Source organism: Tahibacter sp., from assembly GCF_035481375.1.
Classification (GTDB): domain Bacteria; phylum Pseudomonadota; class Gammaproteobacteria; order Xanthomonadales; family Rhodanobacteraceae; genus Tahibacter.
In genome coordinates this window covers 57,672-115,342 of the sequence record NZ_DATIGT010000230.1, presented here as the reverse complement: position 1 = coordinate 115,342, position 57,671 = coordinate 57,672, and the positions used below count along the sequence as shown (strand labels likewise).

Genomic DNA, 57,671 nt, shown 5'->3' with positions numbered 1-57,671 from the left:
ACCATCAGCGTTTCGTCGAGTTCGAGCCGGCCGTGCAACCCGAGCCGGGCCGGCGCCGGCGCGACCGCCGGGGCAGGAGCGATGACCGCGACGGGACGCTGGGGCTGTGTGGCCATGACGATTCCTGTAGTACGGCAGAGCGCTGGCTATACTAGCGCGCTTTACCGTACGCCTTTCGTGAGCCACGCCATGTCCACGCCTTCGCCCACGTTCCAGGACGTGATCCGGACTCTGAACCGCTACTGGGCGGAACAGGGCTGTGTGCTGATTCAGCCGTTCGATACCGAGGTGGGCGCCGGCACGTTCCACCCGGCCACGTTCCTGCGGGCGCTCGGTCCCGAACCCTGGGCGGCGGCCTACGTGCAGCCCTCGCGACGGCCGACCGACGGACGCTACGGCGAGAACCCGAACCGGCTGCAGCACTACTATCAGTATCAGGTCGTGCTGAAGCCGAACCCGGACAACATTCTGGACTTGTATATCGGCTCGCTGCGCGCGCTCGGCCTCGACCCGCTGACCCACGACCTGCGCTTCGTCGAGGACAACTGGGAATCGCCGACGCTGGGCGCATGGGGTCTGGGCTGGGAAGTCTGGCTCAACGGCATGGAAGTCACGCAGTTCACCTATTTCCAGCAGGCCGGCGGCCTCGAGTGCCGGCCCGTCACCGGCGAGATCACCTACGGCCTCGAGCGCCTCGCCATGTACCTGCAGAACGTCGACAACGTCTACGACCTTGTCTGGACGGTTGCGCCGCACGGCGTGGTCACTTACGGCGACGTGTTCCACCAGAACGAAGTCGAGCAGTCGACGTACAACTTCGAACACGCGAACGTGACCGAGCTGCTGCACTGGTTCGATGTCTGCGAAGGCGAAGCGAAGAAGCTCATCGATGCGCAGCTGCCGCTGCCGGCCTACGAACAGGTTTGCAAGGCCTCGCACAGTTTCAACCTGCTCGACGCCCGTCGCGCGATCAGCGTGACCGAGCGCCAGCGCTACATCCTGCGCGTGCGCACGCTCGCGCGCGCCGTTGCCGAAGCGTATTTCGCCCAGCGCGAGAAGCTCGGCTTCCCGGGACTGAAGAATCGCCAGGAGAAGGCGCATGGCTGATCAGGCGCTGCTGATCGAAGTCGGCACGGAAGAACTGCCGACGCGTACCGTCGACGAACTCGCTCAGGCCTTCGCCGCCGGTGTGATCGACGGATTGAACAAACGCGGCTTCGCGATCGCCGCGGATTCCGCCCGGGTGTACTGCACGCCGCGCCGCCTCGCCGTGCTGCTGCCGGCCGTGGCCGGGGCGCAGCCCGACCAGACCATCGAACGCCGCGGCCCTGCGGCGAACGCCGCGTTCGGCGCCGACGGCCAGCCAAGCAAGGCCCTGACCGGTTTTGCCGCATCGTGCGGCACGACGGTCGATCAGTTGCAGAAGCTCGAAACCGACAAGGGCGCCTGGTACGTGTTCCGCAGCGAACAAGCCGGTCAACCGCTCGCGACGCTGCTGCCGGACGTCATCAGCGAATCGCTGAAGGCCTTGCCGATCCCCAAGCCCATGCGCTGGGGCGATCACGACTACGCGTTCGTGCGTCCCGCGCACTGGCTCGTGATTCTGCACGGCGACCGCGTCATCGACGCGCAGGTGCTCGGTCTGCGCAGCGGCCGCGCGTCGCGCGGCCATCGCTTCCATCACAACGAAGCCGTGACGATCGCCGACGCGAACGGCTGGCTCGAGACGCTCCGCGCCGCACGCGTGCTTGCCGACCCGGCCGAGCGCCGCGAACGCATCCGCGCCGAAGTCGCGCGCGCCGCCGGCGAAACCGGCGGCCGCACCCAGCTCGGCGACGCACTGCTCGAGGAAATCGCGAACCTGACGGAGTGGCCGGTCGCGATCGCCTGCGCATTCGACGAGGATTTCCTGCGCGTGCCGCAGGAAGCGCTCATCATGACGATGGAGACGAACCAGAAGTTCGTGTCCGTCGTCGACGACGCGGGCCGGCTCACGCGGCACTTCATCGGCGTCGCGAATATCGACAGCCGCGATCCGCGCGAAATTCGCAAAGGCTACGAACGCGTGATCCGTCCGCGCTTCGCCGACGCGCGCTTCTTCTACGACGAAGACCTGAAGACGCCGCTGGCCGCGCAGCTGGAAACACTGAAGAACGTGACCTACCAGCAGCAACTCGGATCGGTGTTCGACAAGGTCGTCCGCGTCGGCGAACTCGCGCGCACGATCGCCAATCGCGTCGGTGTCGACGCCGCACGGGCCACGCGCGCGGCGGCGCTGGCCAAATGCGATCTGATGACGCGCATGGTCGGCGAGTTTCCGGAACTGCAGGGCGTCATGGGCCGCTACTACGCCGCGGCGAACGGCGAGTCCGCCGAGGTCGCGCTCGCGCTCGACGAGTTCTACAAGCCGCGCTATGCCGGCGACGGCATCGCGCGCGAACGCGTCGGCCAGGTGCTCGCGATCGCCGAACGCGTCGACACGCTCTGCGGCATCTTCGCAGTCGGACTCAAGCCCAGCGGCAACAAGGATCCGTTCGCGTTGCGCCGTGCCGCGCTCGGCCTCGCACGCACCTTGATCGAAAGCGGGATCGCGATCGAACTGCCGCCGCTCCTCGCCGAAGCGCTCGCGCAGTTGCCCGAAGCCGCGCTCGCGGCCGGACTGCCCAAGGGCAAGGACGGCAAGACGCCCGCGCTCGACCCGGGTGCACGTCGAGCGGAACTTGCGAACGAACTCTATGAGTTCATCGTCGACCGCCTGCGTGGCTATTACGCCGACGCGGGCATCGGCGCCGACCGCTTCGAGGCCGTGCGCGCGCTGAACCCGGCCGACCTCGGCGACTTCGACGCGCGCGTGCGCGCCGTCGCCGCCTTCGCGGCGCTGCCCGAGGCCGAATCGCTGGCCGCGGCGAACAAGCGCATCGCGAACATCCTGCGCCAGGCCGGCGACATCGCCGGCGGCGGCATCGATCCGCAGTTCGTCGCCGCGGGTGCCGAGAGCGATCTCGTCGCCGCGCTGATGTCGGCGCAGTCGCGCACGGCGTCGTTCGCGCACGAACGCAAGTACGTGACGCTGCTGCGCGAGCTCGGCGAGCTGCGCGGCCCGGTCGATGCCTTCTTCAATGACGTGATGGTCATGGTCGACGACGCGGCCGTGCGCGCGAACCGCCTGCGCCTGCTGCGCGAACTGCGTCAGCAGTTCCTGCAGGTCGCCGACGTATCGGTGCTGCAACCGGCCGGCTGAGCCGGGCGTGCCGGGTCCGGTGCCGAGCCCGCTTCGCTGCACTGCTTATTGACGCGTCTTAACGTTTTGACTACGTTCAGGCCCAGGGAGTGCCGAAGGTCACGTCGGCGTTTGCGACGACGGTCCTTCCGCAGTCCGCGGCCGACGGGGTTCGGGCAGCGGGCGAACGGTCTGGGGTGTTGGCGGTACACGGTGCAATGGGGATGAGGCGGCGGCTCGCGAGGGCCGCCGTTTCTTTTTGTGCGCGCCGTTTGGGCGCCGCGGCGGACGGTCGGCGGTCCCCCAGCGGCTACACTCGACGGCATCGCCGTCGCTTTCCATCTCGCTCATGTCGCTGCTCGAACTGCTCGTCCTCGCCGCTCTCGTCATGCTCCTTCTGCTGCTCGTATTGCAGCTGCTGCTGCTGCGCCGCAGCCGCAGCGACCTGCTCGAGCCGCTGCGCGCCATGCTCGGCGACCTGCGCGACGACGGTTCGCGGCTCGAGCGCGCCTTGCGCGACGAACAACGCGCCGACCGCCTCGAGCAATCGCAGCGACTGGATTTACTGCGCGACGCCGTGCAGACGCAGTTCGCCCAGCTCGCGCAGCAGCAGCACAGTCGCATCGAGGACTTCGGCCAGCGCATCGAGCTGGGCGCGCAGCGCAACGACCAGCGTCTCGAAGCGCTGCGCCAGGCGTTGCAGGAAGATGCCCGGCGTTCGCGCGAGGAGAGTGCGCTGTCGCTGACCCGCTTCGGCGACCTGCTGCGCCAGGGCCTGCAGGAACAGGGCGAGCACAGCCAGCTGCGCCTGGCCGAAGTCCGCGGCACGCTCGAGACACGCCTGAAGGAACTCCAGGCGGACAACGCGAAGCAGCTCGATGCGATGCGCGTGACCGTCGACGAGAAGCTGCATGCGACGCTGGAGACCCGGCTCGGCGAATCGTTCAAGCTCGTGTCCGAGCGGCTCGAGCAGGTCCATCGCGGCCTCGGCGAGATGCAAGGGCTCGCGCAGGGCGTCGGCGACCTGAAACGCGTGCTCGGCAACGTCAAGACGCGCGGCATGCTCGGCGAAGTGCAGCTCGCCGCGCTGCTCGAGCAGCTGCTGACGATCGACCAGTACGCGAGCAACATCGCGACCGTGCCGGGATCGACCGAACGCGTCGAGTTCGCGATCCGGCTGCCCGGCAGCACCAGCGATGCGCCGGTCTGGCTGCCGATCGACGCGAAGTTTCCGCGCGAGGACTACGAACGCCTGCTCGATGCGCAGGAACGTGCCGACGCCGACGGCGCCGCCGCGGCCGCTGCGGCGCTCGAACGCCGCGTGCGCGAGGCGGCACGCAGCATTCGCGATAAATACATTTCGGTACCCGCGACGACCGAATTCGCGATCATGTTCCTGCCGACCGAGGGTCTGTACGCGGAAATCATCCGCCGCCCCGGCCTGTTCGAGGCACTGCAGCGCGACCTGCGCGTCGTCGTGACCGGTCCGACGACGCTGAGCGCGACGTTGAACAGCCTGCAGATGGGGTTCCGCACGCTCGCGATCGAGAAGCGATCGAGCGAGGTCTGGCTGCTGCTGGGCGCCGTGAAGACCGAGTTCGGCAAGTTCGGCGTCGTGCTCGAGAAGACCCGCAACCAGCTCGACTCGGTGCGCAACAGCATCGACGCCGCCGGCGTGCGCACGCGCGCGATCGAGCGCAAGCTGCGCAGCGTCGAGTCGCTGGACAGCGAACAGAGCCGGGGGCTGCTCGGCGACGACGGACTTGCGGAAGAACCGCAGGACAACAACCAGTGAAAAGGAGGTAGTAAACCGAGAACTGCGCTTCCCCTCGGGTTCCTACCTGCTCCCTCTATTTCCTTCTTCCCGTAACCCTGCTTCACAAGCATCGCCGTTCGACGCGTCACCTGACATCGGAGTCCTTTCATGCGCACCTTGCTCGCCACAGGAATCGCTGCCGCCATGACCACTGCCGCGCTCGCCGCCGACACGCCCGATTACTCGCTGACGGTCTATAGCTCGGCCCAGCCGGGCCAGGTCAGCACCGAAAGCCTCGCCAACTACGGGCCTGCATTGCCGGGCTATGCGCTCGTGCGCGACGGCCGCAAGATGACCCTGCAATCCGGCAGCGGTGTGCTGCGCTTTACCGACGTCGCCAAGCGCATCGATCCGACGACGGTCGCGTTCGAGTCGCTGACCGACCCGGCCGGCACGCGCGTCGTCGAGCAGAACTACCAGTTCGACCTCGTCAATCGCGACAAGCTGCTCGAGCGCTATGTCGGTGCGGCGATCACGGTCGAGCAGCAGCGCGGCGACACGCTCGAACGCATCAGTGGCACGTTGCTCTCCGCCGCAGACGGCACGCTGATCCTGCAGCGCGATTCGGGCGAAGTCGTCAGCATCGGCACCTACAGCAACGTGCTGTTCCCGAGCCTGCCGGGCGGACTCATCACCCGGCCGACGCTGGTCTGGCTCGTCAACGCGAAACAGGCGGGTGCGCACGACACGCGCGTGAGCTATCAGACCCAGGGCATGACCTGGTGGTCGGACTACAACATCACATTGCGCGAGAACGACGGCGGCTGCGACATGGACCTGTCGGCCTGGGTGACGATCGTGAACCAGTCCGGCGCGAGCTACCCGCAGGCGCAGCTCAAGCTCGTCGCCGGCGAGGTGAATCGCGCGCCGGCGCCCGCTCCCGCGCCGATGATGCGCATGAAGTCCATGGTCGCGGCCGCGGAAGCGCCGATGGACGAAGGCTTCAAGGAATCGTCGTTGTTCGAATACCACTTGTATACGCTCGGCCGGCGCAGCGACCTGCCCGACAATTCGACCAAGCAGCTCGAACTGTTCCCCACGGCGAGCAAGGCCGGCTGCACCAAGCAGCTCGTGTTCACCGCCTCGCCGCAGCCGTGGAGCTACTGGGCCGCGCCGATTTCCGACCAGGGCTACGGCGCGACCAACGAAGGCACGGTCGGCGCATTTCTCGAATTCGAGAACAAGGAAGCGAACAAGCTCGGCATGCCGCTTCCCGCGGGGCGCGTGCGCGTGAATCAGGCCTCGGTCGACGGCACGCTCGAATTCATCGGCGAAGACGTCATCAAGCACACGCCGCGCAACGAAACGCTGCGCATCAAGCTCGGCACGGCGTTCGACGTCGTCGGCGAGCGCAAGCAGGTGTCGTTCAACATCGACACGACAGCCAAGACCATCGACGAGTCGATCGAAGTCACCGTGCGCAACCGCAAGAAGACCGCGGCGCGCGTGATCGCGCGCGAATACCTCTACCGCTGGAGCGGCTGGACGATCACGGCGAAGAACCGCGAATTCGTCAAGCGCGACGCCGCGACGATCGACTTCCCGATCGACATTCCGGCCGACGGCGAAGCGAAAGTCACATATACGGTTCGATACAAGTGGTGAATGCGTGCAGGTTGGGCTGAGCCGCAGGCGAAGCCCAACCTGCCTGTTCCTGCTACTCCCCGGCGTCCTTCAGCGCAATCGCGTTGACGCCCGCTTCCGACAGCGCCGCCTTCGCGGTTTCCACGTCGCTCGCGCTGCTGTACGGACCGACGCGGACGCGGTGCCAGGTCTTGCCATTGACGTTGACCGACTGCACGCGGGCGACGAAGCCCGACAGCGCGAGCTTGGCCTTGAGTTCCTCGGCCGCCTTCGGATCGGGATACGAACCGGCCTGCAGGATGTAGCGCGCACCGCTCGCCGAGACCGAGGGCTCTGGCGGCGGTGTGCCGGCCGCGGCCGGATTCTGCGCGGCGGCCTGCTGGCGCTGCTGTTCGGCGCGCGCCTTCGCGCTGAGTTCGGTGTCCGGAATCACGACCTCCATTTCGGGCAGCACCGAATAGAACTCGTAATTCTTCTTCGTCGCAGGCTTCTTCGCCTCGTCGGCGACGGCCGGTTCGCTGGCCTTCGGCGCGGTCGCCTGCGGATTGGGTTGCGGCGAGTTCGGCTTGCGCAGCGTCGGAGCCCAGCCCTGCAGCAGCATCAGGGTCGCGAAGCCGAGCCCGAGCAGCACGCCGAGGGCGAGCCAGACCCAGGCCGGCCAGGCCGCGGTCGCCGTTCCGGTACGCGTTGCTTGCTTGCGCTTGCCAGCCATCGTGTTCTTGCTCCTGCCTTACATGCTCTCGGGCGCATCGACCCCGAGCAGATCCAGACCGTTCGCGACGACGGTGCGTACCGCGTCGGCGAGCGCGAAGCGCGCATCGCGCAGGTCCGCGTCCTCGACCAGGATGTGGCTGTTGTCGTACCACGTGTGGAACGCCGACGCGAGTTCGGTCAGATAGGTCGCGACCAGATGCGGTTCGAGATTCTTCGCGGCGATCTCGACCACTTCGGGGTAGCGCGCGAGCGCGACCATCATGTCCTGGTCGTACTCCGTGTCGAGCCGGTGGAGCGAAGCGAGACCGTTGTTGCGGTCCCAGGTCCAGCCCTGTTCGCCGAAGCGCTCGCGCACGCGGCAGATGCGCGCATGCGTGTACTGCACGTAATAGACCGGATTCTCGCGGACGCGCGAGCGCGCGAGGTCGATGTCGAACGTCAGCTGCGAATCGGGCTTGCGGCCGACGAGGAACCAGCGTGTCGCGTCGCGGCCGACCTCGTCGATGAGATCGCGCAGCGTCACGTAGCTGCCGGCGCGCTTGGACAGCTTCACTTCCACGCCGCCGCGCATGACGGTGACCATCTGATGCAGCACGTACTCGGGCCAGCCCTTCGGGATGCCCATGTCGAGTGCCTGCAGGCCGGCGCGCACGCGCATCACGGTCGAATGATGATCGGCGCCCTGCTCGTTGATGACGCGGCCGAAGCCGCGCTGCCACTTCGTCACGTGATAGGCGATGTCGGGCAGGAAGTAGGTATAGCCGCCCTGCGCCTTGCGCATGACGCGGTCCCTGTCGTCGCCGAACTCGGTCGTGCGCAGCCAGAGCGCGCCGTCCTGTTCGTAGGTATGGCCGGCGGCGATCAGCTTGTCGACGGTGTCGTCGACCTTGCCCTCGGTATACAGCGACGATTCGAGGTAATAGACATCGAAGGTCACGCCGAACGCGCGCAGGTCGAGATCCTGTTCGCGGCGCAGCGCGGCCACGGCGAAGCGGCGGATCGCATCGAGGTCGTCGGGGTCTTTCGCACCGACCACATCGTGGCCGTCGGCGTGCACGGTTTCGCCGGCAAGATAGGCGCGCGCAACCTCCGCGATGTAGTCGCCGCGATAGCCGTCCGTCGGCCAGCCCTCGTCGTCGGGAGCCAGGCCGCGCGCACGCGCCTGCGTCGACAGCGCGAGGTTCGCGATCTGCTGGCCGGCGTCGTTGTAGTAGAACTCGCGCGTGACGTCCCAGCCGGTGGCCTGCAGCAATCGCGCGAGGCAGTCGCCGACGGCAGCGCCGCGGCCATGGCCGACGTGCAGCGGGCCGGTCGGATTGGCCGATACGAATTCGATCTGGACCTTGCGTCCCTCGCCGGCGGTGCTGCGGCCGTAGGCCTCGCCGATCTCGAGGATGCTGCGCACCTCGGCGCGATACGCTGCCGGGCTCAGGAAGAAATTGATGAAGCCGGGACCGGCGATCTCGACCTTTGCGACCTGCGGCGAGGCGGGCAGTGCGGCGACCAGCGCCTGCGCGAGATCGCGCGGCTTCATTCCGGCGGGCTTGGACATCAGCAGCGCGGCGTTTGCCGCGAAGTCGCCATGTTCCTTGCTGCGCGTGCGCTCGATGACGAAGCCGGTGGGAATGTCGGCCGGCACGCTGCCGCTACGCTGCAGCGCTGCCAGCGCCTGCAGCAGCTGGTCGCGGAGAAAGTCTTTCACGGGGGGCCCGAAACGGGAAAAGGAGCCGATTGTAGTCGGCCCGGCTCCACGACCCAAGCCAGGATGCGGGTTTGCGCGCTGACGCGCTGCAATAAATCGTTAACCGACGGCGACTTGGCCCGGCTATCTCGCACTCGCGACAGAAGCCCGCAGCAAGCGCTTGACCGGATTCCGAACTCGGAGCTGTTGACGGCCTTGTGGATAAGTTTGTGGGCAATCCGCGGCAGCGTGGGCCGCGCCGCGATTTAGTCCGGCACAAATCACGCGGAGTCCTTTTCGTAGATTGTTCCAAAACAACGACTTGCCGCGCATCAGCGACGCCGGTCGCATTTCTGCCGGACCCAGCCGGCGAGACCGTTCAGCGCTGTGCATAACCTCGCCGCGGGGACTTGACGATGGCTGCGGCCGGTGCGCCAGCTGACTTTTCGCTGACGCACGGCCGTCACCGAAGCGCAATCCCCACTGCCTACGCTGCGCCGCTCCACCCGCCCTTGGACCGCGCCGCGTCAGGGGGCCCGAACCCGGCAGTCTCTGGCGCAGCCCGCCGGGCGGTACTGCGGGCGCGGGCCGCATGGCCGGCCATTGCTGCCTGGAATGCCGATGTCGTACCCGAGCCTGCCGCTGCGCCGCACTCTTCTTTCCGTCTTTCTTGCCGCCGGCCTCGCCTCGCCGGCATTTGCCCAGTCGCCGGCGGCTTCGCCGCAGGCACAAAGCCAGGGTCTGATTCGTGGCCAGGCGGTTCTCGCCGGCGGCCAGCCGCTCGCGGGCGTCCGCGTCACGGTGCAGGGACTTTCCGATGCCGTGCAGTCGGTGACGCACGAGCTCGTCACCGATGCCGAGGGTCGCTTCCAGGCCGCCGTGCCGGCCGGCGAGTTCGGCCTCACCGCGCAGGCCGACGGCTACGATCTGCTGATCCAGGACGGCCTGCAGGTCCGCAGCGGCGGCACCGCCGAAGCGAAGCTCGTGCTCGGCGCGGCCGGCGCCGCGACGGATTCGGGCGTCGCCGTCGACGCGGCCGTCGCTTCCGCGCCGGTCGCGGCGGATGCCGATGGCACGCAGAAGCTCGGCGGCGTCAATGTACGCGGCAGCTATCAGCGGGGCGGCGAAGCGCTGTATCTCGATGAGAAACGCGCGTCTCCCGTCGTCGCCGAAACGCTCGGCGCCGAACAGATCGCGCGCACCGGCGACTCCGATGCAGCGACGACGCTCAAGCGCGTGACCGGCCTGACCCTCGTCGACGGCCGCTTCGTCTACGTGCGCGGCCTCGGCGAACGCTATTCCAGCGTCGCGCTGAACGGCGCACCGATTCCGAGTCCGGACCCGACGCGCCGCGTCGTCCCGCTCGATCTGTTTCCGACCGACCTGCTCGACGGCGTTGTCGTGCAGAAGGGCTATACGCCGGACATGCCCGGCGAATTCGGCGGCGGCGCGGTGCTGCTGCGCACGCGCGACGTGCCCTCGAAGTTCTTCGTGCGCATCAACGGCACCCTGGGCTATCAGGACGGCACGAGCTTCAAGGACGGCTATACCTACGAAGGCGGCGGACAGGACTGGACCGGCGACGACGACGGCACGCGCGAACTGCCGGATTCGCTTGCCGCCGCGACGGCCGGCGGCCTCGTCCTGCGTCCGCAGACGCCGCTGAATCCGACCGGCGCGACGCCGGCGGAACTCGAGCGCTACGGCGAAGACGTCGCCGCCGGCGGCTACGACGTCAAGCGCGAGACGCTCGCACCGGATCTCGGCTTCTCGGCCGCGATCGGCAATCGCCGGGAGCTCGGCGACGGATCCAAGCTCGGCTTCACCGCCGCAACGCGCTACAACCAGGGCTGGGACCGCAACGAGGAAATCCGCCGCACGTTCCAGGCCTCGTCGGCCGGCCTCGAACCGGCCGACTCGCTCGCGATCGACGACACGCGCCGCAATGTGGATTTCTCTGCTTTCTTGAATCTCGGCTACGAACTCTCGCCGCAGCACCGCTTCAATGCGACCAGCGTGCTGCTGCGCCAGACCGAGGACCGCACGAAGATTTCCGAAGGCGTCCAGGACGAACAGCAGGCGCGCTTCACCGAACTGCGCTGGACCGAGAACCAGCTGTTCGCGCAGCAGCTCGGCGGCAACCATGTGTTTCCGGGCGCGCACGATCTGTCGGTCGACTGGCAGTACACCTGGGCCCGCGCGAACCGCGACGAGCCCGACACGCGCCGCTACCGCTACGACCGCGCGCTCGACGGTTCGCTGTCGTTCTCGCAGCGCTCGGACTCGAACCAGATGACCTGGGCCGAACTCGCCGACTACCAGCGCGACCTGACGCTGAAGGGCAAGCTGCCCTTCGATTTCGACTCCGCCACGCTGGACCTGTCCTTCGGCGGCGAGCGCATGGAGCGCAGCCGCGACGCGAGTCTGCGCAGTTTCTCCTTCAGCGCCGCAGGGCCGCTCGCGCGCGATCCGGCCGTGCTCGCGCTGCCGATCGACGAAGTGCTGAGCCCTGGCCACATCGGCGAGGACGGCTTCGTACTGACCGAGTCGACGCTGCCGACCGACAATTATTTCGCGCGCCAGGACCTGACCGCGTTCTTCCTCGGCCTCGATGCGAACATTGCGCAGAAGTATCGCATTGCACTCGGCGCGCGCCGCGAGAAGAACGACCAGGCCGTCACGACCTTCTCGCTGTCCAACCCCGATGCGCCGCCGGTCGTCGCCGGCGAGGACACGCGCTCGACCCTGCCCGCCGCGGCGTTCACGTGGTCCTACAGCGACGACGCGCAAGTGCGTGCGAGCTACTCCAAGACGCTGTCGCGTCCCGATTTCCGCGAGCTGTCGCCGGCGCCGTACCTCGATCCGCTGCTCGACGTCCAGGTCGTCGGCAATCCGGAACTCGTCTCGGCGAGCATCCGCAACTACGACCTGCGCTGGGAGTACTACTTCTCGCCGGTCGAAACCATCTCGATCGGCGCATTCCTCAAGGAATTCGAGAATCCGATCGAGAAGACGCGCCTGCCCGGCAGCGGCGTCCTGCTGAGCCTCGACAACGCGCAGTCCGCGCGCAACTACGGTGTCGAGTTCGACGTGTCCAAGGGGCTCGAATTCGTCGCCGACTGGCCGGGTTTCCGCCACATCCACGGCGACTGGGCGAACTGGTCGGTCGGCTTCAACTACGCGCGCATCAAATCCAGGATCCAGCTCGATCCGCTCGACGCGAGTTTCCAGACCAACCTGAATCGGCCGATGCAGGGCCAGTCGCCGTACGTCGCGAACCTGCAGATCGGCCATCAGGCCGGCGACGATTCCAGCGAAGCCACGCTCCTCTACAACGTGTCGGGCCGGCGCATCGCCGCGGTCGGCGTCGCAGGTCAGCCGGACATTTACGAGGAAGCCTTCCGCCAGCTCGATTTCCAATACCGCCGCGCGCTCGGCGAGGACTGGTCGATGAAGCTGCGGCTGCGCAACCTGCTCGATCCGGCCGTGCGCTACACGCAGGGTCCGGAAACCACGCGCGATTTCAAGAAGGGCCGCGCGCTGATGCTGACCTTCGAGTGGAAACCGCAGTGAAAAATGAGCCCTCTCCCCCGTGCCCGCTCGGGGGAGAGAGCGCAAACGCATGCTGACTTCGAAGCGTCATCCTTCCGCACAAAGACCGTCATCGCCGCCCGCTACTTTTTTGCGACTACCGCGCCGTAGGGCGTTCCGTCCGTGCAAACAGAGGGTTGAAACGATGCGATTCCCGATCTCCAAGCTGAGCGCGCTGGCAGGCGCTCTCGCTGCCGCGCTGCTCGCGGCGCCGGCCGCCAATGCCGCGATCCGCTTCTCCGAAGCGACCGACGGCCTGTATTCCGATGCGACGCACGGCGGCCGCGGCTGGGTCGTCGACTACATCCCGCGCAAGGATGGCAGCGGCATCCTGTATCTCTACGGCGCCGCCTACGACGAAACCGGCAAGCAGGCCTGGATCACGTCGAACGTCGAGATCAAGGAATTCGAGTTCAAGAAGACCGACGTGCCGATGGCGATGCCGACCGGCGGTCGTTTCGGCGACACCTGGCCGGGCACCGTGAATCCGGTCGTCAATGGCAAGCTCGACATCGAACTGCTGAGCTGCGGCGAACTCAAGATCACGGTCAAGCCGGACGCCTCGACGGGCCTGCCGACCTCGACCCAGACGCTCGTCGCGAGCGCCGACTACGTCGGTTCGCTGGGTGTGCCGGCGGTCAATGAACAGTGCGTGCAGAAGCGCAAGTTCACGAGCTGCCCAACCGGCAGCACGCTGGTCGCCGACCGTACCTGCCAGATCACCGGCACGATCGGCACGAACATGACGCTGACGAACGAGACGACCTGGGTGCTCAAGGGTCTCGTCAAGGTCGGCAGCGACAACAGCGCGCGGGTCAAGCTCAACATCGAACCGGGTACGCTGATCACGGGTTCGGGCCAGGCCGCGGACTATCTCTACGTCGAGCCGGGCTCGCAGATCTTCGCGCAGGGCCTGCCGCACGCGCCGATCATCTTCACGAGCCCGGCCGACGGCGTCGGCACGACCGCGCCGAAGCCCGGCGACTGGGGCGGCGTGGTCGTCTCCGGCAATGCGCCGAACAACAAGTGCGCCGCTGCGCCGTTCGACTGCCGCAGCGAATTCGATCCGACCCTGCGCTACGGCGGCAACAATGCGCACGAGAGTTCGGGCGTGATCCAGTACGTCCAGTCGCGCTACGCCGGCTATATTTTCCAGACCGGTCGCGAAGTGAACTCTTTCACGTTCCAGTCCGTCGGTGACGGCACCGTCGTCGACCATGTGCAGGCTTTCCGCGGCAAGGACGACGGCTTCGAGTTCTTCGGCGGCAACGTCAACGTGAAGTACGCGATCGTCACCGAAGCCGGCGACGACGGCCTCGACTGGGACGAAGGCTACAACGGCAACATCCAGTACGTGCTGCTGCAGCACGGCGCGGGCCTCGGCGAAGACAACGGCATCGAAGCGTCGAATCAGAATGCCAACCAGGATGCGACGCCGCGCGCGATGCCGACGGTTTCGAACCTGACCTTCATCGGCAACGGCAACGGCGGCTACGGCGTCTACCTGAAGGAAGGTACCGGCGGCCGCATCAAGAACTCCGTCATCACCGGCTTCAAGAACGGCTGTGTCTACCTGACCAACGGCCCGACCTGGACCTCGGCCGGCACGCCGACCGCGCTCAGCGGCAACCTGACGATGGACCACAACCTCGTCTCCTGCACGACGAACTTCAACCAGGGTTCGGGTTCGCCGTGGACCACGGAAGCGTTCTACAACGCGCAGAGCGGCAACAAGGTCGGCGAACCGCTGCTGCAGGGCTTCCTGCCGAAGGCCGGCTCGCCGCTGCTCGACGGCGGTGCGTCCGCCACCAGCGTCTGGTTTGCGCCGGTCTCCTACATCGGCGCGTTCCGCGACGCGAATGACGACTGGACCCGCGGCTGGGCCTACAACCTGACGCGCTGATTTCGCACGGAGCTTCACAGCACAAGGACGTGCCGCAGGGACGCGGACACCATAAAGGACCGGCCTGGCGTGCGGGATGCGCACGGCGCGCCGCGGTGCAGGGAAGCGCCGATTTTCTTGAACGCGAAAGGGCGCGGATCACCGCGCCCTTTCGCATTTCTGCCGCCGGCTCAATGCATCGCCGGGCCGGGCAGCGTCACCGCGAGATCGTCCGCGGTCGCATCGAGTTCGATGCCGCCGAGGCGAACCAGCTGTTCCGACGCGCCATAGCGCGCCGCGAACTGCGGCAGGCCGACATCGAAGCCTGCCTGATCGAGCGGCCACGCATGCGCGAGCAGCCGCACGCGACGATCCGGCGCAATCTGCGCAACGCTGATCACGACTACGCCGAGGCCGCGCGCCTCGTGCGAGAACAGCGTCGGCGGCGGCAGCGACGGATCGGGCTCGGCGAGCCGCTGCGCCGGCAGCGACGTCGCGCCGGCGTCGCCGTCGAAACGGACGGCGACGCCGTGCGCACCGAGCAGCGCGACGTACTGACGCAGTTCGAACAGCCAGCCCGCATAGTCGGTCACACGCTCTTCGCGACTGCGTCCCGCGCCGAAGGCTGCTGCCCAGTCGGCGTAGACCGGCAACGCGCAGTGCACCGCACCGTCCCGGAAGACGAGTTTCTGACCGCGCGCGGTCGACGCCTCGCCGCTGCGCGTCGGGTATAACAGCGCAAATTCCAGCATTTGCCACAATGCGGAATAGCCCGCATGTTCGAGCTGGCTGCAGATTAGCGCGCAGAGGTCGTGGCGCGTCAGATAGCGCGCATGCTCCAGGCGCACGCCGAGCGTGCGCATGAGGAAATCGGCCGTCGCGCGGCCGGCCTCGCCCTTGGCCATGAACACGCTCTCCATCCGCGCGCCGAGATCGGTCGCGAGCGCTTCGGGCGCGCTGAAGGTCCACGGCACGAGCAGCAGCGGGCTCGGCGGATCGGACACGAGCGGCTGCAGTGCGTCGCCCGGCATCGCGCCGGCATGACTGCCGAACGCGACGATGCGGCCGCCTTCGGCACCGGCGAGCGCCTGGCTGTGATGCGCGAGTTCGGAAAGGCCCGCGAACAGCGGCCAGCCCGGATGCAGCAGTTGCACGCTGTCATAGAGCGCGCCGAGCACGAGCAGGTCGGCCTGATCGGCGCCGGCGCCATCGCGTTCGGCGGGCAACAGGCGGAGCAGGTCGTCGGCGATGTGGCGTGCCAGCGCGTCCGCGGCCTCGCGGCCCAGCGTGAACGACGACGGAGTGGCGCCGGGCGACAGCTCGAGCGCGAGCACGCCGGGGCTGTGAAGGATCTCTGACATGGGGATAGTGCGACGGGCGCGCTGCGGCGCGCGGGGCCGGCGAGTGTAGCATTCGGGTTTCGACCGACCGCCGCCGCATTCCGTGATCGCCAAGCTACGTTCCCAGCTCCCCGACGCCTGGCAATTCTTCATCGCGCCTGCGCTGGCCGCGGTACTTCCGTGGAGGCTCGGGTTCCGCTGGCTGCGCTGGCTGAGCCGCCGGCCGGGCAGCGCGTTCGACGAGCCGGCCCGGGCGGCGGCGGCGGCGGCACCCGACTATCTCGCGATCGACGACCGCGACGCATTCGCCGCGAACGTGCGGCTGAACTGCCTCTGGGACACGGCCGATCTGTACCTGTCGCTGCTGCGCCGCCGCCGCGCACGTCTGCCTTGGCACGTGCAGCAGGTCGGCGAATGGCCGCGCGACTCGCATTTCATCGCGGCGGGTTTCCATCACGGCCACGGCCACTGGGTGTTCCGCACATTGGCGCGCGCCGGCTTCGACGCGAGCCTCGTTTCCGCGCGCTGGGACCGCGCCGACTATCCCGGCCTGCCGCTGCGCTACTGGTACGGCCGCCTGCGCGGCGGCGACGTGCAGCGCCTGAGCGGCCGGCCCGTCGTGTTCCGGCCGGGCGCGAAAGCGCAGCTCGCGCGGGCGCTCGACGAGGGCGCGACCGTCGTCAGCGTGCTCGACATGCCGCCACGAATGGCGCCGCGGGGCCAGCAGCCGGTGCGCCTGCTCGGCCGGGACGCGAGCTTTCCCGACGGCACGCTCGCGCTCGCCAGGGCCGCCGGCGTGCCGGTCGTGCCGTACTGGATGGAGTTCGACCTCGCCCGCGGCGTACGGCGTTTCGTGATCGGCGAGCCGCTCGATCCGGCCGACCCGGCCACACTGCAGAAACTCGCCGACCTGCTCGACCGCGCGATCCGTCTCACGCCGAGCGCCTGGTTTTTCTGGCCCGAATGGCCGCGCTGGATCGCCGATGCGCCCGAGGCGGTCGGCCGCGCGGCGACAGGTGCAGCCGACGGCAACTGAGCGCGCACCGCCGGCGACGCTAAATCCCGGCCGGAAAAAGGGGATTTTCCGCCGGTTGTCCGGACCTGCCCCCGTCGTGGCGTTGTGTCACGATGGTTAAACTTTGCGCTTCCCTCTCGCTCGCCTTCCGGGTCCCTTCCCATGTCCGTGCCAGCCATCCAGCCAGCCGTCGAGATCGATCGCGACTACAGCCTTGAGCACAAGTACACACGTAGCGAAGGCCGCATCTATCTGTCGGGCGTGCAGGCGCTCGTGCGCCTGCCGCTGATGCAGCAGATGCGCGACCGTGCCGCCGGCCTCAACACGGCGGGTTTCATCTCGGGCTACCGCGGCTCGCCGCTCGGCGGCTTCGACCTCGAACTCTGGAAGGCGAAGAAGCACCTCAAGTCCTCGAACATCGAGTTCACGCCGGGTCTCAACGAAGACCTCGGCGCGACCATGGTCTGGGGCTCGCAGCAGGCCAATCTGTTCCCGGGTGCGAAATACGACGGCGTGTTCGCGATGTGGTACGGCAAGGGTCCCGGCGTGGACCGCTGCGGCGACGTGTTCAAGCACGGCAACGCCGCCGGCACCTCCAGGCACGGCGGCGTGCTCGCGCTGGCGGCGGACGACCATGCCTGCCGCTCCTCCACATTGCCGCATGGTTCCGAACTGGAATTCGTGTCCGCGATGATGCCGGTGCTCAATCCCGCCGGCGTGCAGGACATTCTCGACATGGGCCTGCTCGGCTGGGCCATGTCGCGCTTCACCGGCCGGTGGGTCGGCTTCAAGACGATCGCCGAAACCGTGGAGTCCTCCGCGTCGGTCAACGTCAATCCGCATCAGCTCGACATCGTGATGCCGGAAGACTTCGTGCTGCCGGCCGGCGGCCTGAGCATCCGCTGGCCCGATCCGCCGCTCGACCAGGAAATGCGCCTGCACCAGTACGCGGTGCAGGCCGCCGTCGCGTTCGCGCGCGCGAACCGCATCGACCGCACCGTCATCGATTCGCCGAAAGCGCGCCTGGGCATCGTGACGACCGGCAAGAGCTATCTGGACGTGCTGCAGGCGCTGGAATACCTCGGCATCGGCGAACGCGAAGCCGCCGACATCGGCCTGCGCGTCTACAAGGTCGGCATGACCTGGCCGCTGGAACCGATCGGCATCCGCGAATTTGCGCGCGGCCTCGAAGACATCATCGTCGTCGAGGAGAAGCGCTCCTTCATCGAATCGCAGATGAAGGAGCACATGTACAACTGGGATCACCACACGCGTCCGTCGATCGTCGGCAAGTACGACGAGGCCGACAACTGGATCCTGCCGTCGACGAACGAACTCACGCCGGCGCGCATCGCGCGCGTGATCGCCAAGCGCCTGTCGCGCTTCTTCACCTCGGAAACCATCGAGAACCGCCTCGCGTTCCTTGCCGCGAAGGAAAAGGAACTCGCGCTGCCGCGCGCGAGCTTCCCGCGCGCCGCGCACTACTGCTCGGGCTGCCCGCACAACACCTCGACCGTGGTGCCGGAAGGCTCGCGCGGCCTCGGCGGCATCGGCTGCCACTACATGGTCACGTGGATGGACCGCCGCACCGAGACGTTCACGCAGATGGGCGGCGAAGGCACGACCTGGTGCGGGCAGGCGCCGTTCACCGACACGAAGCACGTGTTCCAGAACCTCGGCGACGGCACCTATTTCCATTCGGGTTCGCTCGCGATCCGCCAGGCCATCGCTGCGAAGGTCAACATCACCTACAAGATCCTCTACAACGACGCGGTTGCGATGACCGGCGGCCAGCCCGTCGACGGCACGCTGACCGTGCCGGACATCGCGCATCAGGTCCGCGCCGAGGGCGTGAAGACCATCGTCGTGCTGTCCGACGACATCGGCAAATGGACACGCCCGGAAATCTTCCCCGAGGGCGTCGAATTCCTCGACCGCAGCCAGCTCGACGCGGTGCAGAAGCGCCTGCGCGAAACGCCGGGCGTCACGATCATCATCTACGACCAGACCTGCGCGACCGAAAAGCGCCGCCGCCGCAAACGCGGCAAAATGGAAGATCCGAAAAAGCGCGTCTTCATCAACACGCAGGTCTGCGAAGGCTGTGGCGACTGCGGCAAGAAGTCGTTCTGCGTCTCGGTGCTGCCGAAGGAAACCGAGTTCGGCCGCAAGCGCGAGATCGACCAGTCCAACTGCAACAAGGACTATTCCTGCGTCAAAGGCTTCTGTCCGAGCTTCGTCACCGTGCACGGCGGCGGCCTGAAGAAGCGCAAGGGCGTGGGCAAGGTCGATTTCGATGCGCTGCCGCAGCCGCAGTTCGCCTCCGACCTCGCGCAGCCCTGGAACATCCTCGTGACCGGCATCGGCGGTACCGGCGTCGTCACGATCGGCGCGCTGGTCGGCATGGCCGCGCACCTCGAAGGCAAGGGCGCGACCGTGCTCGACCAGACCGGCCTCGCGCAGAAGGGCGGCGCCGTAACCTGTCACCTGCGCATCGCGCGCGATCCGTCGGACATCCATGCGGTGCGCATCGCCGCGGGTGAAGCCGACCTCGTGCTCGGCTGCGACATGGTCGTCGTCAACGACTACTGGGCGCTGTCGAAGATCCGCGCCGGCCGCACGCATGCCGTACTGAACACCTATGAAGCGATGCCGGGCACGTTCACGACGCGCCCCGACATGCAGTTTCCGTCGGAACAGATCGTCGCCGCGGTCAAGGTCGCACTCGGCGACGAGGCCCCCGAACTCATCGATGCAACGGGTCTTGCGACCACGCTGCTCGGCGACTCGATCATGGGCAACCTGTTCATGCTCGGCTATGCCTGGCAGAAGGGCTGGGTGCCGCTGAGCCTCGATGCGCTGATCCGCGCGATCGAACTCAACGGTGCGGCAATCGAACAGAACCGCGCCGCCTTCAACTGGGGCCGCATGGCGGCGCACGACGTCGCCGCGGTGCTGGCCGCCACGGGCAAGAATGCGCAGCCTGAAGTGCCCGATGCACTCGCCCAGGGCGGCGACAGCCTGCTCGACGACCGCCTGATCTCGCCCGACCTCGACAGCGTGATCGCGCGCCGCGTCGCATTCCTGACCGAATACCAGGACGCGAACTACGCGCAGAAGTACCGCGACCTGGTCGAGCGCGTGCGGGCGGCCGAAGCCGCGAAGGCACCCGGCGCGTCCGCGCTCAGCGAAGCCGTCGCGCGCTATGCGTTCAAGCTCATGGCCTACAAGGACGAGTACGAAGTCGCACGCCTGTACAGCCGCCCGCAGTTCCTCGAACAGATCCGCGCAACCTTCGACGGCGACTACAAGCTGCACTTCCACCTCGCGCCGCCGCTGCTCGCGCGCCGCGACAGCGAAGGCCATCTCGTCAAGCGCGAGTACGGGTCCTGGATGCTGACCGCATTCCGCCTGCTCGCGAAGTTCAAGGGCCTGCGCGGCGGTGCGCTCGACGTCTTCGGCAAGACTGCCGAACGCCGCATGGAGCGCCAGTGGATCGCCGACTACTTCGCCGCCGTCGATGAACTGCTGCGCACGCTCGACAACGACAACCGAGCCCTCGCCGTCGACATCGCGAGCGTGCCCGAGCAGATCCGCGGCTACGGCCACGTCAAGGAAGAACACGAAGCCAAGGCCAAGGCGCGCTGGAACGAACTGCTCGCGATCTGGCGCAATCCGAAGGCGGTGCCGGTCAAGCTCGTGGCCTGATCGCGTACCGCCCTGCCGCGCCGGCTTTGCCGGCGCGGTACACCCGCACTCGCGCGCATCGATTGTCGGCATAATCGGCGTTTCTCTGTCGCCGCGGCCGACGCTTCCGTCGTCGCGACGAAAGCGTCGGGAGGCCCATGGATCGGTCGCAGTTCATCCAGCTGCTAGCGCGCATGAATTTCCGCCGCGTGTTCAGCGATGCCGTACTCGAGCGCGGTTCGGACTACGTCGACAGCGGCCGCGTGCTGGACAAGGAATACGTGACCGAGGGCGCGGCCGGCATGCTGATCGGCTTCGTCCAGGGCAATTCCACCGAACCCTACCGCTGCGGCTTCCGCCTGCTGCCGCAGGGCCGCGAGGCCCTCGTCGACACCTACTGCAGCTGCCCCTACGGCGCCGGCTGCAAGCATGTCGCCGCGCTCGTGCTTGAAGCCATGGGGGAAGACTGGGAGCTCGACGACGACGGCGATGCCGGGTTCATGCTGAGCGCGCCGCCGTCGCCGGCGCAGCCCAAGCCTGACCTGCGTCCGTGGGAACACTGGCTGTCGACCTTGAACCTGCCGGCCGCGCCGACCGGCCAGGTCGCCGAGGACCGCGTGCTCGGCTTCCTGTTCGAGACGGCGCCGGGCTTTCCGAACGGACTCTGCGCGCAGGCCATGTGGTTCCGCCACGGCAAGCGCGGCGGTCTCGTGTCGCCGCGCCCGGTGCAGCCCGCGCTCGGCCGCGGCGATCCGTGGGTCGGCCTGTCGCCGGACGAGTTCCAGCGCATCGCCGAACTGCGCATGGCGCATACCGAATATCTGCGCAACGGCAGCTGGCAGCGGCTGGCCTCGCCGCGCCACGAAGCGTGGCTCAGCGATGTGCTCGGCCACACGCCCTGCTACTTCGGCAAGCCCGGCAGTGCAGCGCTGCGGCTCGGTCCGCGGCGCGGCGTCGAGTGGGCTTGGCGCGCCGAGCCCGACGGCACGCAGCGCATGGCGGGCATCGTGACCGGCGCTGCGACGGGTACGGAGCTCCTGAAGATCGCAGGCCTGTGGTACTGGGATCCCGCGGCCAGCGAGATCGGCCCGGTCGACGGCGACCCGGCGATGGCCGAACGCCTGCTGCGTGCACCGTCGGTGCAGCCCGAGCAGGCGCCGTTGCTGCGCGAACGCTGGAAAGCCACCGAGTCGCTGGCCGACCTGCCGATGCCGGCCGATCACGGCGACATCGAGGAAATCCAGGTCGCGCCGACGCCGGTTCTGCGCCTGGGCACGCTCAAGGCGCGGCCGCCGGCGCGCGCGGGCGGGCCGCCGTATACCGCCGGCAGCCTGCAGCTGAGCTTCGACTACGCCGGCCATCGCATCGAATACGCGACGCCGCAGCCCCGCGTGCGGCGCTTCGTCGACGGCCACGTCGTCGACATCCGGCGCGACCGCAGCGCCGAGATCGCGGCATCCGAACGCCTCGACCGCCACAAGCTCGTCGAAGCCAACGACGTGGCCTACGCGCACGGCCTGCGCGACCCGGTCCTGTCCGGCGTGTTCGTGCTCGAGCGCGGCCGCAGCGAACTCGCGCCGCCCGATCATCTGCTCGCGCTCGCGATGCGCCTGCAGGCCGATGGTTTCCAGCTCGAATTCGACGCGGGCTCGCCGGTCGAGATCCTGCCCGCGCCCGACGCCTGGCACGCCGATGTCAGCGACAGCGGCAACGGCAACGCCTGGTTCGATCTGTCGCTCGGTATCGACATCGCCGGCGAACGCGTCGACCTGCTGCCGATCCTGCAGCGCGCGCTGACCGATCCGTCGTTTCCGCTGACGGCCCCGGCCAAGGAGGCCGCCGATGCGATCTGGCTCGCGCCGATCGACGCGCGGCGCCGCGTGCCGCTGCCGGTCGCGCGCGTGCGCGCGCTGATCGCGCCGCTGCTCGAATGGCTGGAGCTCGGCACCGCGCGCGGCAGCCTGCAGTTGCGCCGCGCCCAGGCCGGCATCGTCGAAGAACTGTCGCACGGCGCCGCGGCACTGCCCTGGCGCGGCGCGAGCCGGCTCAAGGACATGCTCGCGCAGTTGCGCGCGGAGCGGCAGCCCGTGTCCGAGCCCGAAGGTTTTGGAGCGCAGCTGCGCCCGTATCAGCGCGACGGCCTCGCCTGGCTCGAATTTCTCGGCCAGGCCGGACTCGGCGGCATCCTGGCCGACGACATGGGCCTCGGCAAGACCGTCCAGGTGCTCGCGCATCTCGAAACCATGCGCCAGCGCGGCGAACTGGAGCAGCCGGCGCTCGTCGTCGCACCGACCAGCCTGGTCTGGAACTGGCGCGCCGAAGCGCACCGCTTCGCGCCGCAGCTGCGTGCGCTGATCCTGCACGGCGCCGCGCGCGACGCGAACTTCGCGGCGATCCCCGAACACCATCTCGTCATCACGACCTATCCGCTGCTCGCGCGCGACCGCGACATACTCGTCGAGCAGTCGTTCTCGCTGCTGATCCTCGACGAGGCGCAGGCGATCAAGAACGCGCGCACGCAGGCCGCCAAGGTCGTGCGCGAACTCGACGCGCGCCGCCGGCTCGCGATGACGGGCACGCCGCTCGAGAACCATCTCGGCGAACTCTGGGCGCAGTTCGACGCGGTCGAGCCGGGACTGCTCGGCGACGAGCGCTCATTCATGCGCCACTACCGCACGCCGATCGAACGCCATGCCGACGCCGAGCGCCAGGCCAAGCTGCACAAGCGCATCGCGCCGCTGATGCTGCGCCGGCGCAAGGAAGACGTACTGCTCGACCTGCCGCCGAAGACCATCATCGAGCGCGGCGTCGAACTCGTCGGCAAGCAGCGCGAACTCTACGAATCGCTGCGCCTCGCGCAGCACGAGCGCGTGCGCGAGGCGATCCGCGAACGCGGCCTCGCCCAGTCGGGCATCGTCGTGCTCGACGCGCTGCTGAAGCTGCGCCAGGTCTGCTGCGACCCACGCCTGGTCAAGCTCGAACGCGCGCGCAAGGCGCCCGAGTCGGCCAAGCTCGACCTGCTGCTCGACCTGCTGCGCGAACTCGTCGCCGAAGGCCGCCACGTGCTCGTGTTCTCGCAGTTCGCCGAGATGCTGGAACTCATCGAGCAGGCGCTGACCGCCGAAGCCATCCGCTACCAGACCCTGACCGGCCAGACGCGCAATCGCGCCGAACTCGTCGACGAGTTCCAGTCCGGGACCGTGCCGGTGTTCCTGATCAGCCTCAAGGCCGGCGGCGTCGGCCTGAACCTGACCATGGCCGACACCGTGATCCACTACGACCCGTGGTGGAACCCGGCCGTCGAGGCCCAGGCCACCGACCGCGCGCACCGCATCGGCCAGGACAAGCCCGTATTCGTCTACAAGCTGATCTGCACCGGCACCGTCGAGGAAAAGATCCAGGACATGCAGCAGCGCAAGGCCGACCTCGCCCAGGCCGTGCTCGAAGGCGGCACGACCCAGGCGCTGCGCTTCGACGAGAGCGATCTGGCGGAGCTGTTCGGGATCGAATGAGTTGCACTGCGGCTCGACACACTGTCCTGAGGCGCCGCGTGCCTTGCTTCATCACGCGCTCCACGCGAGCGTGGTGACGACACTCGGCCGTTAGATCGTCATGCAAAGAGCGGCCGGCCCCGGAAGTCGGGCCGGCCGCCCGCGAACATCATTCGCCCGGTTGCGGGTCGATGGCGTCCTGAATCGCATCGGCCAACCGGGAGGCGACGGCGATCCCGGACTCGGCGCGACCGCAGGCCACATAGGCGGTCGTGTACTGGCGATTCGCGGCCGCCGCGACACACTGCGCGGCATCGCGCGAAGCCGACGCCAGCGCGCCGAGCGCGGCGTTCTCCGTCGCCTGCACGCTGGCCTCGCGATCACTCAGTGGCGTGCGGCGACGCAAGGCGACGCGATCGGCCAGCGACGCGTTGAGATCGCCGACCTGCGTCTGCAGGTCACGCAAGGCCGGCAGTATCAGTGACTGTCGCCGAGGGTCGGCGAGGTCGGCACGCAGGCTGGCGCTGATCGACGGCACCAGGTTCCAGTTCGCGTGGAGCTTGATCGGGAAGTTCGGCAGGCAATTGCAGGCGGGGATCTTGCCCTGGGCGTTTATCCAGCCGCCGCCGGCGTGTGTGGAAATCTCCATGTAGCTGGCGCCGAGCGGAGGCGCAAACGTCTGGCTGTGGTCCCGGTATTCAATGGTCAGCGAATTGTGCGGACAGCCGTTGCCCGGCACCCAGACGTGGACGTCTTCATTGAAGTTCGCGCTGGACATCGTATTGCCGTACCCATCGACCCAGCGATAGTAGTCGGGGCTGCTGAAGCGCCGGCCGCAGGCCCAGCCCGGGCGGACCAGCGCGGGTCCGGAACCGGCGGAAATGTCGCCTTCCTGGTGGAATCCGTCGTCGTCGAAGTACCACACGCGATAATCGGCGTGCGCGGTTCCGATGGCCATCATCATGAGCGTGAGCGTGGAGGAAAGAAGTCGGGAGATCATGGGCGTGTACCTGAAAAGGTGAGAGGAAGGGCGAGCCGGGCGTGCTTCGCAGCCGGGCCGGCCGTCCGGTGCGTCATATGCATCGGTATCCACACGTACGATCCGGACAAACTTCACGGATCATCAATCTGCAAAATTCACCTCGGTCGGGCGCGCCCGGCATACCGTGAGGACCGCTGCGCGCGCTGCGCACGCGCGCCCTCCGGTGCGCGCCGATGGCGACGCCGCCTGCGCTTCGGCAGCAGTGCACCCCAGCCCGCAAGTGCGTGCCGCACGCAGGTCGTGATCGTCCGCGCGCGCAGACATGCCGCTCGCCAGATTCGTTTCCCATCGATCCGACATGACACATGCCTCCCGTCTCGTGACACCTGGGCTCGACAGGTGTCCGCCCCTTAGGCGCACGACGATCGACGGAAGCGGCCGCGGCCGTTCGGCCGGTGTCCGCACGGAGGAAACTGCGCCGTTTCGCGTACCGCCCGGGGACTTCCTTCGCCGAGCGCCGCCGTGACTGTTCCCGCCAAGCCCGTCATTCTGTCCGACGCCTTCTTCGCCGAAGCCGTCTGCCGCAACTGCGGCGCTGCACTGCACGGTCCGCACTGCGCGCACTGCGGGCAGAAGAAGGCCGGCCGCATCGGCCTTGGCTCGGTACGCAGCGAGGCCTGGGAGAAGCTGCGCCTGTTCGAACTCGACCAGCTGCAGTCGACCCTGCGTCTCGTCGTCGGTCCTGGCAAGGTCGCGCGCGACTACGTCTACGGCGTGCGCAAGCGTCACACGCATCCACTCAAGCTGCTGCTGCTCGCGATCGCGGTGCTGCTCGTGGTGCTCGCGCAGACCCGCTATCTGAATTCGGCCAACGTGCAGGTCTCCAAGGTCATGGAGACCGTGCGCAAATACGCCGAGTGGTCGTTCTCGCTCGGCCTCGTCGCGATCTGGTGCGCGTCGATGGCCGGCTTCCGCCGGCGTCTGGGCTTCAACGCGGTCGAGCACCTCGTGCTCGCGCTGTATGCGCACTTCGTCATCATCGTGGCCAACATCGCGAACCAGCTGCCGCTGCTCGTGCTGCGCACGCCCGCTTGGCTGGCCTGGCACAAACAGTGGTCCGGCGTGTACATGGGCCTCATCGAGCCGGCCATCGTGCTGCTCGCGCTCGCGCAGTTCTTTCTCGTCGACCTGCGCCGCCAGTGGTGGCGGCTCGTCCTCGCCGGCGCCGTCTTCGTCGCCACCAAGAAACTGCTCGTGTACGCCTATGCGTGGCTGCTCGTGAAGTTCGCGCTGGCGCGTGCGGCCGCCTGATTCAGCCGCCGCGCGCCGGTTCATCCAATGCCGCAACGCGGCGCCAAATGCGGCAGCGATTGTTAGCCGGCATCGCGTGATCGGCGACGAGGACGAGACCATGCCTCGCCGCGAGCGCATCGACCTCGGCCGTATCGCGAATGCCGCGATGCGGCGCGGCGGCGCGCAGCGCGCGGTCGAAGGCTTCGTTGCTGTCGCTCGTGAAACGTCTGTCGACATTGAACGGACCGTAGATCGCGAGGACGCCGCCGGCGCGCAGGCAGGCGGCGATGCCGGCGAACATCCGCTCGACTTCGTTCCAGCTCATGATGTGCAAGGTGTTCGCGCTGAACACGGCATCGCAGGCGCGTGTCGGCCAGTCGTCCTGCGCGACGTCGAGCTCCACCGGCGCCGGCGTGTTCGGCAGCGTCGCATCGGCGAGCCAGGCACGGATGCCGGGCAGGTTGTCGGCGCGATCGGACGTCTGCCAGCGCAGATGCGGCAGATGCGCCGCGAAATGCACCGCGTGCTGGCCCGTGCCGCTGCCGATCTCGAACACGTCGCGCACGTCGCGGAATGCCTCGCGCAGCACTTCGAGTATCGGCTCGCGATTGCGTTCGCAGGCGGCGGAATGGGGTTTGTCGTTGTTCATCGGTACTTCGTTCCGAACACACGCGCGACCGGCGCATCTTTCTGAACGACGATTTTGCGCTGAAGTCACTGACTCTAGCGATCAGAGAAGCGTCGAAAAACTGGATGGCGATCCATCACTGGAAGCCTGCACTGCAGAGCTTCCAGGTGATGTTCGGTGAAGAGCGTGTGCCGTTGGCTGCACTGTGAAAAAGCCTGTTACACAGTTTGTTTGACAGCCCCCCACGGGCAGTGGCCATCACTGAGAAACCCCGGTTGAATCGCCTGGGTGTAAAGCGACCCGTCATCTAGTGCACTAGAACTGAGGATTAGCTTCGCCAGCGTATGAGAAAGAATAAAGCAGCCGCCCGCTTTTCACCGCATAAATGACATAAACATCCTCGACGCCGTGCGTCTGAAACACGTAATACTCATACACCGCACCAGGAACTACGCGAAGGAAGGTCAACTGCTTCCCGTTTTTCAATCCATTTTGCAACGCATCTTCTATCAACGATGGATTACCTTCGCCTAGAGAGCGGGAAGCATTGATCAAGTCCGGCACGCGCTCAAGCTGCACATTGAACACTGCGTAATCGAGCGTCTTCGGCCCAGCTTGGCGGCATCCAGCTACCGCGACAAGATAAAAAATGAATAATAAAAAACATACAAATTTATTTTTACTAGTCACGATCAATCAACTTTAGGGTTCTTTTCGTCGATCTCAGCAGTTGGCTGCGACGTCCTTTGAATTGCTTTGATCATGTCCCCAGCAGCACGAGCCGCCTTATTCTCCGTGGAAGACTGACCATTTGACTCGATCTTCCTACTCTTGGTGCCAGAATCTGCTTCCGCAGAATGGCTTACCTCGTGACTAAGTCCAGCAAGTGCAGGTCGTTCGTAGCCGTTTGACTGGGTGTTGTTGTAGGGATCGTAATAAATGTCTGTCCCCTCCCCAATCCCGTTCGACTCGTTGATACCATCCGATGCGGAGGAGTTGAAGGGATTACTCGGGCTGTCCGGACCTTTGGCGTCCGATATTGTATGCACGTTCTTTGAACTCTCGAGTTGCAACATGCGCTGTGCAAATCCCTTCTCAATTTTCCTGCCATATGCTACGTCAGCTTTGACTTTAGCTACATATGTTTCGGACCCAACGTACTTCACTTCGCGCCCGTCGGGGTCGATGTTCTTATAGGGGTTGTTGTTGGCGTACCAGTAGCGATTGAAGTTGCCGCCCAACTGCATGTCGGTCGTTACCGGATCGTTGCTCAAGAACCGCCCGATGAGCGGATCGTAGTAGCGCGACGACGAGGGAAGACACCCGACCTTTCGGCGCATCGTGCAACGGACGGCAAGCTTGCACGTCAACCTTGCCGCCCTTCGCGCACTACGTTCATTCGCCGGGCTGCGGAGCGATCGAGTCCTGAATCGCATCAGCCAGCGTGGACGCGGTGGCGACGTTGGCTTCGGCGCGGCCGCAGGCAAGGTAGGCCGTCGCGTACTGACGGTTTGCGGCCGCCGACGTGCACGATGCCGCATCTCTCGACGCCGAGGCCAGCGCATCCTGGGCGGCGTCTTCCAGAGCCCGCACGCTCGCTTCGCGGCCGTCCAGCAGCGTGCGACGACGCAGCGCGACCCGGTCTGCGAGCGAAGCGGCGAGGTCGCCGACTCGTGTCTGCAGATCACGCAGCGCCGGCAGTATCACCGATTGCCGCCGCGGATCGGCCAGGTCGGCACGCAGGCTGACGCTGATCGACGGGACGAGGCTCCAGTTCGCGTGAAACTTGATGGGGAAGTCCGGAAGGCAATTGCACGCCGGGATCTTGCCCTGGGCGTCAATCCAGCCGCCTCCGGAACTCGTGGAAATCTCCATATAGCCCGCGCCGAGCTGATGCGGAAAAGTCTGGCTGTGATCGCGGTACTCGATCGTCAGCGCGTTGTACGGACAGCCGGCGCCGGGCAGCCAGACATGCACGTCCTTGCTGAAGTTCGCGCTGGACATCGTATTGCCGTATTCATCGACCCAGCGATAGTAGTCGGGACTGGTGAAACGCCGGCCGCAGGCCCAAGCCGGGCGGACCAGGGAGGCTCCAGGGCCGGCGGAGATGTCGCCTTCCTGGTGGAATCCGTTGTCGTCGAAATACCACACGCGATAGTCGGCGTTGCCGGCCTGCGCCGTTCCGATGGCCATCATCAGCAGTGCGAGCGAAGAAGACAGAATTCTGGGGATCATGGTCGTGTACCTGAAATGGGTGAGTGGAGAAACCACCGACGGATCTGCTCCGGCTTGGCTTCGAACTATCCGATGTGACAATCGCACCGGTATCCACATATACGGTCTGCGCAAATGTCAGGGATCACGGAGCAACGGAGAGACATGTCTGGCTGCAGCGCATCGGCTGCGCAATCGGACCGCAGTTGCATGCCGAATGAGCCGTGACCGGGGTTCGCCTCGACGGCCGGTTGCCGCGCACACCGCGGCTACGCTGCGAGCGAACGCGTCGTGTCCGCGCCGGCCTGTCGGCCAGCGTTGATTGCGGCGCCGCCAGAGACGGTCTGAACACGTCCCGGAAGCCGCCTGCCTGCTGACTCAATCGCGCGCCCGGGGTACAGCGACTCTTCCATCGTCGGTCGCTCGGTCCGAACCCGTTCTGCATCAGGTGAACCTTCAGCATCACTTTCAGCGGAACGGTCGCCGACCGTTGCTGTACGGGATCGAGTGAAGCCGCGCCGCGGCGGCGGCGAAGAAATCGCTGCGGTTTCGCGTACGGCGGAGGACCTCCCTCGCAGACCGCCGCCGTGACCGTTCCCGCCAAACCCGTATTCCTGTCGGATGCGTTCTTCGCCGAGGCGACATGCCGCAACTGCGGCGCCGCGCTCCACGGGCCGCACTGCGCGCAGTGCGGCCAGAAGAAGGCGGGGCGCATCGGCGCCGGTTCGGTGCGCAGCGAGATCTGGGAAAAGCTGCGCCTGTTCGAACTCGACCAGCTGCAGTCTGCGCTGCGGCTCGTCGCGGGCCCGGGCAAGGTCGCGCGCGACTACGTCTTCGGAGTGCGCAAGCGCCACACGCATCCGCTCAAGCTGCTGCTGCTCGCGATCGCGGTGTTGCTCGTGGTGCTGGCGCAGACGCGCTATCTGAATTCGGCCAACGTGCAGGTTTCGAAAGTCATGGAGACCGTGCGCAAGTACGCCGAGTGGTCGTTCTCGCTCGGCCTCGTCGCAATCTGGTGCGCATCGATGGCCGGCTTCCGCAAGCGCCTCGGCTACAACGCGGTCGAGCATCTCGTGCTCGCGCTGTACGCGCACTTCGTGATCATTCTCGCGAACATCGCAAACCAGCTGCCGCTGCTCGTGCTGCGCACGCCCGCATGGCTGGCGTGGCACAAGCAATGGTCGGGCTGGTACATGGGTGCGATCGAACCCGCGATCGTGCTGATCGCGCTGTCGCAGTTCTTCGTCGTCGACCTGCGCCGGCAATGGTGGCGTCTCGTGCTCGCCGGCGTGGTCTTCGTCGCGGCGAAGAAGCTGCTCGTTTACGCGTATGCGTGGCTGCTCGTGAAGTTCGTGCTGGCGCGCGCGGCAACCTGAGCACGAGTCAGACAGCGCGTCTCCAGAGCCGGCAACGATTGTTGGCCGGCAATGCGTGGTCGCCGGTCAACACGAATCCGTGCCGCGCTGCCAACGCATCCACCTCGGCCGCATCGCGGATGCCGCGGTGCGGGACCGCCGCGCGCAGCGCGCGGTCGAATGCCTCGTTGCTCTCGCTCGTGAAGCGGCCGCCGATGTTGTACGGGCCGTAGATCGCGAGCAGCCCGCCGGCGCGCACGCACGCGGCGATGCCGGCGAACATCTGCCCGACCTCGTCCCAGCTCATGATGTGCAGCGTGTTCGCGCTGAACACGGCGTCGACGGCCGTCACGGACCAGGGCTGCTGCGCGACGTCGAGTTCGAGCGGTTCGGGCGTGTTCGGCAGTGCGGCCTCGTCGAGCCAGGCGCGGATGCCCGGCAGGTTCTCGGCGCGGTCGGAGGACTGCCAGCGCAGCCATGGCATCTGCGCGGCGAAATGGACCGCGTGCTGGCCCGTGCCGCTGCCGATTTCGAGCACGTTGCGGCAGTCGCGAAACGCATCGCGCAACACGGCGAGTATCGGCTCGCGATTGCGTTCGGATGCTGCGGAATAAGGCTTGTCGCCGTTCATGGCCGGCAGGCGGCGGAGGTGTCCGCCGCCCGCGCAATGCGTCGATCAGTCGACGTTGAAGCCCTGCAGCGTGACCGGCACCTGGTTGTTGCCGGTGACCGACATCACGATGTGCATGTTCGCGAAGCCGATCGACGCCAGGTTGGTGATTTCGCTGATGCCGCAGCTTGTGGCGACGATGTAGCTCGGCGCGATCTGCCCGCCGGCGTTCGACCCGAGGAAGAAGCTGTTGTTCGTCGCCTGGCCGCTCGGCGTGAAGATCTCCACAACGAGAATATCGGTGGCGACCGTGAACACCGGCTGCGACGCGATGTTGGCCGGGAAGATCGCGTTCGTCTGGTCCGGCACGGTGAAGTTATCGCTGCTGACCGGCGTCAGCGAGGCGAGCGTCGGCGGGTTGGTCGTGCTGCGGTACAGATTCACCGTCACCGGCTGGCCCGCGCCGGCGGCATCGTTCGCGGTCTCGATGCCGAAACTGACCTGGTCGACGCGGAACTGCGGCTGGCTCAGATTCTTGAACGTCGACAGCGTGAACGCGCGGAAATAGCTGTTGTCGGTGTGTAAGAAGGTCGGCGAGCCGCCGTTGCAGGAGACCGAGTTGGCCGCCGTGACCGTCGGACTGACCGACTGCGTGATGGTCTGCGTGACCATCGGTCCCCAGGGCTGCAGGGCTTGCGATCCCGGGGCGAGTCCCGACCGGCTGAGCTGCTGGGCGGAGGCGGAACCGGCGACGCCGGCGAGAACGAGCGCAAACGCGAGACCACAAGCGGTACGGTTCATGGACATATCCTGGATCGGCGGGGACGGGCCGCGAAACGGTGCCGCATCGTCAGCGAAGACGGCGCGAAACGTGACGCAACTCACGGTTGAGCGCTGAGCTTGCCGAAACACAGGCGCACGTGCAAATGCCTGTCGGAACCGGGTGCGACCGGTGCCGGTGCGCCGGCAGGCCGATCCGCCGACGGCCGAAACCGGCCAGCGGCCGCCGCAGGACCACGGCGTGGCACGCCTGCCTGCTGGCTCAAACTGCGTTGAAACGCTGGAGCGAGACCGGCACCTGATCAAATACGGGCTGCGAGGGAATGTTGACCGAGATCGGCCCGCGGTCTGCCGCATTGGCTGCCGCGAAGTCGTCGCTGCTCACGGCGGTGAGCGACGCGACGGTCGCCGGATTCGTCGAACTGCGCCACAGCTTCACGCTGGTCGCCGATAGTGGCCAGCGAATTGGACAAAGCGGAGCCGGCGATCGCCGTTCCACTCATGAAAGGAAAAACAGAAAAGACACCGCGCAAGATCAGATTTTCACTCCGAGGAAATTCGATCGTCCGCCGGTGCCAAACGCGCCTTCGACCCGGAACCGCATCGCGGCACCGTCTTCGGAGTGTTTTCCGAGCCTTCGAACCGATTACAAAGGCGTGAGCGCACGTAGTTTTCTTACCGTTCCGTAACAAACGCCGGAAAGGCAGCATTTCTGACAGCGTTTTTCGTATAGCGAACAAATCTCGAGATCGCTTAGTTCGATTTCCCGCTTTTCGGCAACTCGGAAGACGCGGCACGCTTCAGCACCGCGACGGGTTCCGCCCAGGCGCTCGCCGGCCGGCGCTTCGTCGTGGTCAACACCAGATCCGTCGGGTGGAAAACATTGAGGTTGTGCGTGATCGGCGTGGTCAGGATGTACTGTGCCTCGGTCGCGCGCAGGAAGCTGCCGACTTTCTCGATATTGAATACGTCCAGATGTGCAAACGGCTCGTCGATGAAGACGAAGCCGCCGGGATGCGCTTCATCGCGCAGCAGCGCGACGAGCAGCAGCAGCGACTTCATGACCTGCTGGCCGCCGGACGCTTCGCCGTCGTCGAGGCCGATCCAGCCCTTGCGGTCGAAATCGAAGCGCACGCCGAGTCCGGCCTGCGCCAGCGCGACGTCGTCGTTCGCGAGTTCCGGCTGGTCGACCTCGACATTGATGCCCGACAGCTCGCCGAGCGCGCGCAGGTTCTTCGCATATTGGCGCACGGTGGCGCGCAGCACATTGATGTAGGCGCCGCGCGCCTCGTCGGTGATGCGGCGCGCACGGTGCAGGTGCGCGTCGCGCCGGCTCAGCGTGGTCTCCAGCGCTTCGTGGTCGGCGGCGATCTTGTCGCGCAGCGCGACGCAGGACGCATCCGTGACGAAGCCGCCGCGCTCGATGCGGTGCGCGATGCGTTCGAGTTCGCGCTGCACCTCGTGCTCGGTCTCGAATTCCTGCTGCGCTGCCGCGAGCGCCGCGCTGCTGCGCCAGGCCGGCGGCATCAGGCTGCGCTGGTGCCGGTAGTCGATCACGCGGCGCACGTATTCCCGGCGGTCGCGGTCGAGCTTGAACGCGCGCTCGTCGCGCTCGCGCGCGTTGAGTTCGCGCTGGCTGCGACGCCGGTCGGCCGCGAGTTCTTCGCGCTTGCGCGCCTCGCGCGCCGCGTCGACCGCGTTGCGCGCCTCGGCGAGCGCCTGCGCGCTATCCTGTGCGGCCTGCTGCAGTGCGGGCAGCGCTTCGGCGGCCGACGCGAATTCCACGGCGCGCGCGGCGAGTTCCTGCGCGGCGTCGAGTTTCAGCAGACGTGCCTGGTTCGCGTCGAGCCTCTGATCGAGTTCGGTGCGCTCCTGCCGGCGCGCCTCGTTCTCGGCGTCGAGGCGGCTGCGTTCGAGCTGCAGATCGCGCAGCCGGGACGCGCGCGCGCTGGCGCCGAAATTGCGTTCCTCGGTGCCGATGTGGCGACCGCCCCGATGCTCGCGCAGATAGCCCTTCGGCGTGATCCAGTCCTGGCCGGCCGGCAGCTGCATGCCCTTGCCCACGTCGGCGACGCGGCGCAGGCGATCGAGCTGGCGCGGCAGCCAGGCCGGCGGATCGCCGGCGAAGCGCAGCACTTCGAGCAGCGACCCCGGCGTCGCAGGCGGCGGTTCGGCGCGATCGGCGACGACGAAGTGGCGGTACTGCTGCTGTTCGCCGAGTGCGAACGCCGCCTTCGCGTCCGAGGGCGAAGCCAGCAGCACGAGGTGACGATAGGGCTGCAGCACGGCCTCGACCGCGGCCTCCCAGGCCGGATCGGTGACCTCGACGCAATCCGCCAGCATGCGGTGTGCAATGCCACTGCGATCCAGCGCCGCGCGGAAATCGCGCTCGAAGCCCGGCTGGAAGCGCTGGCCGCTCGCGAGCGCGGCGATCTGGGCATCGAGTTCGGCGGCCCGCTCGACGGCCTGTTCGCCGGCGAGCTTCAGCTGCGCCTGCCGGCGGCGGTCCGCCTCGACCGCGCGCAGCAACTGCGCGACATCGCCGGCACCCTGGCTCGCCGCGAGATGGTCGAGCTGCGCGCGGCGGCGGTCGATCTGTTCCGCATCGCGCGCGGCGTCGCGCGCCGCGAGGAACGCGGTCTCGGCCGCGATCGCCTGCGACTGCGCAGCCTCGAGGACTTCGGTCCCGCGCGCGAGGCTCGCGGCCGCAGCCTGCTGCTCGTCGGCCAGCGCCGCGTCGCGGCGTTCGAGCTCGCGCAGCGCGCGGCGCGCGCCGGTGAGCTGCGGACGGCTGCCATCGAGGCTCGCGCGACGTTCGGCCAGTGCGACCTTCGGTGCAACCTCGGCCTGCAGGCGCTGGCGGTCGCGCAGCAGCTCGCCGCATTCCTCGAACGAACGCACGTCGGCCTTGGCCGCTTCGAGCCGCGTGTGCAGCGCCGCGAGGTCCTGCCCGAGCGCTTTCAATTCCTGCTCGGTTGCGAACTGTTCGGCGCGCGCGCGCTGGTAGTCCTCGAGCACGGGCTTTTCGCCGAACACGTCCCAGACCAGCTGCAGCAGTTCGCGCGGCGGGTACTGGCAGAGCTTGTCGGTCGCGCCCTGTTCGAGCGTCAGCACGCGACGGATCGCGCGCGTGAGGCCGGCGCCTTCGAGACGCACGCGGTAGTCGCGCAGGCCCAGCCACTCGCCGCCCTGCGCCTCGATCGTCTCGACGCTCACGTCGCCGCCGAGGATCTGGTAGTCGCGCGACCAGTCGCCGCCTTTCTTGCGGATGCGGCAGGCCAGCGTGACCTCGGCGTCCATCAGCGGAAAGAACGGCCGCCGGCCGTTGCGGTCGGGCCGGTTGCTGACGACGCCGCGCAGCCACGCGAACGGCTTGCCGTTGTGGCGCAGATACGTCTTGTAGTCGCGCGCCGTCTCACGGTCCTCGATCGCGAGCAGCGTGCGCAGCGCGTCGAGCAGCGTGGTCTTGCCGGAGCCATTCGGTCCGACCACGGTGACGATCGCCGAATCCAGCGGCAGCGTGAAGCGCTGCCAATAGTCCCAGTGCACGACCTCGAGCGCGCGGAATTCAAACATGGCCGGCCTCCGCGTCCGCGTCGCCGTCCTCGGAACCGGCATCCGCTGCCTGGCGCGCGTGCTCCACGACGAAGGCCAGCGCGCCGTCGAGCACGCGCCGCGCGGTGCGTTCGTAGTCGAACGCGAGATCGAGCAGCGGCCCTTCGAAGATGCGCTCCTTGCGGCGCACGATGAAGCCATGGCGCGCAAGCACGCCGAGGTTGATGTTGATGCGCATCTTGCCGCCGAGCTTGTCGCCGAAGTCGGCGACCAAGGTGCGCTCAGCCAGCGGCTCGGCCACGTCGCCGCCGACCGGCACGGGTTTCATCTCGGCGAAGATCTGGCCCTGGTCCTGCTCGCGGTCGGATTCGACGCGGTGAATCTGGCGCTGGCGCTTGGGAAGAATCAGCAGGCTCCACAAAACCACGAGCAGCGCGATGCTGTCGCGGTCGAGGTCGAGATTGCTCGCCGACCACGCGCGCGGGCCTGCGAACACGGCGGCTTCCTGCGCCTTGGCGACGGCGAGCGCAACGTGGCCCGCATATGGATGATCGAGCAGGCGCAGTCCCGCCGCGGCCAGGCGACGGTCGAGTTCTTCGCGGAAGCCCGCGTCGGTCAGCGCCTGCCGCGCGAGTTCGTCCTCGCGCGGCAGCCAGCGTTCGGCGAGCAGACGCGCAATCAGCGCGGCGACGGGATCATTCATCGATGGCTTCCTCGCTGCGTTCGCCGCCGGGCGCCGCAGGTTCGTGCAAAGGCTCCGCGAGCGGCCGCAAGCGGCCCGCGCTGATGCGCGCGACGCCGGCATCGTTCACGTCTTCGATCAGGCCGCTGAGTTCCAGCCGCAGCGGCAGGCGCGCGAGCTCGGCGAGCGCGCCATCGCGCGCATGCGCCGCGGGATCGCCGAGCAGGCCGAGCAGCGACAGGCGATAGGCCGACGTCGCGAAGTCGTCGCTCGGAATCAGCGCCGACAGCGGAACGTCGCCGACGAGGGCCGCGAGTTGCGCGTGCCAGCGCTGCGCGAGTTCGTAGTCGTTCGAGGCGATCGGCGCCGTGCTCTGCTCCGGCGCCCCGCGTGCTTCGGGCAAGGTCTCCACGACGCCGACTTCGCGTTCGCGCTCGACGAGCTCGAAGTCGGCGACGTCGAGCGCGATGTCGCCGAGCACGAAGGCCGGCGCGAGGCGCGCGGCGATGACGTCGCGCCCGAGTTCGGCCAGCTGCTCGGACGCGAGCGTGCGCAGCCACTGGTTCACGTCGGAGGACGAAAGCCCGCTCGCGCCGAGATGCACGCGGTGGCGATCGAGCTGGTTGAGTGCGCGCTGGAACACCGAGGCCTGACGCAGCATCGCGCTCTGCGCGCGGCCGATCTGCTGCGCGACCCGGTGCATGGCCGGATCGAGCTCGGCGTCCTGCGCGATGAGCGTGACGATCTCGGTACCTTTCTCTACCCAGCGCCAGACCGATTTCAGCGTCGCCGCGGCCGCACGGATGCGATGTTCCGAGCCGCTGAGCACGGCGCGGTCGAAATCGTCGCGCAGCTCGTTGAGACGCGACAGCAAGTGCTGCAGATCGTCGCTGCCGACGCGTCCGGTCGCTTCGCCCGCGGCGATCTGCGAGGTCACGTAGGCCAGTTCGTCGCCTTCGCCCTGGAACTGCAGCAGCAGGCTCAGTGCGGACAGCGCCTGGCGGCCGACCGGGCTCACGCGATAGCGCTGCGTTTCCGGATCCCAGGTCAGCAGGCTGTTGTCGCGCAGGCGCGCGAGCACGGTATCGAGCTTGGTCGCGTCGACGTAGGCGAAATGCTCGCGCAGCTCCTGCGGACTCCAGTCCGGGGCCGCGCCGCGTTCGCCGATCGTGCGCAGCACGAGCAGGCGCACCATGACCGCGTCCTCGCCGCCGTGGAACAGCGTCGAGAACGCACGGAGCAGTTCGCGCGCCTTGCGCAGGCCGAACAGGGCAGGGATGTCGTTGACGAAGAGACCCGGGCGCAGGAAATCCTGCAGGCCGTCGTCGGACGCGGATGCGCTCACTCTGGGATCGCGGGGCAAAACGGCCGGCCATGGTCGGGCATGCGCGGCGGCAAGGCAAGCCGGCCGACCGCGCCGCGACCCGCGACGGCGGCCGCCGGACACAAAAAAAGCGACCGGCTTCCGCCGGTCGCTTCTGTCGTTGCGGCGCGCCGAGGAGTCGCGCCGCAGACCTCAGTGTGCCGGCAGCGGCACCGCGGCGGCCGGCGACTTGCGGTCGCCGCGCGTCGCGAGTTTGCGGATCAGCACGTAGAACACCGGCGTCAGGAACAGGCCGAACAGCGTCACGCCGAGCATGCCGGCGAACACCGTCACGCCCATCGCGTGACGGATCTCCGCGCCGGCGCCGTGCGCGAACACCAGCGGCAGCACGCCCATGATGAACGCAAGGCTCGTCATCAGGATCGGGCGCAGACGCAGGCGGCAGGCTTCCAGCGCCGCGTCGACGATGCTCATGCCCTGCTTCTGTTCGAGCTCGCGCGCGAACTCGACGATGAGGATCGCGTTCTTGCAGGCGAGGCCCATCAGCACGACCAGACCGATCTGCGTGAAGATGTTGTTGTCGCCGCCGGTCAGCCAGACACCGGCGATCGCCGACAGCATGCACATCGGCACGATCAGGATCACCGACAGCGGCAGCGACCAGCTCTCGTACAGCGCCGCGAGCACGAGGAACACCAGCAGCACGCAGAGCGGGAACACGAGCAGCGCGGCCTTGCCCTGCGTGACCTGCTGATACGTCAGCGCGGTCCACTCGAAGCTCATGCCGTTGGGCAGCTGCCGCTGCGCGAACGCCGCCGCACCCTGTACGGCCTGCGATGAAGACAGCACGCGCGGATCGGCACCGCCCTGCAGGTCGGCCGCGGGATAACCGTTGTAGCGGATCACCGGGTCGGGGCCGTAGGTCTGGCCGATCTTCACGACGCTGCCGATCGGCACCATCGCGCCGGCGGCATTGCGCGTCTTGAGGTTCGCGATGTCGCCGACTTCGTCGCGGAAATTCGCGTCGGCCTGCGCGATCACCTGATAGGTGCGGCCGAAGCGGTTGAAGTCGTTGACATAGCGCGAGCCCAGATAGACCTGCAGCGTCTCGAACAGATCGGTCAGCGCGACGCCCTGCTCCTTGGCCTTGATGCGATCGACGTCGGCGCTGAGCTGCGGCACGTTCGACTGGTACGAACTGAACGGACGCTCGAAGCCCGGCGTCTGCATGATCGCGCCGCTCAGCGCGTCGACCTGACGCTGCAGCTCGCCGTAGCCGAGGCCCGCGCGGTCCTGCACGTACATCTCGTAGCCGGCCGACTGGCCGAGGCCGAGCACGGGCGGCGGCATCGCGGCGAACGCGAGACCTTCCTTGATCTCGCCGAAGAAGCGGCCGTTGAGCTGCTGCACGATCTGTTCGGCGGTCATGCCGTCGCGCTCGGCGAACGGCTTCAGGCCGAAAAAGATCGTGCCCATGTTCGGCGTGTTGCTGAAGTGGATCGCGTTGAGTCCCGGGAACGCGACCGCGGTCGCCACGCCCGGCGTTTCGAGCGCGATCTCGCTCATGCGCCGGATCACGGCCTCGGTGCGATCGAGCGACGCGCCTTCCGGCAGCTTCGCGCCGGCGAACAGGTACAGCTTGTCCTGCGTCGGAATGAAGCCGCCCGGCACGGCGCGGAAGCCGATCACGGTCAGGCCGATCAGCAGCGCGTAGACGATCAGCATCAGCGGCGCGCGCTTGAGCGCCGGTCGGCCGCCGTTCGCATAGCTATTGCTCGCGCGGCGGAAGAAGCGGTTGAACGGACGGAACACCCAGCCGAAGCAGGCGTCGATCAGGCGCGTGAGCGCGTCCTTCGGGGCGCCGTGCGGCTTGAGCAGGGCCGCCGCGAGCGCCGGCGACAGCGTCAGCGAGTTGATCGCCGAGATCACGGTCGAGATCGCGATGGTCACGGCGAACTGGCGGTAGAACTGCCCGGTCACGCCGTCGATGAACGCGATCGGCACGAACACCGCACACAGCACGAGCGCGATCGCGACGATCGGACCGCTGACCTCGCCCATCGCGCGATGCGCCGCCTCGAGCGGCGAATGGCCTTCCTCGATGTTGCGTTCGACGTTTTCCACGACGACGATCGCGTCGTCGACGACGATGCCGATCGCGAGCACGAGCCCGAACAGCGTCAGCACGTTGATGGAGAAGCCGAGCATCCAGAGCACGGCGAAGGTGCCGACCACCGACACCGGCACGGCGAGCAGCGGAATGATCGACGCGCGCCAGGTCTGCAGGAACAGGATCACGACGATGACGACGAGCGCGATGGCCTCGAACAGCGTCGTGATGACGGCCTTGATCGAATCGCGCACGAATACGGTCGGGTCGTAGACCACGTCCCAGGTCACGCCTTCGGGAAACGCCTTCGCGAGTTCGCCCATCTTCTCGCGCACCGCGTCGGACATCGCGATCGCGTTGCTGCCGGGCGCCTGGAAGATCGGAATCGCGACGGCCTGCTGGTTCGACAGCAGCGAGCGCAACGCGTATTCCGACGCGCCGAGTTCGACGCGCGCGACGTCCTTGAGCCGCGAGACCGTGCCGTTGACGTCGGTCTTGATGACGATGTTGCTGAACTCTTCCTCGGTGACGAGTCGTCCCTGCGCATTGATCGACAGCTGCATCTCCGACGCCATCTTCTGCGGCGGCGCGCCGATCGAGCCGGCCGACACCTGCAGGTTCTGCTCCTGGATCGCGCGGATCACGTCACCGGCGGTCAGGCCGAGCGCGGCGACGCGGTCGGGCTGCAGCCAGACGCGCATCGAATAGTCGCCCGCACCGAAGATCAGCGCCTGGCCGACGCCCGGAATGCGCGCGATCTCGTCCTTGACGTGCAGTACCGCGTAATTGCGCAGGTAGGTGATGTCGTAGTTGCCCTTGGGCGAGAGCAGATGCACGACCATGGTCAGGTTCGGCGACTGCTTGAGCGTCGTGACGCCGAGCCGGCGCACATCCTCGGGCAGGCGCGGCGTCGCCTGGCTCACGCGGTTCTGCACCTGGACCTGCGCGAGATCGATGTCGGTGCCGATCCGGAACGTGACCGTCAAGGTCATGACGCCGTCGGAACCGGCGACCGCCTTCATGTAGATCATGTTCTCGACGCCGGTGATCGCCTCCTCGAGCGGCGCGGCGACGGTTTCGGCGATCGTCTTCGGATTGGCGCCCGGATAGACCGCGCGCACCTGCACCGACGGCGGAACGACGTCGGGGTATTCGCTGATCGGCAGCATCGGAATCGCGATGAGGCCGGCCACGAAGATGATGATGGACAGGACCGCCGCGAAGATCGGGCGGTCTACGAAAAATCGTGAAAAATCCACGGTTGTACTCCTTTACCGGGGAAAGCCTTGGTTGTCGTGCAGGACGGCGTGGCTCGGACGCGTCTCACTAGAGAAAGCGCGCCTCGCCTCGGACACTGGGTCGTCACTTCACTCCCGCCGCCGTCGCCACCGCCGGCGCCTGTTCGGGCTTCTCCATCGGCACGACCTGCGGATCCACCGGCATGCCCGGGAAGAACACCTTCTGCACGCCGTTGACGACGACGCGGTCCTCGGCGGTCAGTCCCTCGGAGACGATGCGCAGTCCGTCGACCTGCGCGCCGAGCTTCACGTCGCGGCGCAGCGCCTTGTTCTCGGGACCGATCACGTAGACGAACTTGCGGTCCTGGTCGGTCAGCACGGCGCGGTCGTTGATCAGCAGCGCCGACTGCGCACCGCTGCCGAGCAGCTGCACGCGTGCGAACAGGCCCGGCGTGAACAGCCCGTCCTTGTTCGAGAACACGGCGCGCGCGCGGATCGTGCCGGTACCCGCGTCGAGCTCGTTGTCGACGAAGTTCATCGTGCCCTGGTGCGGATAGCCTTCCTCGTCGGAAAGGCCCATGCGTACCGGATTGCCGGCCTCGCGCGCACTTGGCAGTTCGCCGGCGCGTTCGAGTCCCTGGTAGCGCAGGTAGGTGTTCTCGTCGCCTTCGAAGCTCACGTAGACCGGATCCATCGACACGACCGTGGTCAGCAGCGTCGTGCCCGGTGCGACGAGGTTGCCCGGCGTGACCAGCGCCTTGCCGACGCGGCCGTCGATCGGTGCGGTCACGCGCGTGAACTCGAGGTTGAGCCTCGCCTGCTCGGCCGCGGCCTGGGTCGCCTTGATGTCGGCCTGCGCCTGGGCGAGATCGTCCTCGCGCTGGTCGAGATCGTTGCGCGCGACGAGCTTGCTCGCGACAAGCTGGCGCGAGCGTTCGAGCTGGCGCTGTGCCAGCGCCGCGCGCGAGCGCGCGCGTTCGACTTCAGCGACCGCGCGGGCATGTGCCGCACGGTATTCGCGGTCGTCGATCTGGAACAGAAGATCGCCCTTCTTCACCTCGCGGCCTTCCTCGAAGTTCGCCTGGTCGAGATAGCCGGCGACGCGCGGCCGGACCTCGACCTTGTCGACGGCCTCGATGCGGCCGGTGAATTCGTCCCAGAGCGTCACGTCTTTCTTGACGACGGCGGCGACGCTGACCTGCGGCGGCGGCATCTGCGGCGGTGCGGCCGAGCCGCTGCAGCCGGCGAGGGCCAGACCGAGCAGCATCAGCAGGCCGGCATTGGCGAGCGCGGGCCAGACGGGGATCGTGGCATTGGCTTTCATGTTCCCACTCCTTCGGATCTTCAATCGTTCACGGGTACGGGGGTTCCGCCGGCGCGCAGGTCGAGCACGGCTGCGCTGCCGTCGGAATGCTGCAGAAGATCGATCACGGCGCGGCCGACGGCGTCGACCTCGAGCCATTCGCTGCAGGCGCAGTGATCGTTGCGGTGCGTGCGCACGAGGCCGTTCAGCGCGAGCTGCTGCACGCGCACCGGCATGTCGCGGTTCTCGCCGTGCATAACCTTGGCGAGCATGCGCAGCGCGGCGTTCGCGATCGAGAAGTGGCCAAAACCGTACCACGGATGCGTGGTCGCGGCGCTCGCGATGCCGAGGTACAGCGCGTTCGGCGCGCCGTCGGCCAGCAGCGGAATCAGCGCGCGCGCCGCATTGAAATGCGTGACGACGTGCGCGTGCAGGCGGTCTTCGAGAAACACGTCGTTGCGGTCCATGAGCCGGCCGCAGTCGCGCTCGGGACCAATCGCGACGACCGCGCCCGCAAAGCGCCGGCGCAGCGCGACGAGCTGCTGCACGAGATCCCGGGACGCGGTTTCGCTCTCGACGCTCGCGGTCAGCACGGTCAGCGCCGACGGCTGGCCGAGCCGGTCGGCGAGCTGCAGCAGCGTGTCCCGGTGCCGGCCGACGGCGACGACCGGATAGCCCTCGGCCAGCAGGTTCGCGACGACGCCGCCGCCGATACCGCCGCTCGCACCGATGACGATGACACTGGATTTCATGGAAGCCGACCTCATGCCGTGACGACCGGCGGGCGCCTCCCCGTCCCGGTCGGCTGGACCGGGCGGTCCCCGGGGCGCCCGGGGTTCAGGTCCGGTGAGTTGGGCATGCCCCCGGGATTTGATTAGGGGGCCGAATCGGGAATGATTGTCCCGGATACGCAACAATGCAGGTCAGTTATGTCCCGCGACTTCAATGAAACCTTGATCTTTGTACGTGTGGTGGAACACGGCGGCTTCAGCGCCGCGGCCCGCTCGCTCGGACTGCCGAAGACCAGCGTCAGCCGCAAGGTCCAGGAGCTCGAGGAACGACTCGGCCTGCACCTGCTCAAGCGCACGACCCGGCGCATCGGGCTGACCGAGGCCGGCACGCTGTATTTCGAGCACTGCCGCCACATCGCGCGCGATCTCGAAGCCGCCGAGAGCGCGGTCAACCAGCTCCACGGCGCGCCGCGCGGCTGGCTGCGCGTGACCGCGCCGTACACGCTGGGCAGCAACGCGCTCGCACCGATCCTGCCGGAATTCCTGCAGCGCCATCCCGAATTGCGCGTCGAGCTGATCCTGAGCAACGACAAGCTCGACCTGATCGGCTCGGAGATCGACCTCGCCCTGCGCGTCGGCGCGCTCGCCGACTCCACGTTCACCGCGCGCCGGCTCGGCAGCTTCGTCGCGCAGGTCTATGCGAGCCACCAGTATCTCGCGCGCCACGGCGAGCCGACGCGTCCGGAAGAACTCGTGCACCACCGCACGCTCGCGATGAGCCAGCAGCGCGGCGCGAACGGCCGCTACTGCTGGACCTTGCGCAACGGCGAGCGCGGCGACGACTACGTCGTCGCGCCGAGCGTCGTCGCGAACGATCCGACCGTGCTGCGCAGCGCGCTCGTCGGCGACCAGGGCCTCGCGCTGATTTCCGACACGCTGGTCGAGCCGCTGGTCGCCGCGGGCAAGCTGCGCCGCGTGCTGCAGGGCTGGGAGAGCCCGGCCATGGACCTCAACGCGGTCTATCCGCCGGGCCGCTCGCAGCTGCCGAAGGTCCGCGTGTTCGTCGACTTCCTGCTCGAACGCATGAGCCTGACCGAGTGGTGGCACCCGTGCGAGCAGATGCGCCAGGCCGCGCGGTTCGGTCCTCAGGTGCTCCACTCGCCGGCGACGTAGTACCAGTCCCCGCCTTCGCGGCGGAAGCGGCTGAGTTCGCGCAGCCGTTGCATGCTGCCGCCGCCGACCTTGAACTTCGCGACGAATTCCACGAATGCGTTGTCGGCATCGACCGGCTGGTAGCGCAGGATCTTGAGCCCGTGCCAGCGCGGCGCAGGCGTTTCGCGCGCAAGATCCAGCGCGGCGGGGCGCGTCGATCGATGCCAGCTGCGCAGCAGGTAGTCTTCGAGCCCGAGCGCGTAGGCGCTGTAGCGCGACCGCATGAGCGCCTCGGCAGTCGGCGCCGGCTCGCCCGCGTGCAGCGGGCCGCAGCAGGCGGCATAGGCCAGATCCGAACCGCAGGGGCAGTCGACGGGTGCGTTCATGGACGGTCGCAGGCGGAAGCGGCGCGCATTCTCGCCGTGTAGAGAAGGCAAAAACCAGAGGGAGCAGGTAGGAACTCGAGAAAGCACCATGCGGCGTCTCTGGTTCCTGCCTGCTCCCCTCTGTTTCCCGCTCTCAGGCCGGTCTCGCCCCGAGCAGCCGCGCCGGCAGGAACAGCACCGCGCGCAGGAACTCGAACACGGCCGACACGGTGATGCCGATAAGTCGGAACGGCAGGCTCAGCAGCCAGACCAGCGGATAGGCGACGAGCGCGAGCAGCGCCAGCGGCCAGCAGATCACGAGCAGCAGCAACCAGAGCAGGAACTTCAGCATGGGCGACGCCTCCGGGCCGTCGCGACCAGGGTCGCCGATCGCGCGCCGGACGGCATCTGCCGGAAGTCGCACGCGGCATTGGCGACGCGCACCGCCGCCGCGCGTTCAGTTTGTGCGCGATGTGACGACGGACACAGGCGCGTCGCACGCGTCGAGATCATCGCGGGCGATGCTGCGCTCCCCTGTGGAGATTTAGCATTATGCACACGCGAATTTCCTATACCGATCCGCTGCTGGAACTGCTCGACTGCATCGAGGACGCGGTGCAATTGCTCGCATTCGACTATTTCGCCGCGGCCGGCGACGAGCTGCGCCGCGCCGATGCGCTGCTGGCCGCCGCACTGGCGGACTGGAACGGCGAGGACGCCGCACTCGCGCGGCAATGGCTGCAGCAGGCCGCCGCCTTGAACGGCGGCGGCGCGCTGCGCGAGCGGCGCGGTCATTGCGTCGGTGCGTTGTGGCGCGCGCGGCGCGCGGTCAGACGTCACTGGCTCGCGCGCCTCGGCGTGGCCTGGGATCCGTATGACAGCGCGCTCTCGGCGCCGGGTACGCAGGCAAGACTCCGCGTCGTCGAATGATCGTGTCGACGCAGGGCGCTGTAACCGAAGGGCATTGCGCCGTGTGTCCGTCAGCTTCGCCGCTCGGGTGTCATCGGCAGGCCGGGCGCAGCGCGCAGCGCTGCGGTTGTTGGCGCAATGCGCTTGGCTTATTGCCCTACGGTCTATCGCGGCGGCGCGCCCAGCTCGCGCGCGTCGAGATAGCCGTTGCGATTGGCGTCCTGGCGCTTGAACACCTCGCCGAGCCGCGCGCGATGGCGCACGAGCGAGATCGGCCGCGTGTTCGGGCCGACGACGGCCGGGTCGAATTCATCGAGATCGACGACGCCGTTGCGGTTCGCGTCCATCTGGAGGAACGCGTCGCTGAGCTTGTCCTGGTATTCGCCGAGGCTGATGCGGCCGTCGCCGTCACGGTCGAATTCGCCGAGGTAGTCCTGCGTCGAGGACGCGAACTGCGCCGCTGCCGGTGCGGCAAACAGCACGAGCGCGAATGCGAAGCCGCGCATGCTCATGGCTGCACCGCGTCGCCGGCGTCGACGCGCGCGGCGCCGAAGTGCGGATGCGTCGCCTTCCACGCGATCGCGAACGCGACGAGCAGCAGCAGCGCCGCGACGAGGAAGGCCGCGCCGGGCAGATGCAGCGGCGAATCGGGCGCGATGCTCCAGCCGAAGATCTGCGTGTAGAGGCCCGGACCGACGATGCCGGCGAGGCTCGCGAGTCCGGCGAGCGATCCCTGCAGACGGCCCTGCTCGCTCGGGTCGACCTGCCGCGTGACCAGCGCCTGCGTCGCCGGTCCCGCGCAGCCCCAGAGCGCGAGCAGCGGAATCGCGACGAGCGAGATCCAGCCGGTCGCCGCGAAGCCCTGCCACGCGAAGCCGAGCGCGCCGAACGCGAGTCCGACGAAGATCGCGCGGCGCTCGCCGAAGCGCCGCACGATGCGGCTGACGAGCAGCGCCTGCACGATGCCGTTGCAGACGCCGACGAAGCCGAGCGTATAGCCGACCGCCTGAGGCCCCCAGCCGTAGCGGTAGTCGGCGTAGAGCACGAACGTCGTGTTCAGCACGTAGTGTGCGAGCTGCGACAGGAACACGACGAACGCGAGCGCGTAGACCTGCGGATAGCGGCGCAGCAGCAGCAGCGCGCCGACGGGATTCGCGCGGCTCCAGTCGTAGCGCGGCGTGCGGCGTTCGGCCGGCAGCGACTCGGGCAGCACGAAATAGCCGTAGCAGAAGTTCGCGAGCGCAAGGCCGGCGGCGAGCCAGAACGGCAGGCGCAGATCGACGTCGCCGAGCGTGCCGCCGAGCGCCGGGCCGAGCACGAAGCCGATGCCGAATGCCGCGCCGAGTGCGCCGAATGCCGCGGCGCGTTTTTCCGGCGGCGTGACGTCGGCGATGTAGGCGTTCGCGGTGCTGAAGCTCGCCGCGGTCATGCCCGAGATCACGCGCGCGATCACCAGCCAGGGCAGCGTCTGCACGACGGCCATCAGGATGAAATCGAGTCCGAGGCCGAGGTTGGACAGCAGGATCACGGGGCGGCGGCCGTAGCGGTCCGACAACGCGCCCTGGATCGGGCTGCAGAAGAACTGCACGACCGCGAACACGGTCGCGATGATGCCGACCCAGTCGGCCGCGGCGACCATGTCGCCGCCGGCCATCTGCTTGATCAGGCGCGGCAGCACCGGAATCACAATGCCGAAGGCGAGGATGTCGAGCAGGACCGTGATGAAGATGAAAGCCAGCGCAGCCTTGCGCGCCGGCGAGACGGAAGCGGGGTCGTGCACGGGGATTCCTGCAGGATTTGCGGCGGCGCGCAGTCTAGCAGGCGAGGCCGGCGGGCCGGCGCGCACGGCTCGGCGCGCGGCATCGTCGCTTCGGCGCGCAGGACGCGTGGCGGTATGCAATCTTGCGCATTGTGCTGTGGTCCTTTGCGGCACCCAGCCCGTGCCATCTGCCGGAGATCCGATGCCGACGAGTCCGCTACGCCTGCTGCCGCTGCTCGCGCTGCTGTCCGTCGCGGCGGCACCGGCGGCCGTCGTCGAGACCGAACACCTCGCGGTCGAACTCGTCGCCGAGAAGACCGCGCTCGTCGCCGGGCAGGCGAACTGGGTCGGCCTGCGCCTCGACCATGAGCCGCACTGGCATACCTACTGGATGAACGCCGGCGACACCGGCCTGCCGACGCGGTTCGAGTGGGCGCTTGCGCCGGGCTGGCGCGCCGGCGACATCGCCTGGCCCGCGCCGGAGCGGCTGCAGATCGGCGAGCTGTTCAACTTCGGCTATTCCGGCACGAACGTGTTGCCCGTTGCGATCACGCTGCCGGCCGACGCGAAGGCCGGCGAGACGGCGCGCATCACGCTGAAAGCGGACTGGCTGGTCTGCAAGGAAGAATGCATTCCGGGCAAGGCGACGCTCGAACTCTCGCTGCCGGTCGTTGCGGCGGGCAGCGCGCCGGCCGACGCACCCGCTGCGGCATCGCTGCGCACGGCGCTCGCGCAGCGTCCGGTCGACACGAACTGGAACGCGGCCGTCACGGCTGCCGGCGATCGCATCGAGATGCGCATCAGCGGGTCGGATCTGCCCGATATCGCCGGACTCGACGCGTTCGCGCAGCAGCCGCAGGTGCTCGCGAACACGCCGCCGCGGCTTGCGCGCGACGGCGGCGCGCTGACGGTGTCGGCCGCGCGCAGCGACTATTTCACGACCGCTCCGCGCGCGCTCGACCTCGTGCTCGTGCAGCGCGGCGACGCCGGCAGCGTGCGCGCCTGGCGCGTCGCGGCCGACTGGCCTGCAGCGACGTCCGGCGGCAGCGCAACCGCGGCGGCACCGTCGACACCCGGCGGCGGTTCCGGCGATGCGGTCGGCGGTCTCGGCGTCGCGCTGCTGCTCGCACTGTTCGGCGGCCTCGTGCTGAACCTCATGCCCTGCGTGTTTCCCGTGCTGTCGCTCAAGGCGCTCGGACTCGCCGAGACCGCGCATGCGCCGGGCGCCGCGCGGCGCGACGGTCTTGCGTATCTGGCCGGCGCCGTCTCCGGTTTCGTCGCGCTGGCCGCCGTGCTGCTCGCGCTGCGCGCCGCAGGCCAGGGGCTCGGCTGGGGCTTCCAGCTGCAGTCGCCGCTGCTCGTCGCGCTGCTCGCCTATCTGATGGTCGGCATGGGCCTGAGCCTGTCCGGCGCGTTCGTGATCGGCGCGCGGCTCGCCGGCACCGGCCAGTCGCTCGCCGACGGCCAGGGCGCGCGCGCCGCCTTTTTCACGGGACTGCTCGCCTGCGTCGTCGCGAGTCCGTGCACGGCGCCGTTCATGGGACCGGCGCTCGGCTTCGCGCTGACCCAGCCCGCGCTCGGCGCGCTCGCCGTATTCGCGGCACTCGGCGTCGGCCTCGCGCTGCCGATCGTCGTGCTCGGTTTCGTACCGCTGCTCGCGCGCTGGCTGCCGCGCCCGGGCGCCTGGATGGATGCGTTCAAGCAACTGATGGCCTGGCCGCTGTACCTCACGGCCGTCTGGCTGTTCTGGGTGCTCATGCGGCAGGTCGGCGCCGATGCGGCCGCGCTCGCGCTGGTCGGTCTCGTCGCGCTGATCGCCGCGCTCGTGCTGTTCGGCCGCAACCAGCTGCGCGTCGCACCCGGCTGGCCGCGGCATGTCGCGGTCGCTGTGCTGCTCGCGCTCGCCCTCGCGCCGCTGTCGGCGATCACGTCGCTCGCGACGCGCGGCGGAACCTCGGCCGACGGCGAGGTCTGGCAGGCATGGACGCCGCAGCGTCTGGACGAACTGCGCCGCGCCGGCGAGCCGGTATTCGTGAACATGACGGCGGCCTGGTGCATCACCTGCCTCGCGAACGAGCGCGTCGCGCTGTCGTCGGGCGATTTCGCGCAGCGCCTGCAGCGCGACGGCATCCGCTATCTGAAAGGCGACTGGACGACGCAGGACGCGGCCATCACCGCGTATCTCGCCGAGTTCTCGCGCAGCGGCGTGCCGCTGTACGTCGTCTATCCGCGCGGCGGCGGCACCCCCGAGGTGCTTCCGCAGCTCCTGACCCCCGGCCTCGTCGACGCCGCGCTCGCGCGCGCCGCGGCAGGCTCGTCGTCCCCACCCGCCACCCGGAGTCCACCATGAAACTGATCTCCACGCTGCTCGCCGCCGCGCTGTCCTTCTCCGCCGCGCCGCTACTGGCCAAGGTCGAAGTCGGCCAGCCGGCGCCGGGCTTCAGCCTCACCGACAGCAACGGCAAGACGCGCTCGCTCGAAGAGTTCAAAGGCAAGACGGTCGTGCTCGAATGGACGAACGCCGAGTGCCCGTTCGTGAAGAAGCACTACGGCAGCGGCAACATGCAGGCGCAGCAGAAGGACGCGACCGGCGCCGGCGTCGTCTGGCTGTCGATCAACTCCGGCGCGCCCGGCAAGCAGGGCCAGCTCGACGGCGCCGGCGCGAACGCGCTGATCAAGACCAGCAACGGCGCGCAGACCGCCTACCTGCTCGATCCCGAAGGCAAGGCCGGCAAGGCCTACGGCGCGAAGACGACGCCGCACATGTACGTCATCGACGGCCAGGGCGTGCTGCGCTACATGGGCGGCATCGACTCGATCCAGAGCGCCGACGCCGCCGACATTCCGAAGGCGACGCAGTACGTGAAGCAGGCGCTGGCCGAACTCTCGGGCGGCAAGCCGGTCAGCGTGCCGGTGTCGCAGCCCTACGGGTGTTCGGTGAAATACGGAAGCTGAGAAACACGGGCGAGCACGCAGGAAATAGAGAAAGCGGCATTGTCGCGTTTTTCCGAAACCGCAAGGAAACAGGGGAGCTCGTGCTCCCCTGTTTCTCGTCTGCTGATCGCTGTTTCTTACTCGAAATCGTCCTCGAAGATCTGATCCGTCGTGATCCGGTGGATCTGGCCGTTGCTGCGCGTGATGTAGATGTTGCCGTCGACGTCTTCGCCAAAACCATAAATCGAACCGGTGCCGAGGCCGGTCAGGCGGTTCACGCCGCCGGAATCCCAGGTGCCGCCGGTCGATTCCGACCACCACAGGTCGCTGCTGCAGGAATCGCCGTAGAAATACGTGCCGCGCATCGGCACGTAGGGACCGCGGTAGACGAAGCCGCCGGTCACGGCGCAGGCGCTCGAATGGCCATATTCGATGACCGGCGCGATCGTCGAGGTCGCCGACGGACAGTTCGTGCCGCTGCCCGGGGTCGTGAAATAGTGGCGTCCCTCGCAGCGGCTCCAGCCGTGGTCGAGACCGCCGGCGCCGTCGGGAGCGACCGTGATTTCCTCCCAGCTGCCCTGGCCGACGTCGCCGATGATCAGGCGATGGTCGAGCCGGTCGAAGCTGAAGCGCCACGGATTGCGGAAGCCCGAAGCCCAGATCTCGTCGCAGGTGTTGCTCGTGCCGACGTGCGGATTGGCGCCGGGAATCGAATATTCCGCCGGCGAGATGCCGCTGGAGCCGCACATGTCGTTTCCGACCGCGCCGCCGCGCGTGTCGACGTCGATGCGCAGCATGTGGCCGAGCATGAAGTACTGGATGCCCGACGGATTCGTGCCGCAGGAGTTGCGGTTGTTGTCGGCCGGCTTTTTCCAGAGGCATTCGGCGAAGCCGTGCGGATTGTTCTGGTCGCCGCTGTCGCCCGAGGAAATGTACAGATAGCCGTCGCGGCCGAAATGGATGTCGCCGCCGTTATGGTTGCCGGCCAGATCCGGCAGACGCAGGATGATGGTTCCGTTCGTGTTGGCGACGTCGGAGGTCAGGCTCGGCACGGTGTAGCGCGCAACGACCTGATCGGGTGTCGTGCCCAGCCGCGGATCCCCGCTCGGCCGCGTGTAGAAGATGTAGAACTCAGTGTTGTGAGGTTGGCCGGCCAGGCCGAAGTTCGGATGGAAGGCGAGGCCGAGCAGGCCGCTTTCGCTGGACTGGGTCACGCCGAGCGTGAGGAACGGCGTCGGCAACGCCGCACCGTTCTTGATGACGCGGATGTTGCCGCCCTTCTCGACGACGAACAGACGGCCGCTGCCGTCGTTCGGCGCGCGCAGCGCAACCGGCGTGGAAAACGTGGTCGACGCGTTCGGCACGCGGGCCAGGAACATGCCGGCCGGCGGTGCCGCCGCCGCGGGAACCGATACGGCGGCCAGCAGTGCGGCCGCGACAGCGCTAGTGAGACGCATGAGGGGATCTCCGTCCAGGGAAGACTGCCCTTGTACGCCTAGGTACGTGACGAAACCAGTGCGACGTCGCGCCGTCGTGACGGCGCGCACATCGCTTCAGACCTGCGGTCGCTTCAGGCGGATCAGCGCGGAGATGTCGTCGTCGGCATGGCCGCGCGCCATGAGTTCGGCGTAGTCGGCCAGCGACTTCTCGATGACGCTGCGATCGGTGCCCGCGGCCAGCGCGAGGTCGCGCACGATGCGCAGATCCTTGTGCAGCAGCCCGAGCTTGAAGCCGACGCTGAACTGGTTCGCGAGCATCGTTGCGCCGCGCTTGTCCAGGAACCAGTTGCCGGCGGCGCCGGCGGCGAGCGTCGGCAGCAGCGCATCGGGCGCGAGGCCCAGCGCTTCGCCGAGCGCGAGCCCTTCGGTGACGGCCTGGGCGATGCCCGCGATCAGCACCTGATTGACGGCCTTCGTGTTCTGTCCCGCGCCGACCGGACCCATGTGCGTGACGCGCGCGGCATAGGCGTCGAGCACCGGGCGCACGCGGGCGAGCGTCGCGGCTTCGCCGCCGGCCATGATCGACAGCTTGCCGTTCTTCGCGCCCTCGACGCCGCCGGAGACCGGCGCGTCGACGAAGTCGCCGCCCGCGGCACGCAACAGGGCGGCGGCGGCGCTCGCGGTCGTCGAGGATACGGTCGAGTGGTCGACGACGATCGTGCCCGGCGCCGCCGCGGCGGCGACCGTCCGGCTGACGTCGATCACGTCGCTGTCGGCGCTAACGCACAGCACGACCACATTGCAGCACTGTGCAATCGTATCCGCGGTTGCCGCGATCGTGCCCTCGTGCGCCGCGGCGAAGCGCTGCGCCTTGTCGGGACTTCGATTGGCGACCGCGGCGAGCAGGCCGCGCTGGTGCAGGTGTGCGGCCATGGACCAGCCCATAGCGCCGAGGCCGACGAAGCCGGCACGGATGGCGTGTTGCATGGAATTCGACGCGGAAGGAACGGAGGCCGCTAGCAGAGCGCAAGCGGCGCCGACGACGCAAGAGCCATAAGGAAGATCGCGGACAAGCGCTCAGCGCGCCGGCATGCCGAGCTTCGTGCCGGCCCAGCGCGCCAGCGTTTCGCGGCCGATCTTGGCGTTGTGGCGGATGTCGACCGGAAAGCGCGGATGGAACAGCACGCGCGCGATGCCGCGCGTGTGGGCGAAGCCGGCCGCGCAGTTGAGCGCCTCGGCTTCGATGCGTTCGGCCGCGTCCGTCGCGCCGGCTTCGAGTTCGAGCACGATGACGGGCTGCTGCGCGCCCGCGGCGCCGACGCCGACCAGCGCGCTGCGGCGCACGCCGGCGATCGCGTTGAAGATCGGCTCGGCCTGTTCCGTATAAAGGTCGCCCGCCGCGGTGCGCACGCGCTGCGACTTGCGCCCGCAGAACCAGAGCCGGCCCTGCGCGTCGAAATAGCCGAGATCGCCCATGCGATGCACGATGCGCGCGCCGTCGCGGATCTTGGCCAGCGCCGTCGCCGCGGGCCGCGCGTGATAGGCCTCGGTGGTGGTCGGCCCGGCGACGGTGATTTCGCCGACCTCGCCGACGGGCAGTTCGCGCACGCCGCTCCAGTCGGCGATGGCCTCGTCGCTGATCGCGATGATGCGTACCGTGTTCGCCGCGAGCGGACGGCCGACGCAGGTGCCGGCGCCGCGCTCGGTCGCCGTGCGCGTGTCGTGCAGCAGCTCCGCGCTTTCGATGACGGCCAGCGGCAGGCATTCGGTCGCGCCGTAGGGCGTGTAGATCTCGGCCGCCGGATCGAGCCACGGCCTGAGCCGCGCGAGTATCGCCGGCGCTACCGGCGCACCGGCGGAAATCACGCGGCGCAGACCCGGCAGGCGCACACCGTGCCGCTCGCAGTGGCGCGACAGCGTGTCGAGCAGCGCGGGCGAGCCGAACAGCATGTCGACGCCGTAGCGCTCGATCGCGGCGACGAGCTTGCGCGGATCGGCGCCGGCCGGGCGCGTCGGATCCATGTCGGGAATGACCGAGGTCGAGCCGAGCGCCGGATCGAACAAGGCAAAAGGTGGAAACGTGGGCATGTTCACATGCCCCGGCGACAGCGCGAACGCCTCGCGCAGCAGCTCGACCTGGGCGAGGAAATGCCGGTGCAGGTATTCCACGCCCTTCGGCACGCCGGTCGAGCCCGAGGTGAACAGGATCGCCGCGAGTTCGTCGGGCCGCGTCGGCGCCGCGGGAAGCCGCAGCGTCGGCACGACCTCGCGCAGCTGCTGCAGGCGCCTGCCGCCCCAGCCGAACGGCCCGCCGACCGTGACCACGACGCGCACCGAGCGGCTCGCCCAGCGCAGCACGATGCGCGCGATCTGGGCGAGCGGAATGCCGACGAAGGCTTCCGGCGCGGCTTCGTCGAGACACTGCCGCAGCGCGCGCCTGTCGATGCCCGGATCGATGAGCACCGGCACCGCGCCGAGCTTGAACAGCGCGAACATCAGCACGAACAGCTCGCGGCCGGGCCGCACCATCAGCGCCGTCTTCATTCCGCGCGCGATGCCGGCAGCGGCCAATGCCGCCGCACTGTGATCGCTCGCGGCATCGAGTTCGGCATAGCCGATGTCGAGGTACGGCGGCAGTTCGCCCGTGCGCGACGCGCGCTGCGGCACGCGCAGCGCGACGGCGTCGGGGCGGAGCTTCGCCATTTCGCTGAGCGCGCTGGCGATGTTGGCAGTTTCAGTCATGCGCGGAAGTCGGCCGGGAGCGCAAGCACTTTCCCGCAAGCTCGCTTGGCGAAAAGGGTTGCGTGAGGTGGGGAGAATTCTCGGCACGCGGCACTGCGAGCTTGTCGCCGGCGCGCTGATCCGCCGTCGCAATCATCGAAGACGAGCGCGCGCGCAGACCTCTCCCCCTCGCCCCGGCCCTCTCCCCCGACGATGTCGGAAGAGAGGGGCTTGTCGGCGTCACGTCAGCCGTCCCGGCACAGCCGCCGCCGGCGCAATGCGCCGCCGGTACGCGAGCCGCAGCGTGAACAGCAGCATCGCGAGCGAGAGGGCGGCCCAGACCACGGTCCAGATCACGGCCGGGATGCCGGTCGCCTGGGCCATGCTCAGCGCGTCGGTCTGCACGTTGCTCGCGGCCGACAGGCGCAGCAGCGTGAACAGGCTGTTGAAGCCGTCGAGCACGAGCTGCAGCGCGAGCACCATCAGCAGGATGTCGCTCCACGGCGGACGCAGGCGCAGGCCGGCGAGGAACATCGCCGCGGCGAGCGCGAGCCCGGTCGCGATGCCGAACAGATTGCGCACGAACAGCAGGCACAGCACGCCGAGCACGATGCCGAGCGCCATCAGCAGCACGCGCGAAGCGACGCCGCGCGCGGCGAGCAGGATCAGCACGCCGCCGAACACCGCGCTGCCGATGTAGCCGGCGCTCGAGATGACCCAGCGCCAGCCGCCGGCCGACCAGGCGAGGCCCGAAAGATCGGGACTCACGGTGAAGCGGTGGAAGTCGCCGCCGGTCGCGAGCGCCGCCAGTCCGTGGCTGATCTCGTGCACGAAGGTGCCGAACAGCCGGAACGGATAGACCACGAGCCCGACGCCCGGGATCTGCCAGAGCACGAGCAGGACCAGCGTCAGCGCCGCGAGTCCGGCGAGTTCGCTCCAGCGCCAGCCGTCCGAGAATCCGCTCATCGCGTCGCCTCCGTGAAGTTCAGCCCGTGCGCTGCAGGAATGCGCGCACCGAGGGAATCAGATGATCGTGCGCGTCTTCGAGCAGGTAATGGCCGGCCTGCGCGTATTCGTGCGCTTCGGCGCCCGGAAAACGCCGGCGCCATTCGGCAAGAAACGCCTTGTCGAACACGAAATCGCGCAGGCCCCAGCCGATCAGCATCGGCCGGTCGCCGAACTGGCCGAGGTCGCGTCCCGTGCGCTCGACCAGATCCCAGGCGCGGTCTCCGCGGCCAAGCGGAATGTCCTGCACGAAGCGCACGGTCGACAATCGGTTGGCCGGCGTGTCGTATGGCGCGAGGAACGCGTCGCGCACCTCGGGCTGCAGCGGCGTCGTGACGCCCCAGCGCGCCGCACCGCGCGCGAACGCGTTGTGCCTGAGAATCAGCCATTCGCCGAGTTTCGAATCGCGGCCGAGCCGCAGCGCGGCCGGCAGGCGCTGACCCTTGGGATTCGGAAAGGCGGCCGTGTTCGTGATGATGAGCCGCGCGACGCGTTCGGGCCGGCGGCAGGCCCAGGCCATGCCGATCATGCCGCCCCAGTCGTGCACGGCCAGCGTCCAGCCGCGTTCCGGCGCGCCTTCGTTGCGGATCAGGTGGTCGACGAGCGCGTCAAGATCGTCGACGCGCGACTGCAGCGTGTAGACGTAGCGGCTGTCGTCGGGTTTGTCCGACAGGCCCATGCCGATGTGATCGGGCACGATGCAGCGGTGCGTGTCGCGCAGGCCGAGCACGAGCCGGCGCCAGTAGTACGACCAGGACGGGTTGCCGTGCAGCATCAGGACCGGCCGCGCGCTGCGCGCGCCTTCGTCGAGATAGTGCTGACTCAGGCCGTGGGCGTGAGTGAAACGCAGTCCGCGGAACGGGTAGTCGGGTAGGACTGGCATGCGCGAGGTCGGCACTCGTCAGGCGGCGCGGGCCGCGGCGGCCGGATGATAGCCGAGCCCGCAGCGGAAACGATCGGACGACCGCCGGGCCGCATCGCTGCCGGTGCAGGCCCGCTTGCGGTTTACCAGACGACTTCGGCCATCGAGCAGTTCAGCCCCGAACCGATGCCGAGCAGCGCGACGCGCTTGCCCTTCTGCAGGCGGCCCATTTCCTTGAGCTTGGACAGCACGATCGGCACCGAGGCCGGACCGATGTTGCCGTGCTCCGGAAAGATCGCATGCACCTTCTTCGGATCGATGCCGAGCAGGCGGCAGAATTCTTCGGTGTGGACGCGGCTGATCTGGTGGATCACGAACTCGTCGAGTTCGTCGATGACCCAGCCCAGCGCCGCGCGCGCGGCCTGGAAGGTCTTGCTCGCGAGCTTCAGCCCTTCGATCAGCAGGCTGCGCGTGTCGGTGATCATGCGATCGAGATTGCCGCGGCACAGGTGCGAGAACTCGGTCGCCGCACGCGTGACCGAGCCGAGGAACTGATGGCCGTCCGGCAGCAGCTCGGCGCGGCCCATGACCATCGCCGCGGCGCCCGAGCCCAGCGTCAGCGACGCGAATTCGTTGCGGAATTCCTTCTCGCCGATGTCCGGCGAGAGCATCCGCTCGATGGTTTTCTCGGTGATGAGGTTCGAGGTTTCGCCGTCGACGATCAGCGCGTATTCGATGTCGCCGCGTTCGATCATGCGTGCGGCGATGTCCATGCCGTTGAGGAACGCGAGGCAGGCGTTGCCGACGTCGAAGTTCTGGCAGGTGTCGGCGAGGCCGAGATTGCCGTGGATGATGCTGGCGGTCGACGGTTCGAGATAGTCGCGGCAGACCGAGGTGTTGATCAGGATGCCGATCTTTTCGTGCGGCACGCCCGACTCGGCCAGTGCCTTCTGCGCCGCGGCGGTCGCCGCTTCCGACGGCAGCGTGTCCTTGTCCCAGATGCGCCGCGCCTGAATGCCGGCAATGTCTTCGAGCACGTTGTCGCGGATGCCGAGGCGCTGGATCGTGGGCAGCAGGCGCTCGTTGAGTTCAGCCGAAGTCAGACGGACGGGCGCGTCGATATGAGCAACGCTGGCGATGGCGACGTGCTTGAAGAGCATGGGAGGTGCCGCAATGAGGTGACCGCGAAGGCTATAGCCTTAGTTTGGATGCCGCAACCAACGCAACGCGCACTCCGGCGGCCGCAGCCTGCACGATGGCGGACGCGGCACCGGGCGGTACGCCCGGAGGGTTTCGACGCCGTCGCATGCAGGTTGCGGCGCCGTCGCTGAAAACCAAGCGGGCACAAGGATTTGCGGCAGCGAGCGCATTCGCCGCGCGGCGCCGCATCGTGGCACGGGCCGTGCCATGTCCGCAGCGAGCGCCGCGCAACGACTGCATTCAGATTGCGCTCGCTAAGGTTCGAGGTCGCCGTCTGTCGTGAGGGGAAGCCATGAAAGTCGTCAAGGAATTCGTCATAGCCGGCCTGCTCGCACTCGGACTCGCCGCGCCCGCGGCGGCCGTCCGCGAGCTGCAGGGGCAGGCACCGTCGGGCGCCGCTTATCGCATCGCCGTTCCCGACGGGTGGGAGCCGGGCGACGGACTCGTGCTGTACCAGCACGGACTCAATTTTTCGCCCGACACCGATCCCGGACTCGGCCCG

The 57,671-nt window shown here is 67.9% G+C and carries 44 protein-coding genes and 1 pseudogene (2 of these 45 cut by a window edge); 18 read left to right on the top strand and 27 right to left on the bottom strand.

From position 1 onward, the window contains the following. Window positions 1-116, bottom strand: partial view of a GspE/PulE family protein gene (locus VLF18_RS15345; protein ID WP_325280510.1) — the 5' end (the start) only. Its footprint begins 1,729 nt before the window's first position; only the first 116 of its 1,845 coding nucleotides appear in the window; the start codon lies at window positions 114-116; its stop codon lies off the left edge, out of view. Window positions 117-189: 73 nt separating this feature from the next. Between VLF18_RS15345 and glyQ the strand changes: the two genes are divergently transcribed. From glyQ to VLF18_RS15325, 4 genes are all read left to right on the top strand, one after another. Then, complete coding sequence (glyQ, locus tag VLF18_RS15340) at window positions 190-1,107, top strand: glycine--tRNA ligase subunit alpha (protein ID WP_325280509.1); 918 nt, start codon at window positions 190-192, stop codon at window positions 1,105-1,107. After that, window positions 1,100-3,241: a glycine--tRNA ligase subunit beta gene (glyS, locus tag VLF18_RS15335; protein ID WP_325280508.1), complete on the top strand. Its 2,142-nt coding sequence runs from the start codon at window positions 1,100-1,102 to the stop codon at window positions 3,239-3,241. Before glyQ ends, glyS begins: the two co-directional genes overlap by 8 nt. Before the next feature lie 328 nt (window positions 3,242-3,569). Continuing rightward, entirely contained in the window at window positions 3,570-5,015 is a 1,446-nt protein-coding gene (gene rmuC, locus VLF18_RS15330; protein ID WP_325280507.1) for a DNA recombination protein RmuC, read from the top strand. Between the two features lie 165 nt (window positions 5,016-5,180). Then, window positions 5,181-6,641 (top strand): hypothetical protein, encoded by a 1,461-nt coding sequence (locus VLF18_RS15325; RefSeq protein WP_325280506.1) that lies wholly within the window; start codon window positions 5,181-5,183, stop codon window positions 6,639-6,641. 52 nt (window positions 6,642-6,693) lie between these two features. Here VLF18_RS15325 and VLF18_RS15320 read toward each other — a convergent pair whose 3' ends face one another. Both VLF18_RS15320 and argS read right to left on the bottom strand, forming a co-directional pair. Next, a complete protein-coding gene (locus tag VLF18_RS15320; RefSeq protein WP_325280505.1) occupies window positions 6,694-7,332 on the bottom strand; it encodes an SPOR domain-containing protein in 639 nt (212 codons plus the stop codon). Window positions 7,333-7,350: 18 nt separating this feature from the next. After that, window positions 7,351-9,036 (bottom strand): arginine--tRNA ligase, encoded by a 1,686-nt coding sequence (gene argS / locus VLF18_RS15315; RefSeq protein WP_325280504.1) that lies wholly within the window; start codon window positions 9,034-9,036, stop codon window positions 7,351-7,353. 600 nt (window positions 9,037-9,636) lie between these two features. On the opposite strand from argS, the gene VLF18_RS15310 reads away from it, so the two are divergent. Together VLF18_RS15310 and VLF18_RS15305 are read left to right on the top strand one after the other, a co-directional pair. Beyond that, window positions 9,637-12,588, top strand: a complete 2,952-nt coding sequence (locus VLF18_RS15310; RefSeq protein ID WP_325280503.1) for a TonB-dependent receptor — start codon at window positions 9,637-9,639, stop codon at window positions 12,586-12,588. Between the two features lie 163 nt (window positions 12,589-12,751). After that, complete coding sequence (locus VLF18_RS15305; RefSeq protein ID WP_325280502.1) at window positions 12,752-14,509, top strand: hypothetical protein; 1,758 nt, start codon at window positions 12,752-12,754, stop codon at window positions 14,507-14,509. A gap of 170 nt (window positions 14,510-14,679) precedes the next feature. Here the strand turns inward: VLF18_RS15305 and VLF18_RS15300 are convergent, their stop codons facing one another. Next, window positions 14,680-15,849 (bottom strand): hypothetical protein, encoded by a 1,170-nt coding sequence (locus VLF18_RS15300; RefSeq protein ID WP_325280501.1) that lies wholly within the window; start codon window positions 15,847-15,849, stop codon window positions 14,680-14,682. A gap of 82 nt (window positions 15,850-15,931) precedes the next feature. Between VLF18_RS15300 and VLF18_RS15295 the strand changes: the two genes are divergently transcribed. The 3 genes from VLF18_RS15295 to VLF18_RS15285 all read left to right on the top strand — a co-directional run bounded on the left by VLF18_RS15295 (window position 15,932) and on the right by VLF18_RS15285 (window position 24,039). Further along, entirely contained in the window at window positions 15,932-16,864 is a 933-nt protein-coding gene (locus VLF18_RS15295) for a hypothetical protein (protein ID WP_325280500.1), read from the top strand. Between the two features lie 141 nt (window positions 16,865-17,005). Further along, window positions 17,006-20,548, top strand: a complete 3,543-nt coding sequence (locus VLF18_RS15290; RefSeq protein ID WP_325280499.1) for an indolepyruvate ferredoxin oxidoreductase family protein — start codon at window positions 17,006-17,008, stop codon at window positions 20,546-20,548. Between the two features lie 137 nt (window positions 20,549-20,685). Beyond that, complete coding sequence (locus VLF18_RS15285; protein WP_325280498.1) at window positions 20,686-24,039, top strand: DEAD/DEAH box helicase; 3,354 nt, start codon at window positions 20,686-20,688, stop codon at window positions 24,037-24,039. 148 nt (window positions 24,040-24,187) lie between these two features. Here the strand turns inward: VLF18_RS15285 and VLF18_RS15280 are convergent, their stop codons facing one another. After that, window positions 24,188-25,018, bottom strand: coding sequence for a hypothetical protein (locus VLF18_RS15280; RefSeq protein ID WP_325280497.1), 831 nt, complete (start codon window positions 25,016-25,018; stop codon window positions 24,188-24,190). 504 nt (window positions 25,019-25,522) lie between these two features. Here VLF18_RS15280 and VLF18_RS15275 point away from each other — a divergent pair. Then, complete coding sequence (locus VLF18_RS15275) at window positions 25,523-26,311, top strand: DUF3667 domain-containing protein (protein WP_325280496.1); 789 nt, start codon at window positions 25,523-25,525, stop codon at window positions 26,309-26,311. A gap of 1 nt (window position 26,312) precedes the next feature. Here the strand turns inward: VLF18_RS15275 and VLF18_RS15270 are convergent, their stop codons facing one another. Beyond that, window positions 26,313-26,942: a DUF938 domain-containing protein gene (locus VLF18_RS15270; RefSeq protein ID WP_325280495.1), complete on the bottom strand. Its 630-nt coding sequence runs from the start codon at window positions 26,940-26,942 to the stop codon at window positions 26,313-26,315. Between the two features lie 20 nt (window positions 26,943-26,962). Here VLF18_RS15270 and VLF18_RS15265 point away from each other — a divergent pair. Beyond that, window positions 26,963-27,130: pseudogene (locus VLF18_RS15265) on the top strand (IS256 family transposase); the annotation flags it as partial. 106 nt (window positions 27,131-27,236) lie between these two features. On the opposite strand, the gene VLF18_RS15260 reads toward VLF18_RS15265, so the two are convergent. Genes VLF18_RS15260 through VLF18_RS15250 form a run of 3 tightly spaced genes read right to left on the bottom strand, consistent with a single transcriptional unit; the run spans window position 27,237 to window position 29,255 of the window. Beyond that, window positions 27,237-27,611: a hypothetical protein gene (locus tag VLF18_RS15260; protein ID WP_325280494.1), complete on the bottom strand. Its 375-nt coding sequence runs from the start codon at window positions 27,609-27,611 to the stop codon at window positions 27,237-27,239. A gap of 2 nt (window positions 27,612-27,613) precedes the next feature. Next, complete coding sequence (locus VLF18_RS15255; RefSeq protein WP_325280493.1) at window positions 27,614-28,261, bottom strand: RHS repeat-associated core domain-containing protein; 648 nt, start codon at window positions 28,259-28,261, stop codon at window positions 27,614-27,616. A 55-nt stretch (window positions 28,262-28,316) separates the two neighbouring features. Continuing rightward, on the bottom strand, window positions 28,317-29,255 hold the full coding sequence (locus VLF18_RS15250; protein WP_325280492.1) for a hypothetical protein: 939 nt from the start codon (window positions 29,253-29,255) through the stop codon (window positions 28,317-28,319). Window positions 29,256-29,722: 467 nt separating this feature from the next. On the opposite strand from VLF18_RS15250, the gene VLF18_RS15245 reads away from it, so the two are divergent. Then, a complete protein-coding gene (locus VLF18_RS15245) occupies window positions 29,723-30,511 on the top strand; it encodes a DUF3667 domain-containing protein (RefSeq protein ID WP_325280491.1) in 789 nt (262 codons plus the stop codon). Between the two features lie 7 nt (window positions 30,512-30,518). Here the strand turns inward: VLF18_RS15245 and VLF18_RS15240 are convergent, their stop codons facing one another. Both VLF18_RS15240 and VLF18_RS15235 read right to left on the bottom strand, forming a co-directional pair. Then, window positions 30,519-31,121: a DUF938 domain-containing protein gene (locus tag VLF18_RS15240; RefSeq protein ID WP_325280490.1), complete on the bottom strand. Its 603-nt coding sequence runs from the start codon at window positions 31,119-31,121 to the stop codon at window positions 30,519-30,521. Window positions 31,122-31,166: 45 nt separating this feature from the next. Continuing rightward, window positions 31,167-31,901: a hypothetical protein gene (locus VLF18_RS15235; RefSeq protein ID WP_325280489.1), complete on the bottom strand. Its 735-nt coding sequence runs from the start codon at window positions 31,899-31,901 to the stop codon at window positions 31,167-31,169. Between the two features lie 302 nt (window positions 31,902-32,203). On the opposite strand from VLF18_RS15235, the gene VLF18_RS15230 reads away from it, so the two are divergent. Then, window positions 32,204-32,569, top strand: coding sequence for a hypothetical protein (locus VLF18_RS15230; protein WP_325280488.1), 366 nt, complete (start codon window positions 32,204-32,206; stop codon window positions 32,567-32,569). A 64-nt stretch (window positions 32,570-32,633) separates the two neighbouring features. Here the strand turns inward: VLF18_RS15230 and VLF18_RS15225 are convergent, their stop codons facing one another. The 6 genes from VLF18_RS15225 to VLF18_RS15200 form a co-directional block, all read right to left on the bottom strand. Then, the gene (locus VLF18_RS15225; RefSeq protein WP_325280487.1) at window positions 32,634-35,456 is read right to left on the bottom strand and encodes an ATP-binding protein; all 2,823 of its coding nucleotides are present in this window, start codon (window positions 35,454-35,456) and stop codon (window positions 32,634-32,636) included. Then, window positions 35,449-36,138, bottom strand: coding sequence for a hypothetical protein (locus VLF18_RS15220; protein WP_325280486.1), 690 nt, complete (start codon window positions 36,136-36,138; stop codon window positions 35,449-35,451). Before VLF18_RS15220 ends, VLF18_RS15225 begins: the two co-directional genes overlap by 8 nt. Continuing rightward, a complete protein-coding gene (locus VLF18_RS15215; protein WP_325280485.1) occupies window positions 36,131-37,462 on the bottom strand; it encodes a hypothetical protein in 1,332 nt (443 codons plus the stop codon). The genes VLF18_RS15220 and VLF18_RS15215 overlap by 8 nt, the downstream gene beginning before the upstream one ends. Before the next feature lie 171 nt (window positions 37,463-37,633). After that, complete coding sequence (locus VLF18_RS15210; RefSeq protein WP_325280484.1) at window positions 37,634-40,810, bottom strand: multidrug efflux RND transporter permease subunit; 3,177 nt, start codon at window positions 40,808-40,810, stop codon at window positions 37,634-37,636. Window positions 40,811-40,913: 103 nt separating this feature from the next. Further along, a complete protein-coding gene (locus VLF18_RS15205) occupies window positions 40,914-42,113 on the bottom strand; it encodes an efflux RND transporter periplasmic adaptor subunit (protein ID WP_325280483.1) in 1,200 nt (399 codons plus the stop codon). Between the two features lie 20 nt (window positions 42,114-42,133). After that, window positions 42,134-42,844: an SDR family NAD(P)-dependent oxidoreductase gene (locus VLF18_RS15200; protein ID WP_325280482.1), complete on the bottom strand. Its 711-nt coding sequence runs from the start codon at window positions 42,842-42,844 to the stop codon at window positions 42,134-42,136. Between the two features lie 177 nt (window positions 42,845-43,021). Here VLF18_RS15200 and VLF18_RS15195 point away from each other — a divergent pair, with 177 nt between their 5' ends. Then, complete coding sequence (locus VLF18_RS15195) at window positions 43,022-43,996, top strand: LysR family transcriptional regulator (protein ID WP_325280481.1); 975 nt, start codon at window positions 43,022-43,024, stop codon at window positions 43,994-43,996. Here the strand turns inward: VLF18_RS15195 and VLF18_RS15190 are convergent. Further along, window positions 43,969-44,361 carry a YchJ family protein gene (locus VLF18_RS15190; protein ID WP_325280480.1) on the bottom strand — a complete coding sequence of 131 codons (393 nt, stop codon included), beginning with the start codon at window positions 44,359-44,361 and terminating at the stop codon, window positions 43,969-43,971. The two genes, VLF18_RS15195 and VLF18_RS15190, sit on opposite strands and share 28 nt — an antisense overlap. A gap of 133 nt (window positions 44,362-44,494) precedes the next feature. Continuing rightward, on the bottom strand, window positions 44,495-44,692 hold the full coding sequence (locus tag VLF18_RS15185; protein WP_325280479.1) for a hypothetical protein: 198 nt from the start codon (window positions 44,690-44,692) through the stop codon (window positions 44,495-44,497). Window positions 44,693-44,892: 200 nt separating this feature from the next. On the opposite strand from VLF18_RS15185, the gene VLF18_RS15180 reads away from it, so the two are divergent. Further along, entirely contained in the window at window positions 44,893-45,270 is a 378-nt protein-coding gene (locus VLF18_RS15180) for a hypothetical protein (RefSeq protein WP_325280478.1), read from the top strand. A 143-nt stretch (window positions 45,271-45,413) separates the two neighbouring features. On the opposite strand, the gene VLF18_RS15175 is transcribed toward VLF18_RS15180, so the two are convergent. Beyond that, entirely contained in the window at window positions 45,414-45,761 is a 348-nt protein-coding gene (locus VLF18_RS15175; RefSeq protein ID WP_325280477.1) for a hypothetical protein, read from the bottom strand. Next, a complete protein-coding gene (locus VLF18_RS15170) occupies window positions 45,758-47,029 on the bottom strand; it encodes a TCR/Tet family MFS transporter (RefSeq protein WP_325280476.1) in 1,272 nt (423 codons plus the stop codon). Before VLF18_RS15170 ends, VLF18_RS15175 begins: the two co-directional genes overlap by 4 nt. A gap of 181 nt (window positions 47,030-47,210) precedes the next feature. Here VLF18_RS15170 and VLF18_RS15165 point away from each other — a divergent pair, with 181 nt between their 5' ends. Then, entirely contained in the window at window positions 47,211-49,358 is a 2,148-nt protein-coding gene (locus VLF18_RS15165) for a protein-disulfide reductase DsbD family protein (protein ID WP_325280475.1), read from the top strand. Then, window positions 49,355-49,963 carry a thioredoxin family protein gene (locus VLF18_RS15160; RefSeq protein ID WP_325280474.1) on the top strand — a complete coding sequence of 203 codons (609 nt, stop codon included), beginning with the start codon at window positions 49,355-49,357 and terminating at the stop codon, window positions 49,961-49,963. The genes VLF18_RS15165 and VLF18_RS15160 overlap by 4 nt, the downstream gene beginning before the upstream one ends. Before the next feature lie 116 nt (window positions 49,964-50,079). Here the strand turns inward: VLF18_RS15160 and VLF18_RS15155 are convergent, their stop codons facing one another. The 6 genes from VLF18_RS15155 to VLF18_RS15130 form a co-directional block, all read right to left on the bottom strand. Continuing rightward, window positions 50,080-51,399: a PQQ-dependent sugar dehydrogenase gene (locus VLF18_RS15155; protein ID WP_325280473.1), complete on the bottom strand. Its 1,320-nt coding sequence runs from the start codon at window positions 51,397-51,399 to the stop codon at window positions 50,080-50,082. 96 nt (window positions 51,400-51,495) lie between these two features. Further along, window positions 51,496-52,368, bottom strand: a complete 873-nt coding sequence (locus VLF18_RS15150) for an NAD(P)-dependent oxidoreductase (protein WP_325280472.1) — start codon at window positions 52,366-52,368, stop codon at window positions 51,496-51,498. 90 nt (window positions 52,369-52,458) lie between these two features. Further along, window positions 52,459-54,123: a fatty acid CoA ligase family protein gene (locus VLF18_RS15145; RefSeq protein WP_325280471.1), complete on the bottom strand. Its 1,665-nt coding sequence runs from the start codon at window positions 54,121-54,123 to the stop codon at window positions 52,459-52,461. A 219-nt stretch (window positions 54,124-54,342) separates the two neighbouring features. Continuing rightward, window positions 54,343-55,068, bottom strand: a complete 726-nt coding sequence (locus VLF18_RS15140) for a M50 family metallopeptidase (RefSeq protein WP_325280470.1) — start codon at window positions 55,066-55,068, stop codon at window positions 54,343-54,345. A 19-nt stretch (window positions 55,069-55,087) separates the two neighbouring features. Beyond that, window positions 55,088-55,990: an alpha/beta fold hydrolase gene (locus tag VLF18_RS15135; RefSeq protein ID WP_325280469.1), complete on the bottom strand. Its 903-nt coding sequence runs from the start codon at window positions 55,988-55,990 to the stop codon at window positions 55,088-55,090. 122 nt (window positions 55,991-56,112) lie between these two features. After that, complete coding sequence (locus VLF18_RS15130; protein ID WP_325280468.1) at window positions 56,113-57,129, bottom strand: 3-oxoacyl-ACP synthase III; 1,017 nt, start codon at window positions 57,127-57,129, stop codon at window positions 56,113-56,115. A 332-nt stretch (window positions 57,130-57,461) separates the two neighbouring features. On the opposite strand from VLF18_RS15130, the gene VLF18_RS15125 reads away from it, so the two are divergent. After that, window positions 57,462-57,671 carry the start of a hypothetical protein gene (locus VLF18_RS15125; RefSeq protein ID WP_325280467.1) on the top strand. It continues 1,854 nt past the right edge of the window, so only the first 210 of its 2,064 coding nucleotides appear in the window; it begins with the start codon at window positions 57,462-57,464; its stop codon lies off the right edge, out of view.

Bases quoted from the DNA above. Each gene is read 5' to 3' on its own strand.
- glyQ (WP_325280509.1), top strand. From the start codon at position 190: ATGTCCACGCCTTCGCCCACGTTCCAGGACGTGATCCGGACTCTGAAC.
- glyS (WP_325280508.1), top strand. From the start codon at position 1,100: ATGGCTGATCAGGCGCTGCTGATCGAAGTCGGCACGGAAGAACTGCCG.
- rmuC (WP_325280507.1), top strand. From the start codon at position 3,570: ATGTCGCTGCTCGAACTGCTCGTCCTCGCCGCTCTCGTCATGCTCCTT.
- VLF18_RS15325 (WP_325280506.1), top strand. From the start codon at position 5,181: ATGACCACTGCCGCGCTCGCCGCCGACACGCCCGATTACTCGCTGACG.
- VLF18_RS15320 (WP_325280505.1), bottom strand. From the start codon at position 7,332: ATGGCTGGCAAGCGCAAGCAAGCAACGCGTACCGGAACGGCGACCGCG.
- VLF18_RS15310 (WP_325280503.1), top strand. From the start codon at position 9,637: ATGTCGTACCCGAGCCTGCCGCTGCGCCGCACTCTTCTTTCCGTCTTT.
- VLF18_RS15305 (WP_325280502.1), top strand. From the start codon at position 12,752: ATGCGATTCCCGATCTCCAAGCTGAGCGCGCTGGCAGGCGCTCTCGCT.
- VLF18_RS15300 (WP_325280501.1), bottom strand. From the start codon at position 15,849: ATGTCAGAGATCCTTCACAGCCCCGGCGTGCTCGCGCTCGAGCTGTCG.
- VLF18_RS15290 (WP_325280499.1), top strand. From the start codon at position 17,006: ATGTCCGTGCCAGCCATCCAGCCAGCCGTCGAGATCGATCGCGACTAC.
- VLF18_RS15285 (WP_325280498.1), top strand. From the start codon at position 20,686: ATGGATCGGTCGCAGTTCATCCAGCTGCTAGCGCGCATGAATTTCCGC.
- VLF18_RS15280 (WP_325280497.1), bottom strand. From the start codon at position 25,018: ATGATCTCCCGACTTCTTTCCTCCACGCTCACGCTCATGATGATGGCC.
- VLF18_RS15270 (WP_325280495.1), bottom strand. From the start codon at position 26,942: ATGAACAACGACAAACCCCATTCCGCCGCCTGCGAACGCAATCGCGAG.
- VLF18_RS15255 (WP_325280493.1), bottom strand. From the start codon at position 28,261: ATGCGCCGAAAGGTCGGGTGTCTTCCCTCGTCGTCGCGCTACTACGAT.
- VLF18_RS15250 (WP_325280492.1), bottom strand. From the start codon at position 29,255: ATGTGGATACCGGTGCGATTGTCACATCGGATAGTTCGAAGCCAAGCC.
- VLF18_RS15240 (WP_325280490.1), bottom strand. From the start codon at position 31,121: ATGAACGGCGACAAGCCTTATTCCGCAGCATCCGAACGCAATCGCGAG.
- VLF18_RS15235 (WP_325280489.1), bottom strand. From the start codon at position 31,901: ATGAACCGTACCGCTTGTGGTCTCGCGTTTGCGCTCGTTCTCGCCGGC.
- VLF18_RS15230 (WP_325280488.1), top strand. From the start codon at position 32,204: ATGTTGACCGAGATCGGCCCGCGGTCTGCCGCATTGGCTGCCGCGAAG.
- VLF18_RS15225 (WP_325280487.1), bottom strand. From the start codon at position 35,456: ATGTTTGAATTCCGCGCGCTCGAGGTCGTGCACTGGGACTATTGGCAG.
- VLF18_RS15220 (WP_325280486.1), bottom strand. From the start codon at position 36,138: ATGAATGATCCCGTCGCCGCGCTGATTGCGCGTCTGCTCGCCGAACGC.
- VLF18_RS15205 (WP_325280483.1), bottom strand. From the start codon at position 42,113: ATGAAAGCCAATGCCACGATCCCCGTCTGGCCCGCGCTCGCCAATGCC.
- VLF18_RS15200 (WP_325280482.1), bottom strand. From the start codon at position 42,844: ATGAAATCCAGTGTCATCGTCATCGGTGCGAGCGGCGGTATCGGCGGC.
- VLF18_RS15195 (WP_325280481.1), top strand. From the start codon at position 43,022: ATGTCCCGCGACTTCAATGAAACCTTGATCTTTGTACGTGTGGTGGAA.
- VLF18_RS15190 (WP_325280480.1), bottom strand. From the start codon at position 44,361: ATGAACGCACCCGTCGACTGCCCCTGCGGTTCGGATCTGGCCTATGCC.
- VLF18_RS15185 (WP_325280479.1), bottom strand. From the start codon at position 44,692: ATGCTGAAGTTCCTGCTCTGGTTGCTGCTGCTCGTGATCTGCTGGCCG.
- VLF18_RS15180 (WP_325280478.1), top strand. From the start codon at position 44,893: ATGCACACGCGAATTTCCTATACCGATCCGCTGCTGGAACTGCTCGAC.
- VLF18_RS15175 (WP_325280477.1), bottom strand. From the start codon at position 45,761: ATGAGCATGCGCGGCTTCGCATTCGCGCTCGTGCTGTTTGCCGCACCG.
- VLF18_RS15165 (WP_325280475.1), top strand. From the start codon at position 47,211: ATGCCGACGAGTCCGCTACGCCTGCTGCCGCTGCTCGCGCTGCTGTCC.
- VLF18_RS15160 (WP_325280474.1), top strand. From the start codon at position 49,355: ATGAAACTGATCTCCACGCTGCTCGCCGCCGCGCTGTCCTTCTCCGCC.
- VLF18_RS15155 (WP_325280473.1), bottom strand. From the start codon at position 51,399: ATGCGTCTCACTAGCGCTGTCGCGGCCGCACTGCTGGCCGCCGTATCG.
- VLF18_RS15150 (WP_325280472.1), bottom strand. From the start codon at position 52,368: ATGCAACACGCCATCCGTGCCGGCTTCGTCGGCCTCGGCGCTATGGGC.
- VLF18_RS15145 (WP_325280471.1), bottom strand. From the start codon at position 54,123: ATGACTGAAACTGCCAACATCGCCAGCGCGCTCAGCGAAATGGCGAAG.
- VLF18_RS15140 (WP_325280470.1), bottom strand. From the start codon at position 55,068: ATGAGCGGATTCTCGGACGGCTGGCGCTGGAGCGAACTCGCCGGACTC.
- VLF18_RS15135 (WP_325280469.1), bottom strand. From the start codon at position 55,990: ATGCCAGTCCTACCCGACTACCCGTTCCGCGGACTGCGTTTCACTCAC.
- VLF18_RS15130 (WP_325280468.1), bottom strand. From the start codon at position 57,129: ATGCTCTTCAAGCACGTCGCCATCGCCAGCGTTGCTCATATCGACGCG.